61 protein-coding genes and 1 riboswitch (1 of these 62 only partly in view) are annotated in these 55,185 nt (G+C 51.3%); of the genes, 34 read left to right on the forward strand and 27 right to left on the reverse strand.

Annotation, left to right across the window (positions count from 1 at the left end):
• The first annotated feature begins 47 nt into the window (after window positions 1-47).
• Complete coding sequence (gene mutM / locus AEST_RS02505) at window positions 48-872, forward strand: bifunctional DNA-formamidopyrimidine glycosylase/DNA-(apurinic or apyrimidinic site) lyase (RefSeq protein ID WP_008606829.1); 825 nt, start codon at window positions 48-50, stop codon at window positions 870-872.
• 43 nt (window positions 873-915) lie between these two features.
• Here mutM and AEST_RS02510 read toward each other — a convergent pair whose 3' ends face one another.
• Genes AEST_RS02510 through AEST_RS02520 form a run of 3 tightly spaced genes read right to left on the reverse strand, consistent with a single transcriptional unit; the run spans window position 916 to window position 4,243 of the window.
• Window positions 916-2,553: a BamA/TamA family outer membrane protein gene (locus AEST_RS02510; RefSeq protein ID WP_008606830.1), complete on the reverse strand. Its 1,638-nt coding sequence runs from the start codon at window positions 2,551-2,553 to the stop codon at window positions 916-918.
• A 13-nt stretch (window positions 2,554-2,566) separates the two neighbouring features.
• Entirely contained in the window at window positions 2,567-3,427 is an 861-nt protein-coding gene (locus AEST_RS02515) for a mechanosensitive ion channel family protein (protein ID WP_008606832.1), read from the reverse strand.
• A gap of 9 nt (window positions 3,428-3,436) precedes the next feature.
• On the reverse strand, window positions 3,437-4,243 hold the full coding sequence (locus tag AEST_RS02520) for a DUF432 domain-containing protein (protein WP_008606833.1): 807 nt from the start codon (window positions 4,241-4,243) through the stop codon (window positions 3,437-3,439).
• 286 nt (window positions 4,244-4,529) lie between these two features.
• Between AEST_RS02520 and mgtE the strand changes: the two genes are divergently transcribed.
• The 8 genes from mgtE to AEST_RS02560 all read left to right on the forward strand — a co-directional run bounded on the left by mgtE (window position 4,530) and on the right by AEST_RS02560 (window position 14,032).
• A complete protein-coding gene (gene mgtE / locus AEST_RS02525) occupies window positions 4,530-5,873 on the forward strand; it encodes a magnesium transporter (protein WP_008606834.1) in 1,344 nt (447 codons plus the stop codon).
• Window positions 5,874-6,029: 156 nt separating this feature from the next.
• Window positions 6,030-6,446, forward strand: coding sequence for a type 2 periplasmic-binding domain-containing protein (locus AEST_RS02530; RefSeq protein ID WP_008606835.1), 417 nt, complete (start codon window positions 6,030-6,032; stop codon window positions 6,444-6,446).
• Entirely contained in the window at window positions 6,436-7,599 is a 1,164-nt protein-coding gene (locus AEST_RS02535; RefSeq protein ID WP_008606836.1) for a hypothetical protein, read from the forward strand. The genes AEST_RS02530 and AEST_RS02535 overlap by 11 nt, the downstream gene beginning before the upstream one ends.
• Entirely contained in the window at window positions 7,599-9,965 is a 2,367-nt protein-coding gene (locus AEST_RS02540) for a putative bifunctional diguanylate cyclase/phosphodiesterase (RefSeq protein ID WP_008606837.1), read from the forward strand. Before AEST_RS02535 ends, AEST_RS02540 begins: the two co-directional genes overlap by 1 nt.
• A 54-nt stretch (window positions 9,966-10,019) precedes the next feature.
• Window positions 10,020-10,136: riboswitch (TPP riboswitch) on the forward strand.
• 71 nt (window positions 10,137-10,207) lie between these two features.
• Window positions 10,208-12,286, forward strand: coding sequence for a TonB-dependent receptor (locus AEST_RS02545; RefSeq protein WP_008606838.1), 2,079 nt, complete (start codon window positions 10,208-10,210; stop codon window positions 12,284-12,286).
• A gap of 11 nt (window positions 12,287-12,297) precedes the next feature.
• A complete protein-coding gene (locus AEST_RS02550; protein ID WP_008606839.1) occupies window positions 12,298-12,546 on the forward strand; it encodes a hypothetical protein in 249 nt (82 codons plus the stop codon).
• Window positions 12,543-13,172: a nicotinamide riboside transporter PnuC gene (gene pnuC, locus AEST_RS02555; protein WP_008606840.1), complete on the forward strand. Its 630-nt coding sequence runs from the start codon at window positions 12,543-12,545 to the stop codon at window positions 13,170-13,172. The genes AEST_RS02550 and pnuC overlap by 4 nt, the downstream gene beginning before the upstream one ends.
• Window positions 13,121-14,032 carry a phosphotransferase gene (locus AEST_RS02560; protein ID WP_039924951.1) on the forward strand — a complete coding sequence of 304 codons (912 nt, stop codon included), beginning with the start codon at window positions 13,121-13,123 and terminating at the stop codon, window positions 14,030-14,032. The genes pnuC and AEST_RS02560 overlap by 52 nt, the downstream gene beginning before the upstream one ends.
• Here the strand turns inward: AEST_RS02560 and AEST_RS02565 are convergent.
• Window positions 14,006-14,188 carry a helix-turn-helix domain-containing protein gene (locus AEST_RS02565; RefSeq protein WP_008606842.1) on the reverse strand — a complete coding sequence of 61 codons (183 nt, stop codon included), beginning with the start codon at window positions 14,186-14,188 and terminating at the stop codon, window positions 14,006-14,008. The genes AEST_RS02560 and AEST_RS02565 overlap by 27 nt on opposite strands.
• A gap of 179 nt (window positions 14,189-14,367) precedes the next feature.
• Between AEST_RS02565 and AEST_RS02570 the strand changes: the two genes are divergently transcribed.
• The 7 genes from AEST_RS02570 to AEST_RS02600 all read left to right on the forward strand — a co-directional run bounded on the left by AEST_RS02570 (window position 14,368) and on the right by AEST_RS02600 (window position 22,611).
• The gene (locus AEST_RS02570; protein ID WP_008606843.1) at window positions 14,368-16,488 is read left to right on the forward strand and encodes a S9 family peptidase; all 2,121 of its coding nucleotides are present in this window, start codon (window positions 14,368-14,370) and stop codon (window positions 16,486-16,488) included.
• 269 nt (window positions 16,489-16,757) lie between these two features.
• Window positions 16,758-19,553: a monovalent cation/H+ antiporter subunit A gene (locus tag AEST_RS02575; protein WP_008606844.1), complete on the forward strand. Its 2,796-nt coding sequence runs from the start codon at window positions 16,758-16,760 to the stop codon at window positions 19,551-19,553.
• On the forward strand, window positions 19,553-19,909 hold the full coding sequence (locus AEST_RS02580; RefSeq protein ID WP_008606845.1) for a Na+/H+ antiporter subunit C: 357 nt from the start codon (window positions 19,553-19,555) through the stop codon (window positions 19,907-19,909). Before AEST_RS02575 ends, AEST_RS02580 begins: the two co-directional genes overlap by 1 nt.
• A complete protein-coding gene (locus tag AEST_RS02585; RefSeq protein WP_008606847.1) occupies window positions 19,906-21,420 on the forward strand; it encodes a monovalent cation/H+ antiporter subunit D in 1,515 nt (504 codons plus the stop codon). Before AEST_RS02580 ends, AEST_RS02585 begins: the two co-directional genes overlap by 4 nt.
• Window positions 21,417-21,953, forward strand: a complete 537-nt coding sequence (locus tag AEST_RS02590) for a Na+/H+ antiporter subunit E (protein WP_008606848.1) — start codon at window positions 21,417-21,419, stop codon at window positions 21,951-21,953. The genes AEST_RS02585 and AEST_RS02590 overlap by 4 nt, the downstream gene beginning before the upstream one ends.
• Window positions 21,947-22,216 carry a K+/H+ antiporter subunit F gene (locus AEST_RS02595; RefSeq protein WP_008606849.1) on the forward strand — a complete coding sequence of 90 codons (270 nt, stop codon included), beginning with the start codon at window positions 21,947-21,949 and terminating at the stop codon, window positions 22,214-22,216. Before AEST_RS02590 ends, AEST_RS02595 begins: the two co-directional genes overlap by 7 nt.
• 8 nt (window positions 22,217-22,224) lie before the next feature.
• Window positions 22,225-22,611, forward strand: a complete 387-nt coding sequence (locus tag AEST_RS02600) for a Na+/H+ antiporter subunit G (protein WP_008606850.1) — start codon at window positions 22,225-22,227, stop codon at window positions 22,609-22,611.
• Window positions 22,612-22,635: 24 nt separating this feature from the next.
• Here the strand turns inward: AEST_RS02600 and mnhG are convergent, their stop codons facing one another.
• The 18 genes from mnhG to AEST_RS02690 all read right to left on the reverse strand — a co-directional run bounded on the left by mnhG (window position 22,636) and on the right by AEST_RS02690 (window position 36,382).
• Complete coding sequence (mnhG, locus tag AEST_RS02605) at window positions 22,636-23,019, reverse strand: monovalent cation/H(+) antiporter subunit G (RefSeq protein WP_008606851.1); 384 nt, start codon at window positions 23,017-23,019, stop codon at window positions 22,636-22,638.
• Window positions 23,009-23,293, reverse strand: coding sequence for an MrpF/PhaF family protein (locus AEST_RS02610; protein WP_008606852.1), 285 nt, complete (start codon window positions 23,291-23,293; stop codon window positions 23,009-23,011). The genes mnhG and AEST_RS02610 overlap by 11 nt, the downstream gene beginning before the upstream one ends.
• Window positions 23,290-23,763, reverse strand: coding sequence for a Na+/H+ antiporter subunit E (locus AEST_RS02615; RefSeq protein ID WP_008606853.1), 474 nt, complete (start codon window positions 23,761-23,763; stop codon window positions 23,290-23,292). The genes AEST_RS02610 and AEST_RS02615 overlap by 4 nt, the downstream gene beginning before the upstream one ends.
• On the reverse strand, window positions 23,760-25,259 hold the full coding sequence (locus AEST_RS02620) for a Na+/H+ antiporter subunit D (protein WP_008606854.1): 1,500 nt from the start codon (window positions 25,257-25,259) through the stop codon (window positions 23,760-23,762). Before AEST_RS02620 ends, AEST_RS02615 begins: the two co-directional genes overlap by 4 nt.
• Window positions 25,259-25,603, reverse strand: coding sequence for a Na+/H+ antiporter subunit C (locus AEST_RS02625; RefSeq protein WP_008606855.1), 345 nt, complete (start codon window positions 25,601-25,603; stop codon window positions 25,259-25,261). The genes AEST_RS02620 and AEST_RS02625 overlap by 1 nt, the downstream gene beginning before the upstream one ends.
• Window positions 25,603-26,040, reverse strand: coding sequence for a Na+/H+ antiporter subunit B (locus AEST_RS02630; RefSeq protein WP_008606856.1), 438 nt, complete (start codon window positions 26,038-26,040; stop codon window positions 25,603-25,605). The genes AEST_RS02625 and AEST_RS02630 overlap by 1 nt, the downstream gene beginning before the upstream one ends.
• Window positions 26,040-28,397, reverse strand: coding sequence for a putative monovalent cation/H+ antiporter subunit A (locus AEST_RS02635; RefSeq protein WP_008606857.1), 2,358 nt, complete (start codon window positions 28,395-28,397; stop codon window positions 26,040-26,042). The genes AEST_RS02630 and AEST_RS02635 overlap by 1 nt, the downstream gene beginning before the upstream one ends.
• Before the next feature lie 175 nt (window positions 28,398-28,572).
• A complete protein-coding gene (locus tag AEST_RS02640) occupies window positions 28,573-28,851 on the reverse strand; it encodes an HPr family phosphocarrier protein (protein WP_008606858.1) in 279 nt (92 codons plus the stop codon).
• Window positions 28,841-29,698 (reverse strand): RNase adapter RapZ, encoded by an 858-nt coding sequence (rapZ, locus tag AEST_RS02645; RefSeq protein WP_008606859.1) that lies wholly within the window; start codon window positions 29,696-29,698, stop codon window positions 28,841-28,843. Before rapZ ends, AEST_RS02640 begins: the two co-directional genes overlap by 11 nt.
• Window positions 29,695-30,168: a PTS IIA-like nitrogen regulatory protein PtsN gene (ptsN, locus tag AEST_RS02650; RefSeq protein ID WP_008606860.1), complete on the reverse strand. Its 474-nt coding sequence runs from the start codon at window positions 30,166-30,168 to the stop codon at window positions 29,695-29,697. The genes rapZ and ptsN overlap by 4 nt, the downstream gene beginning before the upstream one ends.
• 2 nt (window positions 30,169-30,170) lie before the next feature.
• Entirely contained in the window at window positions 30,171-30,458 is a 288-nt protein-coding gene (gene hpf / locus AEST_RS02655; protein WP_008606862.1) for a ribosome hibernation promoting factor, read from the reverse strand.
• Between the two features lie 25 nt (window positions 30,459-30,483).
• Window positions 30,484-32,001: an RNA polymerase factor sigma-54 gene (locus AEST_RS02660; protein ID WP_039924953.1), complete on the reverse strand. Its 1,518-nt coding sequence runs from the start codon at window positions 31,999-32,001 to the stop codon at window positions 30,484-30,486.
• A gap of 115 nt (window positions 32,002-32,116) precedes the next feature.
• Window positions 32,117-32,839 carry an LPS export ABC transporter ATP-binding protein gene (gene lptB, locus AEST_RS02665; protein WP_008606865.1) on the reverse strand — a complete coding sequence of 241 codons (723 nt, stop codon included), beginning with the start codon at window positions 32,837-32,839 and terminating at the stop codon, window positions 32,117-32,119.
• Complete coding sequence (lptA, locus tag AEST_RS02670; RefSeq protein ID WP_008606866.1) at window positions 32,836-33,327, reverse strand: lipopolysaccharide transport periplasmic protein LptA; 492 nt, start codon at window positions 33,325-33,327, stop codon at window positions 32,836-32,838. The genes lptB and lptA overlap by 4 nt, the downstream gene beginning before the upstream one ends.
• A complete protein-coding gene (gene lptC, locus AEST_RS02675; protein ID WP_008606867.1) occupies window positions 33,317-33,871 on the reverse strand; it encodes an LPS export ABC transporter periplasmic protein LptC in 555 nt (184 codons plus the stop codon). The genes lptA and lptC overlap by 11 nt, the downstream gene beginning before the upstream one ends.
• Window positions 33,868-34,422, reverse strand: a complete 555-nt coding sequence (gene kdsC, locus AEST_RS02680; protein WP_008606868.1) for a 3-deoxy-manno-octulosonate-8-phosphatase KdsC — start codon at window positions 34,420-34,422, stop codon at window positions 33,868-33,870. Before kdsC ends, lptC begins: the two co-directional genes overlap by 4 nt.
• A complete protein-coding gene (locus AEST_RS02685; RefSeq protein ID WP_008606869.1) occupies window positions 34,423-35,394 on the reverse strand; it encodes a KpsF/GutQ family sugar-phosphate isomerase in 972 nt (323 codons plus the stop codon).
• A gap of 10 nt (window positions 35,395-35,404) precedes the next feature.
• Window positions 35,405-36,382 carry a calcium/sodium antiporter gene (locus tag AEST_RS02690; protein ID WP_008606870.1) on the reverse strand — a complete coding sequence of 326 codons (978 nt, stop codon included), beginning with the start codon at window positions 36,380-36,382 and terminating at the stop codon, window positions 35,405-35,407.
• Window positions 36,383-36,658: 276 nt separating this feature from the next.
• On the opposite strand from AEST_RS02690, the gene mlaF reads away from it, so the two are divergent.
• The 7 genes from mlaF to murA are packed head-to-tail and all read left to right on the forward strand — an operon-like array spanning window position 36,659 to window position 41,206.
• A complete protein-coding gene (gene mlaF, locus AEST_RS02695) occupies window positions 36,659-37,465 on the forward strand; it encodes a phospholipid ABC transporter ATP-binding protein MlaF (protein ID WP_008606871.1) in 807 nt (268 codons plus the stop codon).
• On the forward strand, window positions 37,462-38,244 hold the full coding sequence (mlaE, locus tag AEST_RS02700; protein WP_008606872.1) for a lipid asymmetry maintenance ABC transporter permease subunit MlaE: 783 nt from the start codon (window positions 37,462-37,464) through the stop codon (window positions 38,242-38,244). The genes mlaF and mlaE overlap by 4 nt, the downstream gene beginning before the upstream one ends.
• A 3-nt stretch (window positions 38,245-38,247) precedes the next feature.
• Window positions 38,248-38,712 carry an outer membrane lipid asymmetry maintenance protein MlaD gene (gene mlaD / locus AEST_RS02705; protein WP_008606873.1) on the forward strand — a complete coding sequence of 155 codons (465 nt, stop codon included), beginning with the start codon at window positions 38,248-38,250 and terminating at the stop codon, window positions 38,710-38,712.
• Window positions 38,712-39,377 carry an MlaC/ttg2D family ABC transporter substrate-binding protein gene (locus AEST_RS02710; protein WP_008606875.1) on the forward strand — a complete coding sequence of 222 codons (666 nt, stop codon included), beginning with the start codon at window positions 38,712-38,714 and terminating at the stop codon, window positions 39,375-39,377. The genes mlaD and AEST_RS02710 overlap by 1 nt, the downstream gene beginning before the upstream one ends.
• Window positions 39,378-39,380: 3 nt before the next feature.
• On the forward strand, window positions 39,381-39,674 hold the full coding sequence (locus tag AEST_RS02715) for an STAS domain-containing protein (protein ID WP_008606876.1): 294 nt from the start codon (window positions 39,381-39,383) through the stop codon (window positions 39,672-39,674).
• Between the two features lie 9 nt (window positions 39,675-39,683).
• Window positions 39,684-39,941: a BolA family protein gene (locus AEST_RS02720; RefSeq protein ID WP_008606877.1), complete on the forward strand. Its 258-nt coding sequence runs from the start codon at window positions 39,684-39,686 to the stop codon at window positions 39,939-39,941.
• A gap of 8 nt (window positions 39,942-39,949) precedes the next feature.
• A complete protein-coding gene (gene murA, locus AEST_RS02725) occupies window positions 39,950-41,206 on the forward strand; it encodes a UDP-N-acetylglucosamine 1-carboxyvinyltransferase (RefSeq protein ID WP_008606878.1) in 1,257 nt (418 codons plus the stop codon).
• A gap of 122 nt (window positions 41,207-41,328) precedes the next feature.
• On the opposite strand, the gene AEST_RS02730 is transcribed toward murA, so the two are convergent.
• From AEST_RS02730 to AEST_RS02740, 3 genes are all read right to left on the reverse strand, one after another.
• Window positions 41,329-42,414, reverse strand: a complete 1,086-nt coding sequence (locus tag AEST_RS02730; protein ID WP_008606879.1) for a trypsin-like peptidase domain-containing protein — start codon at window positions 42,412-42,414, stop codon at window positions 41,329-41,331.
• A 91-nt stretch (window positions 42,415-42,505) separates the two neighbouring features.
• Window positions 42,506-43,867, reverse strand: coding sequence for a DegQ family serine endoprotease (locus AEST_RS02735; protein WP_008606881.1), 1,362 nt, complete (start codon window positions 43,865-43,867; stop codon window positions 42,506-42,508).
• A 98-nt stretch (window positions 43,868-43,965) separates the two neighbouring features.
• Window positions 43,966-44,406, reverse strand: a complete 441-nt coding sequence (locus AEST_RS02740) for a Z-ring associated ZapG family protein (RefSeq protein ID WP_008606883.1) — start codon at window positions 44,404-44,406, stop codon at window positions 43,966-43,968.
• A 122-nt stretch (window positions 44,407-44,528) separates the two neighbouring features.
• Here AEST_RS02740 and zapE point away from each other — a divergent pair, with 122 nt between their 5' ends.
• The 8 genes from zapE (at window position 44,529) to AEST_RS02780 (ending at window position 50,630) form a co-directional block, all read left to right on the forward strand.
• The gene (gene zapE, locus AEST_RS02745; RefSeq protein WP_008606884.1) at window positions 44,529-45,620 is read left to right on the forward strand and encodes a cell division protein ZapE; all 1,092 of its coding nucleotides are present in this window, start codon (window positions 44,529-44,531) and stop codon (window positions 45,618-45,620) included.
• A 189-nt stretch (window positions 45,621-45,809) separates the two neighbouring features.
• The gene (gene rplM / locus AEST_RS02750; protein WP_008606885.1) at window positions 45,810-46,238 is read left to right on the forward strand and encodes a 50S ribosomal protein L13; all 429 of its coding nucleotides are present in this window, start codon (window positions 45,810-45,812) and stop codon (window positions 46,236-46,238) included.
• Between the two features lie 12 nt (window positions 46,239-46,250).
• Window positions 46,251-46,643 carry a 30S ribosomal protein S9 gene (gene rpsI / locus AEST_RS02755; protein WP_008606886.1) on the forward strand — a complete coding sequence of 131 codons (393 nt, stop codon included), beginning with the start codon at window positions 46,251-46,253 and terminating at the stop codon, window positions 46,641-46,643.
• Between the two features lie 251 nt (window positions 46,644-46,894).
• Window positions 46,895-47,485 (forward strand): ubiquinol-cytochrome c reductase iron-sulfur subunit, encoded by a 591-nt coding sequence (gene petA, locus AEST_RS02760; RefSeq protein ID WP_008606888.1) that lies wholly within the window; start codon window positions 46,895-46,897, stop codon window positions 47,483-47,485.
• Window positions 47,485-48,759 carry a cytochrome b gene (locus AEST_RS02765; protein ID WP_008606889.1) on the forward strand — a complete coding sequence of 425 codons (1,275 nt, stop codon included), beginning with the start codon at window positions 47,485-47,487 and terminating at the stop codon, window positions 48,757-48,759. The genes petA and AEST_RS02765 overlap by 1 nt, the downstream gene beginning before the upstream one ends.
• Before the next feature lie 2 nt (window positions 48,760-48,761).
• A complete protein-coding gene (locus AEST_RS02770; RefSeq protein ID WP_039924971.1) occupies window positions 48,762-49,496 on the forward strand; it encodes a cytochrome c1 in 735 nt (244 codons plus the stop codon).
• A 73-nt stretch (window positions 49,497-49,569) separates the two neighbouring features.
• Window positions 49,570-50,208 carry a stringent starvation protein SspA gene (sspA, locus tag AEST_RS02775; RefSeq protein WP_008606891.1) on the forward strand — a complete coding sequence of 213 codons (639 nt, stop codon included), beginning with the start codon at window positions 49,570-49,572 and terminating at the stop codon, window positions 50,206-50,208.
• A gap of 8 nt (window positions 50,209-50,216) precedes the next feature.
• Complete coding sequence (locus AEST_RS02780; RefSeq protein WP_039924974.1) at window positions 50,217-50,630, forward strand: ClpXP protease specificity-enhancing factor; 414 nt, start codon at window positions 50,217-50,219, stop codon at window positions 50,628-50,630.
• Between the two features lie 116 nt (window positions 50,631-50,746).
• Here the strand turns inward: AEST_RS02780 and ilvY are convergent, their stop codons facing one another.
• Window positions 50,747-51,628, reverse strand: a complete 882-nt coding sequence (ilvY, locus tag AEST_RS02785; RefSeq protein WP_008606893.1) for an HTH-type transcriptional activator IlvY — start codon at window positions 51,626-51,628, stop codon at window positions 50,747-50,749.
• A 154-nt stretch (window positions 51,629-51,782) separates the two neighbouring features.
• Here ilvY and ilvC point away from each other — a divergent pair, with 154 nt between their 5' ends.
• Window positions 51,783-53,264: a ketol-acid reductoisomerase gene (ilvC, locus tag AEST_RS02790; RefSeq protein ID WP_039924976.1), complete on the forward strand. Its 1,482-nt coding sequence runs from the start codon at window positions 51,783-51,785 to the stop codon at window positions 53,262-53,264.
• 174 nt (window positions 53,265-53,438) lie between these two features.
• On the forward strand, window positions 53,439-53,867 hold the full coding sequence (locus AEST_RS02795; protein WP_008606895.1) for a methylglyoxal synthase: 429 nt from the start codon (window positions 53,439-53,441) through the stop codon (window positions 53,865-53,867).
• A gap of 3 nt (window positions 53,868-53,870) precedes the next feature.
• On the opposite strand, the gene AEST_RS02800 is transcribed toward AEST_RS02795, so the two are convergent.
• On the reverse strand, window positions 53,871-54,059 hold the full coding sequence (locus tag AEST_RS02800) for a YgaP family membrane protein (RefSeq protein ID WP_008606896.1): 189 nt from the start codon (window positions 54,057-54,059) through the stop codon (window positions 53,871-53,873).
• Between the two features lie 163 nt (window positions 54,060-54,222).
• Here AEST_RS02800 and AEST_RS02805 point away from each other — a divergent pair, with 163 nt between their 5' ends.
• Window positions 54,223-55,185: the 5' portion of a Fe(3+) ABC transporter substrate-binding protein gene (locus AEST_RS02805; protein ID WP_008606898.1), read on the forward strand. Its footprint extends 60 nt past the window's final position; only the first 963 of its 1,023 coding nucleotides appear in the window; its start codon is at window positions 54,223-54,225; the stop codon falls past the right edge of the window.

Consider the following 55,185-nt stretch of genomic DNA (forward strand, 5'->3'; position numbering starts at 1 on the left):
AAAAACAAGCAGCAAACGTCAACACGCCCTTAATACCGGAGTATAAGATGCCAGAGTTACCTGAAGTTGAGGTCTCGCGTTTGGGGATCAGCCCGCATTTGCAAGGACAACAGCTAACCAAGGTTGTCGCCCGGCAGCGTCAGTTGCGTTGGTGGGTGCCGGATGAGGTGCTGCAGCAACAGCAGCAACCGATTTTAGCGGTAAGACGGCGCGCCAAGTATTTACTGCTCGATTTGCCCGGCGGCAGTATTATTCTGCATTTGGGGATGTCGGGGCATTTAAAGGTGGTACCGGCGGATCTGGCGCCGGGTAAACATGATCATCTGGATTTGCTATTTGCAAACGGTACTGCACTGCGCTTAAACGATACCCGGCGCTTTGGTGCCGTGCTGTGGCAGGCACAAGGCGAGCAACATCCGTTGCTGGCCCAGTTAGGGCCTGAGCCATTAACGGCCGACTTTACTGCGGAAACCCTGATCCAGGCTTGTCAGCGCCGCGGCAGCGCGATCAAACTGGTATTAATGGATAACCATGTGGTGGTGGGTGTTGGGAATATTTATGCCAATGAAGCCTTATTTAAAGCTGGTATTAATCCACAGCAACCGGCGCGCGACGTCAGTGCTGATAAGTTGGCATTGCTCTGTACCATCGTCAAAGAAACCCTGACGGCGGCAATAGTGCAGGGCGGCACCACGCTGCGTGATTTTAGTCAGGTAGACGGTAAGCCCGGCTATTTTAAACAGGAGTTATTGGTATACGGCCGTGGTGGCCAGCCGTGCGTTAACTGCGATACTGCGCTGTCAGAAGTGCGGTTGGGCCAGCGCAGTACGGTATTTTGCCCGCTCTGTCAGCCGTTGCTGCAAAAGAACTAGGGCGTGTTGACGTTTGCTGCTTAGATTTTAGTCTGGCGCAGTGTTAAAAACGGCGCTTGGCAGTCACACGCCACTGCCAGCTGCCGAGATCCGGGTTATCACTGATTGGCCGCGTCAGATCCAGATGAATCATGGTGCCGCGGCTGGAGTGGCTGGACAGCAAGCGAATGCCGACGCCCAGGCCAAACAGAATTTCATCATCGATACCGGCTTTACCGTTTAATGCGGCCAAATCCTCTGCGGAGCGGCCGCCCCAGCTGCGGCCGACATCACCAAAGGCGGCAAAGCCGACATCAAAAATCTGCCATAAATTCCAGTCGGTATAATGGCGATACTCTGCGGTGGCCACCATGCGGTTATCGCCACGCTGATAATACAGCGGGAAGGCGCGCAGGCCACTATCGCCGCCGAGATACAGCGCTTCGTCGGCAAACAAGTTGCGGCCGCGTTCGGCGGAGATACTGCCGACCAGACTATTGCGGGCGTTGAGCTGATGATTAAGCTGTAAACCCAGATGCCACAACTCTTGCTTGCGCTGCTGCCAGTCCAGCTGTTGATAGGCCAGATCTGAAAAGAGCCAGGTGCGGTCGTTCAGTTGCCAGGCTTTGCTTACCTCCGCTTCCAGCCTTAAACCATCTTCATCGGCGCCCAGCCAGGGTTGCATTAAGCCCAACCGCAGCCGCAGTTGCCAGCCGGCATTAATATCCTCTACCCGGTTAAACTGATTGATATTAAACAGCTTGTAGAAGTCGTCCTGCAGTAACTGGTATTCCAGATAAAGGTAAGACAGGTTGCGCTGTTCAGGCAAGCTTAAAACCGTACTGTCCAGTTCATTAAAATCAACATCCTCCAGTTGCATACCAATATTGAGCCGTTGGATGGTGTGACCGCGCAGTGCCAATTTAAAACCGGCAGAAGCATCAAACTGGTGCCGGGTGCGGTTATATTCGTTAACGGTTTCCGATAATAAGTAATCAGTGACCTGCTCTTTGTTTTTTACCAGGTCAGCATTAAAGGCCCAGTTCGAATCCAGCCGGTAGAACGGCCGCTGTACTGCGAAGCGATAATTTTCACCATCCGAGTTATCGGCATAGCTAAGCAGGGTGTTCCAGTGGCTACCAAAGATATTTGGGCTAGCGAAGCTAAGTAAGTAACCACTACGCTCACTGTCTTTGGCGTAATCAAGCTGGATCTGATTACCTGAACCCAGCAGGTTATCTTCGGCAACACCTAGCGAGTACTTGGTTTCACCCCCCTCGCTGGAAAAATCGATTTTTGGCAGGAGTGACCAGTTATCCCAGGTGGTGACGCGCACGGTCGCGGTATTCGCTCCAGGGCAATACTGTACAACCTCTACCCTGGCATCACGCAGATAACGGCGGCTACGTAATAGACGCTCGGTCTCGGCCAGCTCTGATAGGTTCAGCGGGGCATCCTGCAGAAACAGTAAGTCATCGCGGATGGTTTGTTCGGTGGTAATAATGTGGGTGTGGTTAGCAAAGCGATGTAGCCAGAATATACCAGGCTCATCAAGATCAAAGACGTTTTCTTGTTGAAATTGAATTGTAGCAATTATCGGTTGGCGTGTTTTTAGTTTTGTCGGATCGAAGTCAGACTGACAATCTGCCGCAAGGGGCAGACTGCACAGACCGATACCGAGCAGACCAAACTGACGCCACATTACACTTCTCCCTTTAACTGCGTCCGGATTTTGCCTCGCTACTGGCAGTGCCGCTTGTAAATTGCATTGGCGTCATGCCCTCGGCCGAAAGATATACCGTACGTTGTGGATAGGGTATTTCAATATTTTCTGCTTCAAAGGCGAGTTTGATCTCCTCTTGCAAACTATTACGCAAAGCCCGGAAATTTTCTGACGTACTCCACACTGAAAATTGCAGATTCAGTGCTGAATCGCCAAAGCCGGTGAATAAAAACGCTGGCGCCGGTTCATCCAGACATAACGGATTGTTCTCAGCAACGGAAAACAACACTTGTCGTACTTTGGAGATATTTTCTTTATAGGCGACGCCCAACAATATATCAAACCGCCGGATCGGGAACCGGGTCAGATTAGTCACTTCAGATTTAATCAGGCTTTCATTCGGCAGCCTTACAAAGAGATTATCAAAGGTACGCAGTTTTACAGAAAGTAAATCGATCGACAGCACCTCACCGGTAGTATTACCCACTTTAATCACATCACCGACCTGAAAAGGTTGCTCGCCAATTAAAAACAGGCCGCTAATCAGGTTTGAGGCAGATGTTTGTGAGGCAAAGCCAATAGCGACAGATAGTACCCCAGCGGCCCCGAGTAACACGCCCAGCGAAAAGCCCAACTGATGTAATGCCGATGCGCTGAATAATGCCAGGATGAGCCAGTAAATCAGACGTTTAAACAGTGCGGCATGATGGCGGGAAAAGTTTTTACTGATCAGTTTTTCGGCAGCCCGTGACACCTGGCGCGCCAACACAAAGCCAATGCTGACAAATAACAGTGCTTGCAAGCCATTTATCACAGTAGGTGAATTTAAAAATAGCCAGAGTTTGTCTAGCATAGCAACTCCTTAGTGCTGAAAAATGTCGGTGAACGCACGGACCAGGCCTCTGGAATCCGTTTTAAACTGCGCCGGTGCGAGTTGCTGTTGGCTGGTCAAACCTACTGGTAAGGTTTGACCCAGTTGAAAGTGGCTCAGGCTTTGCAGGTTTTCATGTCTTAATACTATCGGATCGGTCCATAAGCTGCCGTCCTGATGACCATACAGTGCCAGATAGGGTAAAGGAATACTTAGCTTATCCAAGGTTAATATGGCTGTGGAGCGGTTTTCAATGGTCACAGCAGTGATTGCCCGGTGCGGGCGTGGCGGAATTTCCTCTAAACAGTGTCTGGCCTGAGTTTTATCGGCGTAGCAAAGCTCCCCCTGATGCGTTGGTGGCCCAAACCAGGTATCAGATAAACGTTGCACAGGGAGCTGGAGCAAACTCAATGCAGGTTGTTGCACTGTGATATCGATCACCACCGGTGAGCTAATGTAAAACACACTGTTTTCTCCGGGGGGAATACTTACCCGCTGCCGGGTTTTAATTACCACGGACCGATCCAGTAGTTTGGGTTTAAGCTGAAAAGTAGTAGGGCTGTTGCGGAACATAAAGCGCTGTGTGGCGAGTAATTCAGGTAAACAGACCGCACCGTTGCTTTCTAATCTGCATTGCAGTTCTGATTCATTATCGCGCTCGAAGCTAAACAACCATTCCTGCAAATTACGCTTTAGGTATAAGGTAAGTGGACCTATAGCGACTTGCCAGCATTGCTCAAGCTCTAGTGCCTGAGGTAACCACCACTGTAAAGGTGAAGCGTGCTCAGATGTTGACATAATACACTCCTGTTGGTGACCCCTATGCTAGCAGAAAGTCGCAGTTGCACCAGAAAACTTTTTCCCGCTCAGGTTGAGTTAAGCTAAGTTAAACTATAAAATAACCAGCAATTTAGCCAGTCTTTACCTGGCAACTTAACCCTTACCCTTGTGGAGTTTGCATCCTTTATGGACTTACCCAGTAGCAGGCCTAGCCTGCATATTCCCAAGATTCGAATTAATCTGCGCTTAATAAGCTGACGCTATAATGTCTCTTATCAAGCGCCCGAGCTGATAAGAGGCCGTTATGGAATTACCCGTTCTTATCGAAACCTTAAGTGCCGCCCTTGAGCACGACACGGTACATTTGCTTCGTGACCAGCTGGAAGATGTGCATCCGGCTGACTATGCCGCCGCGTTAACTGAATTTCCACCACAAGATTTATGGACCTTGCTCACTGCTTTGCCGCGAGCTGAACAAGCGGAAGTCTTTGGTTATTTACCGGCAGAGCAGCAGGTTAAACTGGCGATTAGCGTCAGTCGTCGTAAACTCTCGCCGATTATCCGGCAAATGTCGTCTGATGAACGCGCCGATCTGTTTAACCGCTTAACTGATGAACAGCGTGATACCTTATTACCGGCACTGGCTCAGGCTGAACGTGAGGATCTGCTGCGTCTGACGTCTTACGAGGAGGGCACCGCCGGTGCTATTATGACGTCGGATTACGCAATCCTGCAGCCGGAGTTGACCGTGCGGGAGGCGATTGAAGTACTTCGCCGTGAAGCGCCGGATAAAGAAACTATCTATTCTGCCTATGTTGTAGATAAAGCGCGTAAGCTAATTGGTGTTGTCAGTTTACGTGACCTGATACTGGCACCGGTCAGTATGCGGGTTGATGATTTAATGAATCACGATCCGATCTGTGCCAGCGTTGAAATGCCGCAGGAAGAAGTGGCCGCCTTGATTGCCAAGTATGACTTACTGGCCCTGCCTATCGTGAATGAGCTGGAGCAGATGGTCGGTATTGTTACCTACGACGATGCAATGGATGTCGCAGAAGAAGAGGCCACTGAAGACTTCCACAAAACCGCCACTATCGGCAAGCTGGAAAGTAGCGTGAAAGAGGCGGGTATCGGCCTGCTGTACCGCAAGCGGGTATTCTGGTTGGTGGTGCTGGTGTTTGGCAATATTTTTTCCGGTGCCGGTATCGCCTTTTATGAAGAAACCATTTCCAGTTATCTGGCCTTATTATTCTTTTTGCCGTTACTGATTGCCAGTAGCGGTAACGCTGGCGCACAATCCGGCACCCTTATGGTTCGGGCGCTGGCCACCGGTGATATCAAGCTGCGCGACTGGGGCTATTTGTTGGGTAAAGAATGTTTAGTCGCAGGTTTGCTGGGTTTGACGATGTCTGCGGCTGTGGTTGGCCTGGGCTTCTGGCGCGGTGGTGCAGATATTGCTGTCGTTGTGGCCTCTACCATGATGTTGGTAGTGTTGGTGGGTAGTTTAATCGGCATGTCGCTGCCGTTTTTACTGAGCCGCTTTAATCTGGACCCGGCCACCGCCAGTGGCCCACTGATCACATCCATTGCGGATGTGGCTGGGGTAGTGTTGTATTTTTCAATTGCTACCTGGTATCTGGGGTTGTAAATTTTTTTATCGGTTGGTAACAACCCAAAGGTACTATTGCGCATGTATCGTGTATTCAATATCTTAAGCATATTAGGCGATTAAGTTGCAGAAAATGCCGGTCATTGACCGGCATTTTCGTGGCTGAGTAAAAATGCTTGTTTAAACGGATATGCGATGAGATTGTGGTTTGTGCTCTGTTGTTGTCTGCTGCTGACGCTGCCCTGCCGGGCGGTTGAGGTCGTAGTACATGCCGCGGTGACTGACACTCAGCTCAGCACCGCCCAGCTACGAGCAATCTTTACCATGCGGCAAACCCGCTGGTCTGATGGCCAGAGCATTCAGGTTCTGGTACTAGCCTCTGATCATGAGTTGCATCAGGCGTTTACCCGTAAATTTCTGAAGATGTTCCCTTATCAACTGGACGCAATCTGGCACCGACAACGCTATTCAGGTATCGGTGGTTCGCCACTACTGCTGGCGTCGGTAGATGAATTGCGTACCGCTCTTTCTCAAACTCCCGGCGCTATTGGCTATCTGCCCGCCGGTACCGGCACGGCTGAATTAAAAGTGGTGACACCGTATGAAAACTAATTGGTCAGCCGCGGCAATGCTGGCGTTATCCGCTCATACCACTGCCTCAGCCAGTGTAGAATGGCATGGCTTTATTGCACAGGGGCTGGCGCAGTCAGAAAATTCCAACGCGATTAACAACTCCGGTAAGGTGTCATCAGCGTTGAGTGAGCTTGGCTTAAACGCTAAGTGGCAGCTTTCAGATCGCTGGCGGCTTGCTGGTCAGGTTGTTTATCTGGATGGCGGTAATCGTTATCCGCAGGGCGCCCGACTGGATTATCTGTTTTTGGATTTTAGTCTGGTCGAGCGCTTTGACCATCAGATCAATCTCTATGTCGGCCGTTACAAAAACCAGCACTGGTTATTTTCCAGCACCCGTGATGTGCCCTTTACCCGCCCCAGCATCATCTTGCCGCAATCCGTTTATTACGATGCGTTTCGCGACATTGCCGTGGCCAGTGATGGTATTGGTTTAAAGGGATATTGGCAGCACCCGGCCGGAGAACTGGAATATAACTGGAGTTATGGTGCGACCAAAATCAGTCGCGATCAAAGTCGTATTTTACTAAGTCCGCAGATCCAGGGTAAGGCGGAGCAAAAGTATGTGCATCAGGCCAGTGTGTTTTGGCAGGGGACTGGCAGTCAGGCCAGTTATGGGTTGTCGTTACTGGATTCCGAATTCAGTTACAACCCGGGCAATCCTGATGTTTTTGTTGCCAGCGAGGTGATTTTACAGCGGGTGATGCTCAATTGGCGGTACCAGTTGGAAAACTGGGAGTTTGCTTCTGAGTTGATGCAAGAGCGGATGTCGGTAAATGGCTTTTATCTGCCGGTATTTACCGAAACGCTGCACGGTCTGGGCGGATATTTATCGGCCCGTTATCGTTTTAGCGGGGGCTTATCTGCACTGGCAACGGTCGATTATTTAACCCGTAACAAGCATGATAAACGCGGCAGTAGCCTGGAACAGCTCGGTGTGCCGGCTTATTTTGGCTATCAGCAAAGCCTGATGCTGGGGTTTAGTTACGATCTGGCGCCAAATCTACGCCTGCAGGCAGAGCAACACTGGGTCGATGGTACTGGCCGTTTGTCACCCAGTCTGGTGCCGGATCTGAGCAGAAATCAGCAGCGTTACTGGCAGTTGTGGGCATTACAACTGATGTATTGGTTCTGATGCGCTTTCTAAGCTTCCCGTCGAAGATCCTGGCACTGACGCTGGTATTGATGCTGGTGCTGCTGATCGTGATCACCTCTATCTCTGTACAGCGTCTCAATGATAGCTTTGCAACCCAGCAACAGTTAAAGCAGCAGGTTGAGCAGCATTTTAGCCAGTATCAACAACTATTGCATAGCCAGTTACAAGCCTGGTTTGATAGCTTTGCCGAACTAATGCAACTACCAACGCAACAAGGGTTTAGTCAGTTTACCGAGGCTCTGCAACAGCGTTATGACAGCTTTAGCCTATACCTGAATATTGAAGCGCTGTGGTTTTTTGCACCCGATCAAGCTGAGCCAGTATTCGCAACCGGTGCACTGCCGGCCGTGCTGGCAGAGATGGTAATCCAGACCAGGCAACAACAACGGCCTGTTACCCGCAGTTACTGTGTAGAGCACTGCAGTACTCTGGTCAGTCTGCCGTTATCAGATCGCGATGGCCAGGTCGGCGTATTAATTGCCAGTCAAACACTGGCTGATATTGTCGTCGCAATGGGGCAGGCATTACGTAGTGAAATCATGATCGTCGCGACTGATGGTCAGGACACCCGAATTTTGTCTGCCACTTCACGTGCTCCTGTTGCCGCCTTTTCAAAGCTGAACGGCACCATCGGACTGTTTAATACCGATCAAAGCCCGTTCTACATATACTCTTTACCTCTGACTGAACAGCAAGGGCAACAGTATGCCTTATTGTTGCTGGAAGATCTCAGTGCCTATCAGAGGGCTAACCAGCAATTTCGCTGGCAATTGATCGGTATGGCCTCACTGTGCTTTTTGCTGTTCGCCTGGTTAACCTACTGGTTAACCCGCCGCCTGACCGGTCGCTTATTAAAAGTATCCCGGGTGCTACCACTGTTGGCTGAACATCAGTTTAAGGCGTTTCGGGCCGCCTTACCGGTGAAAAGCCCGCTGCTGGTCGATGAGGTTGATCGCTTAAGTGAAGTCAGTCAGACCCTGAGCTTTCAGTTGGAGCAGCTGCAACATGACGTACTGACCCAAACCCGTGAGCTGGAAAATATGGCGATGTTTGACCTGCTAACCGGTCTGGCGAATCGCAATATGTTGCAGTTCCAGCTGAAAAAGCGGCTGGCCGCCTTAACACCGACCGGGCACTTTCTCGGACTGTTCTTTCTTGATCTGGACCAGTTTAAACGCGTAAACGATATTCGCGGCCATGAGCAGGGCGATCAATTGTTAATTGAAGCGGCACAGCGCTTACGGGCCGTGCTGCAAAAAACCGACTTAGCCTGTCGTTTTGGCGGTGACGAATTTGTGGTGGTCACCGAAGCGGCCGATCTGCAGCAACTGGAGCAGTTGGCGGCACGGTTGGTTGTGGTATTCCGGCAACCGATGCATTTACAGGGCGAGGAATATCAGTTGAATGTTAGTGTTGGTATCAGTAGCAGCCGGGATGCCAGCCTGAAACCGGATGATCTGGTGCGTCAGGCCGACCTTGCTATGTATCAGGCTAAGGCTCGCGGCGGCGGTTGCTGGCATTTCTATAGCCAACAGATGTTTGATGCGTTCCAGGATCGTTTGGCATTAGAGCAGGATTTGAAGCTGGCGCTGAGTTTGCAGCAGTTTGACTTACATTTGCAGCCGAAAATCCGTCTAGCCGACCGGAAATTGGTCGGGTTGGAAGCATTGTTACGTTGGCAAAGTCCAAGCCGGGGTCTGGTGCCGCCAGACGAATTTATCTCGGTGCTGGAATATGCGCAGTTAATGATCCCGGTTGGCTACTGGGTTATCGAACAGGGCTTTAGCCTGATGGCTGGCTTACGTCAGGCTGGGCTGGGCGACTTGCAGCTGGCCATTAATCTGTCGCCGGCACAATTAACTGATCCGGGCTTACCGGTGGTGCTGGAGCAGTTACTGCAGAAATATCAGCTGAACGCTGCGGATTTTGAGTTTGAACTTACTGAGAGTATGCTGGCGAAAAACCTGACCGAGACGATCAATAGTATGCAACGCCTGAAAGCCCAGGGCTTTGCCCTGGCGATTGATGACTTTGGTACTGGCTATTCTTCGCTCAGTTATTTACGGCAACTGCCGGTAGATACCATCAAAATTGATAAGAGCTTTGTATTTGGCATGCTGGATAATCAGGCCGACTACGACATCATTACCTCGACTATTGCCATGGTCCGCAAGCTGGGCTTACAGGTCGTGGCGGAAGGCGTGGAAACCCAGGCCCAGGCAAAAAGCTTACTGCAACACCAATGTGATCAGGGCCAGGGCTATTTATTTGCCAGACCAATCCCGGCGGCTAATTTGGTGCAAACTCTGACGGAAAATATTAATCAGCTACAACAGTGGCGCTAGGGCAGGCTTGCTCTTTTGCCGCTTGAATTTTGGTAATAAGTCCTCTAGACTGCCAGCGCAACCAAGGGGTGCCCTTCTGAAATATTCGGAGGTGTGCTGAGATGCCGTTTTGGTAAACCCTTAGAACCTGATCCGGATCATACCGGCGGAGGGATGGTGCTAACTCCCCAAAAAGCGTGCCTGTGACTTTCGTGTCCTGAGCCATGCTGTGTGATCCGCTACATCTATTCGGAGTTGATCACATGCTGTTTCGTATTTCTGCATTATCTCTGGCGTTAAGCGCTGCCATAGCGGTCAGCGCAACCGAAGCTGAACTTGAACATATCACGGTAAAAGGCGATTTCCGGCAACAGGATCTGCAACGTCTGGCGGGCAGTGTGGCGGTTTTATCCGAGCAGGATTTACAGCGCCAGTCGGTACAACACCTGGATGACGCACTGCGGCAATTCGCCAATGTCAACTTTGCTGCCGGGGCGTCCCGTGGCCGTTTTTTACAGGTGCGGGGTATTGGCGAGCGCAGCGAATTTATTGATGTGATTAACCCATCGGTGGGCATTCTGATTGATGGCATCGACTATGCCGGCTTGGGGATCAGCAGTCTGGCGCATCCGGAGCAACTGGAAATCTTCCGTGGCCCGGAAGCCACCCGTTTTGGTACCAATGCGCTGGCTGGCATGGTAAATCTGACCAGTAAGGCGCCTAGCGCCGTGGCGGAAGGGAAGGTCAGTGCCACTGTGGCTAACTACGATAGCTGGCAGTTAACCGGGGTCTATAGTGCGCCGATCAGTGAACAGCTGGCGTACAGCCTGACGCTGGATCAGAATAAATCAGCGGGTTTTATAAACAATGCCTATCTGAACCGCGATGACACCAATAATCTGGATGAATTTACTGCCCGGCTGCGCCTTGATTATCAGGCGTTAGCTGAGCTGAAACTCGGCTTTACCGCGCATTTGATTGATCAGCAAAATGGTTACGACGCCTTTTCACTGGATCGTAACCGCACCACCTTATCCGATGAGCCCGGGCAGGACAAATTACGTAGCAAAGCAGTAGCTGTGACAGCCGACTACCATGGGCTGGCGCTGGCGGATATGTTTACCCAGCTGAGCTATCTGAACGCGGATTCGGATTATGGCTTTGATGAAGACTGGAGTTATGTTGGTATCCATCCCTGGGGTTACTCCTATCAGGATCGTTACCTGCGCGGCCGTGAACAATGGACGCTGGATTACCGGCTAACCTCTAAAACCGACGGCCAGCTATGGGGGCAAACTGATTGGGTTGTTGGGCTTTATGCCAGTCAACGCGACCTGTCTCTGTCGCGATTACGCCGGGCCGAGAGTCGCTGGCGTTATTTTGATAGCAGCCTGGAGCGGCGTAATCTGGCGCTTTATGCTGAAACCCAAAGCCCACTGACCGACAAGCTGACGCTGGTGCTGGGTGGACGTGTCGAGCGCTACCGCGATGATTATCTGGACTCGGGTAATATTAGTTTACGCCCGAACGAAACCCTGTGGGGCGGTAAAATCAGCCTGAACTATCAGCTGAATCAGCAAGCGATGCTGTATGGCTTGTTATCACGCGGTTATAAGGTGGGCGGGATCAATGGTGAGGCTCTGGCGAGAGCCGGCGAAGATCGTTTTGCGCAACTGGCTGAAAAAGCCAGCTTTAAGTCAGAGAGCTTGCTCAATGCTGAGTTTGGCGTCAAGGGTAGTGCTGCCGATGGCAGTTTAACCACCCGGGTGGCTGCGTTTTATATGTGGCGGGATGATATGCAGGTTAAGGGTTGGTTAAATCCGGATCTGGGCCCGGAGTTTGCCGGTTTTATCGATAATGCTGCCAGTGGCCGTAACTATGGTCTGGAGGCCGAAACCCGACTGCTGTTGTCACCAAGTACACAACTTTTTGTCAATCTTGGCTATTTGCAAAGCAAATTGGGTCGTTACCAGACCGACAGTGGCCTGGATATGACCGGCCGCGATCAGGCGCATGCGCCACGTGTTAACTACAGTGTCGGTGCCGACTGGTATCTGACTGAACAGCTGACGCTGCAAGCGGGCGTGCAGGGCAACAGTGGTTTCTACTACTCAGATGGTCATAATGCTAAAGCCGGTAGCAGCCAACTGCTGAATCTGCAGCTTGGCTATCAGCTGGCACAGTGGGAGCTGGCAGTATGGCTGCGCAATGCGCTGGATAAAGATGTTGGGGTGCGGGGATTCTATTTTGGCAATGATCCCCGTGATGAATATGCGCCCCATGTTTATGAACAGTTTGCTGAACCGCGCCGCTTCGGTGCCACTATCAGCTATAGCTTCTAATGGAGGTTCGAATGCAACTCTCAGTTGAAATTAGTAAGTATCCGCTGGCCGAGGATTATAAAGGCCCTATTCTGGCCTTTCTTGGGCAGTTAGCGCAGGAGACGGAGATTGAAGTGCTGACCAATACCATGAGCACCCAGATCTTTGGTGAATACGACGCTGTGATGCAAGCCTTACAGCGTTGTATGCGCTGGTCGATGGAGCACTACGGTAAGCTGGTGTTTGTCTGTAAGTTTATTCCCGGTGATTTGCGGCCATGAATGAACTGCTGAGCAAGCTGATTGCCGACTGGCAACTGTTACACAGTATCGAGCTGGTGGCGACGGTACTGGCGATAGCCTATGTGTTACTGGCCCTGAAGCAGAGCATCTGGTGTTGGCCGGCGGCCTTGCTCAGCACCTTACTTTTTACTCATGTGATGTGGGATTCTGCGTTGTTATCCGATGCGCTGCTGCATCTGTATTATGCCGGTATGGCCTTGTATGGTTGGTGGCGCTGGCAGCAACTGAAGCAGCAACCCGGGCAGGCTCATACCGTGTTTGAATGGGCCTGGCAGCGTCATTTATTACTGATCAGCCTGACCGCCATGGGCGGTCTGGCATTAGGCTACCTGATGGCCAATTATACCCGGGCTGACTTTGCCTATCTGGATGCTCAAACCACAGCCTTTAGCCTGGTAGCCACCTGGCTGGTCGCGAAAAAGCTGTTATCAAACTGGCTATACTGGGTGGTGATTGATGCCGTGTCGATCTTTATCTATGCGCAAAAACATCTGTATTTTCTGACCGCGTTGTTTATGCTGTATACCATTATTGCCGTAGTGGGATATTTTGCATGGCGCAGCCATTATCAACTGCAGCTGACATTGCACAGCAAGACGCTGTAAGGCAGCTTTGCGAACAACTGGAGTTTTTTCAGCAGCACCCGCCGCTGGAGATCCGGCCCCTGGCTGCCGGCCAGAGTAATCTGAACTACTATCTGCGTACTGCGCGTGGCGAATATGTGCTGCGGCGCTATGCCCGCCAACTTGGTATATGCCGGCAGCAGGAGTTTCGTTGCCAACAGGCTGCTGCCGCTAAACAGATCGCTGCCACACCTTTGCTGCTGCATAACCATCAGCAACTGCTGATTTCGGAGTTTCTTCCCGGTGGCGAGCCGCTTACGCTTACCGACAGTCGTTTGAGCTTGCTGGCGGATACGTTGGCGATTTTGCATAACCTAAGGGTGCAAACGCCACTATTGCAGCCTGCCAGTTACCTGCGGCAACTACTGGCTCAGGGACAGCAGAGTACCCTGCAACCCGCTGCTGACCTTTTTGCAGCGTTACAACAATGTGCTGAGCAATTAGCGGGGATGGCAACGGATCTGGTGCTCTGTCATCTGGATCTGCACGCCGATAACCTGCTGTGGAATGGCAATAAAATCTGGTTACTGGATTTTGAGTATAGTCAGCTGTGCGACAACAGCTTTGATTTGGCGGCGATTATGCTGCATTTTGAGCTGACAACAGCGCAGCAGCAAAGATTGTTGAACCAATATAGCGCACAGCGGCGCTATCCGGACCGGCATACCGCAGAGCGTTTGGCAGCGACCTTGCCACAACGCCTGCGACTGGCAAAATGCCTGTATAGTGGCTTTTGCTGGCTTTGGTATCAGGCCACGCCTGCCCTGCACGAAAGGGCAAACAGTTGGCAGCAGAGATTACAGCAGTTACTGCAATCAGAGACCACCGAGCCGTTCCGCTAACACCTTGTAGCGTTTGACGTCTTCTTCGGCAAACATCGGTTTACCACTGGCATCTTTTTCCGCTGGCACCAATAGGTGTTCGCGGGTTAAGCGTTCGACCCGGATCACCGGAATACCCAATACCTCTGCCACTTGTTCAGTGGTTAATAAACCCATTTTGACTCTCCCGTTTTTCTTATTATTTGCGATCAGCAGCTACTTTGCATCAGTATAAGTCATGCTGCAAGGGCTGCCAGGTCGGATGTTACAGTGTTTTACATTTTTTTGCTGGTAGCGGGTTAAAAAAACGTGCTAAATGAAAATGTGTTTATTAACGAAAGCAAAGCGAGGTTAAAATGTTTCTGAAACAGCCGCTGCTGTGGTTTGTTGCCATCCTCAGCGTTCCGGTGATGGCCAGCTCAGCAGTATTAACGGAGGCGCCACGAGCCGCCAAAGTGGATTTTCAGGTGGTCTCACCCCATGGTACCCGTAACGACCCTTATTATTGGCTGCGTGATGATACGCGTTCTGAGCCAAAAGTCCTGGCGTATTTAGAGCAGGAAAATGCCTGGTACCGTCAATATAGTGCGGGCTACCAACAACTGACGACGCAACTGACCGAAGAAATTATTGGTCGGGTAAAGCAGGATGATAGCTCTGTCCCTTATCGCAAAGGCGATTACCTGTACTACAGCCGCTATGAAACCGGTAAAGAGTATCCGATCTACGCCCGTAAGGCGGCGAGCGGCGGCGCTGAACAAGTGTTGCTGGATGTGAATCAACTGGCCGAGGGCAAGGATTTCTATCAGGTCGCTAATCTGGCGATCAGCCCGGACCAACAGTTACTGGCCTATATGGAAGATCTGAATGGCCGGCGTCAGTATACGCTGCGGATACGGGACCTGCGTACCGGCCAGGAATTAACGGATTCCTTAAGCGGGCTCTCGGCAGCCATTGCCTGGTCGGCGGATAGTAAACAGCTGTTTGTGGTACAGAATGATCCGGTGACCTTGCTTAGTAACAAGGTGCTGCGGCATACCTTGGGTCAGGACCCGGCCAAAGCGGCGCTGGTTTATGAAGAGTCAGACAACAGTTTCTATATGTGGGTCAGCAATAGTCAGGATAACCGCTATGTAATGATTCAGCTTGGTAGTACCGTATCTGACGAGATCAGAGTATTGGATGCGGCTAAAACTGATGGTCAGTTTCAGGTGCTAGCGCCAAGACAGCGTGATTTTAAGTACGGCGCTGAGCATTTGAACGGCCGCTGGATTATCCGTACTGACTGGGAAGCGCCGAACTATCGGCTGATGACAGTAGCGGCTGATAAAATCGGTGATCGCACGCACTGGCAGCCACTGCTGGCGCATAGCGAGCAGATTTTTATCCAGAATTTTGAGCTGTTTAATGATTATCTGGCGATCAGTGAGCGCAGTGACGGTTTACAGCGGATCCGGGTGATGCCATGGCAGGATCCTAGCAAAGCCTATTATATCAGCTCTGATGAAGCGGCGTATGTAACCGGCTTTGACATGAATGCCGAGCAGAATACCACTCTGCTGCGTTATACCTATACCTCTTTGACCACGCCGCCCAGCGTCTATCAGCTGGATATGGCAAGCGGTGAGAAGACGCTGTTGAAACAACAGGAAGTGTTAGGTGGCTTCGATAAAGCCAACTATGTGACAGAGCGGGTATGGGCAACGGCGCAGGATGGTACCCGGATCCCGGTATCACTGCTGTATCGCAAAGGCTTTAAACGGGATGGCTCTGCCCCCCTGTATCAATATGCCTATGGCTCTTATGGCATGTCGATGGATCCCTGGTTCCGGGCCAGCGTATTATCGCTGGTGGACCGCGGCTTTGTTTATGCCATAGCCCATATCCGTGGCGGGCAGGAAATGGGCCGGCATTGGTATGAGCAGGGTAAACTGCTGAATAAAATCAATACCTTTACTGATTTTATTGCCGTTACCGACCATCTGGTAGCCGAAAAATATGCCGCCAAAGATAAGGTGATTGGTATGGGTGGCAGCGCCGGCGGTTTGCTAATGGGTGCAGTGGCGAATATGGCACCGCAGAAATACCGGGCGCTGGTCGCACATGTGCCGTTCGTCGATGTGGTGACTACCATGCTGGATGAAAGCATTCCACTGACCACCAACGAGTTTGATGAATGGGGTAACCCGAAACAGCAACCTTTTTACGATTATATGCTGTCGTACTCGCCCTATGATCAGGTTTCTGCTCAGGCCTATCCGGCTATGCTGGTGACCACAGGTTTACATGACTCCCAGGTGCAATATTTTGAGCCGGCAAAGTGGGTCGCCCGCCTGCGCGAGCTGAAAACCGACAACAACCCCTTGCTGTTCCGCACCAATATGGAAGCCGGACACGGTGGTAAGTCAGGGCGTTTTGCCCGTCTGGCGGAAACGGCTGAAGAATATGCCTTTATTCTGAATCTGCTGGCAAAATAACCGCTACGTTTTGGGCAACGGCTGCATTGCCGGTCGTTGCCCCTGCATTTCGCGCTCCCTGCCTCGCTTTAGCCTGCCAGCGATAGACTTTTTTCAGCGCTACAGGTATAACTATAAGCATAATAATAAATTATTTTACCTGTCATGTCGGAATTCCCAGACATCCTCTATGCTGAAGTCAAATCGGTACCAGCTGCTGTCGTAAGGGTGGCGGGGTGCTGCTGTTACTCAGGTCAGCCACTTAATCACTTACAGGAACTTACTGCGCTATGAATGTGTTATGGATTTTGCTGCTACCGATGCTGGGGACCCTGGTGCCGTTATTGCTGGCCAAACAATCCCGCAGCCGTAATGCCTGGGGTACCGCGGCGGCGCCAGCGCTGGCGCTGGCGATCTTATTAAGCACCACTCAAAGCGTGTTTTCCGGCGAGGTATTGTTGCAGCAATGGCAATGGATCCCGCTGCTGGGGCTGGATCTGACCATCCGGCTGGACGGCCTGGCGTACCTGTTTTCCTTACTGATCCTGGCCATTGGCCTGCTGATTATTCTGTATGCCCGTTATTATCTGTCTGAGCAGGACTCGATGCCGCGTTTCTACAGCTTTCTGATGCTGTTTATGACGGCGATGCTGGGGATAGTGCTGTCGGGTAATATTCTGCAAATCTGGTTGTTTTGGGAGCTCACCAGCATCAGTTCCTTTTTACTGATCAGCTTCTGGTGGCATAAGTCTGAAGCGCGCCGTGGCGCTCGCATGGCATTAACCATTACCGGTGGTGGCGGGCTTTGTTTGTTAGCGGCATTTTTACTGCTGGGCAATATTGCCGGCAGTTACCAACTGGCTGATATCTTAGAGCAGGGAGCCTTAATTCAGCAACACAGTCTGTATCCGCTGCTGCTGGTGCTGTTCTTACTGGGCTGTTTTACCAAGTCAGCACAGTTCCCGTTTCATTTCTGGTTACCCAATGCCATGGCGGCCCCGACGCCGGTCAGTGCCTATCTGCACTCTGCTACTATGGTTAAAGCCGGTATCTTTCTGCTGGCGCGCTTTTACCCAGCGTTGTCGGGCACTGAGCTCTGGTTCTTGCTGGTTAGCTTAACCGGCCTGACGACTTTGTTGGTTGGTGCTTATCTGGCGCTGTTTAAACATGATTTAAAGGGCCTGCTGGCCTATTCCACCATCAGCCATCTGGGGTTGATCACCTTATTGTTTGGTCTGAATGCGCCGCTGGCGGCGGTGGCCGGCGTTTTTCATATTATTAACCACGCGACCTTTAAAGCCTCACTCTTTATGGCCGCCGGTATTATTGACCATGAATCCGGTTCGCGCGATATGCGGCGCCTAAATGGTCTGTGGCAGTTTATGCCGATCACCGCAACCCTGATGATGGTGGCCGCTGCGGCCATGGCCGGGGTGCCGCTGCTGAATGGTTTCCTGTCAAAGGAAATGTTTTTCGCCGAAACATTGCAACAGCACCTGCTGGGCGCCTTATCCTGGATTATTCCGCTACTGGCAACGGTGGCGGCGGTTTTCTCGGTCGCGTATTCGTTACGCTTAATTCATGACGTGTTCTTTAATGGTCAGCCGAAAGGACTGACCAAGACGCCGCATGAGCCGCCGCGCTATATGCGCTTACCGGTTGAGGTGCTGGTAGTGCTCTGTATTCTGGTTGGGATAGCACCCGCGATGTTGGTTGGCGGTTTATTAAATAGCGCAGCCAGTGCGGTGCTCGCCGGTAATTTACCGGAGTACAGCCTGGCGATCTGGCATGGCTTTAATCTGCCGCTGCTGATGAGTGCCATCGCGCTGGCCGGTGGTGTGCTGATGTATGTAAAACGCAAGCAACTGTTTGATTTTCAGAGTGCGCTACCTGGTGTCGATACACTGAATATTTTTGAGCAGCTGATGAAACAGCTGACCCGCAGCGCCGAAAAACTGTATAACTGGATTGATAATGGTTCGCTGCAGCGTTATATGGCGCTGCTGTTAACCGCCTTTGTGATCCTGGCCGGCTTGCCGCTGATCCAGATGGATGCGCTGGGCGGCGGCCGGGCGGAAATTCCCATCGATGCGGTTAATGCGACCGGTGCCGCTATGCTGCTGATCAGTGCCTTTGCCACTGTGGTCTGGCATCGCAAACGGGTCGTGGCCTTACTGATGATTTCAGTGGTGGGCCTGATGGTGTCGATTGCCTTTACCCGCTTTTCGGCCCCCGATCTGGCACTGACACAATTAAGTGTGGAAGTGGTGACCATTATTCTGCTAATGCTGGCACTGTTCTTCCTGCCACATAAAACGCCGAAACAATCTGAGCCATCTAAGGTGGTACGGGATCTGGGGCTGGCCTCTCTGGTCGGTATTATTGTCGGTAGCCTAAGCTATGCCATTATGACGCGGCCCTTTACCACCATTTCTGATTTCTTTATTGCCAATGCCAAAACCGGCGGTGGCGGCACCAATGTGGTGAACGTGATCCTGGTCGATTTCCGCGGCTTTGATACGCTGGGTGAAATCGCGGTACTGGGGATTGCTGCGCTGGGGATCTTTAAATTACTAACCCGTATTCCGGTATTTAAACCCAGCAGCGACGGCGAAGGCCGGCCCTGGGCCCGAGAGCGGCACCCGTTACTCTTGGCCACCGTGGCCCAGAGTATCCTGCCGCTGGCGCTGATGGTGTCTATCTATATTTTCTTCCGTGGGCATAACCTGCCGGGTGGTGGCTTTATCGCCGGCTTGATTACTGCGGTGGCCATTATCCTGCTCTATATCTCGCAAGGGGTGGACTGGGTTAAAGCGCGGATGAATATCGAGTATCAGCGGGTGGTGGCAGTGGGTCTATTGATTGCCTTTATGACCGGGTTAGCAAGCTGGCTGTTTGGCCGCCCTTATCTGACGTCCTGGTTCGACTACTTCCAGTTACCGCTATTTGGAGAAATCGAACTGGCCAGTGCTATTGCTTTTGATTTGGGCGTCTATGTCACTGTTGTTGGCGCGACCCTGCTGATCCTGGCCAGCCTGGGTAAGATGACCACCTCGTACCGGCCAACTCATAAGGAGCAATTGTAATGGAAACCCTGTTTGCCTTATGTATCGGTTTTTTAACCGCCTGTGGCGTGTTTTTAATGCTGCGTGGCCGTACCTTCCCGGTCGTGGTAGGTTTGACCATGCTGTCTTATGCGGTCAATTTGTTTATCTTTGCCTCCGGCCGCTTAAATCTGAAAGGTGCAGTGGTACTGGGAACGTCCGACAATTACGCGGATCCTTTGCCACAGGCCTTGGTATTAACCGCGATAGTAATAGGTTTTGCGATGACAGCCTTTTTAGTGATCCTGGCGATCCGGGCCCGCGCCGATCTGGGGAATGACCACGTGGATGGCAGTATGCCGGCGCCGCGTCACGCCAAGCGGGAGCGCACCAAATGAATCATTTGATCCTGGTGCCGATATTACTGCCGTTTTTAACGGCGCTGCTGATTATGCTGCCGCCAATCCACTATTCACCACAGCGCCGGCGTTGGCTCAGTATGATCGCCACTGCATTGCTGCTGGTGGTATCCGTCGTCTTATTGCTCACTATTCAGCAGCAAGGGCTGACATTTTACGCCCTTGGGAATTGGCAACCGCCTTTTGGTATCATAATGGTGGCTGATCTGGTCAGCTGCATTATGCTGTGTCTAACTGCCTTTCTGGCTCTGGGCGCCATCAGCTATGGCAGTGCCGGTGAAGATGAAAAAGGCTCATTCTTCCACCCGCTGTTTCAGTTCCAACTAATGGGGATTAACGGCGCCTTCCTTACCGGCGACCTGTTTAACCTGTTCGTATTTTTTGAAGTCCTGCTGATTGCTTCCTATGCGTTGTTGATCCATGCCGGTGGCAAAAATAAAACCCGTGCGACTGTGCATTATGTGATACTAAACTTGACCGGCTCGGCAGTGTTCTTGCTGGCCCTGGCGATCCTGTACGGTACCCTGGGCACGCTGAATATTGCCGACATGGCACTGAAAGTCACCCAGTTGCCGGATGATAACCTGATGCTGGTTAAAGCCGGCGCCTTAATGCTGTTGATAGTCTTTGCGCTGAAGGCGGCTATTTTGCCGCTGCAGTTCTGGTTACCGGCTACCTATGCCTCCGCCTCGGCGCCTGTTGCCGCCCTGTTTGCGGTAATGACCAAGATTGGTGTTTATGCACTGCTGCGGGTGTTTACCACCATTTTTGGCGAGCAAGCTGGCCCACTACAAGGGTTAGCGAACAGTTGGTTGTGGCCCTTTGGCTTAGCGACGATGCTGCTTGGCGCCATTGGTGTGCTGGCCAGTCAGGATTTCCGTAAGCTGGTTGCCAATCTGGTGCTGGTTTCGGTTGGCAGTCTGGTGGTGCTGGTGGCAGTACAAAATACCGCTGCCCATGCTGCGGTACTGTATTACACCGTACACTCGACCTTGATCTGTGGCGCCTTATTCCTGCTGGCAGATTTGATTGCGACCCAGCGTGGCAAGGCACAGGATCGACTGGTCGCCGCGCGGCGGGTGAATCAACCGGTGTTGTTGGGCACGCTCTTTGTGCTGTGTGCTATTTCTGTCGCTGGCCTACCGCCGTTATCAGGCTTTATCGGCAAGGTGATGCTGCTGCAGGCGGCCTTTGGCGCCAATGGTCAATACTGGCTGTGGGCTATTCTGTTGTTATCCAGCCTATTAGTACTGATTGGTCTGTCACGTGCCGGTAGTACCCTGTTCTGGCGGGTAAGTGGTATGCAAAAAGCCGAAGAGCGGGTGCAACCTTTACAATTATTTGCCGTGTTATGGTTACTCAGTGCCAGCCTGCTGCTAATGGTATTCGCCGGCCCACTGACAGAACTTAGCTTTGCTGCCGCCCGCCAACTGGCAGATGTGCTGGGTACCATCCAAAGCATTCTTCCCGGCTCAGGAGTCTTACCATGAGAATGACACCCCGCTTTAGCTGGTTGCCGACGCCTTATCGTAGCCTGCTGTTATTTGTGATCTGGTTATTGCTGAACCAGAGTCTGGCGCTGCTGCATTTGTTTTTTGCAACAGTATTGGCGATTGGTATTCCCTGGATCTGTTACCGCTTCCGCGATCCGCAGCCATTAATTGAACGCCCGGGCCTGGCGCTGCGTTATATTCTGCGGGTGTTTGCCGACATTATTACCGCTAATGCACAGGTGGCGGTGTTGATCCTGGGACCTGTTAAGAAGCTGCGCCCTGCCTTTGTCCGGATCCCGCTGGATTTACAACATAATTTACCGCTGACCATTCTCGCAGCGTCAGTATCGATGACCCCGGGAACGGTAAGTGCCGATATTTACCCCAGCATCGAGCATCTGGCACCCGACGAACCGCTGCCACAGCGCTGGTTACTGATCCACGTCTTGGATATGGATAATGAAGCCGAGCTGATTGCCACCATCAAAAGCCGCTATGAAGCACCACTGAAGGAGATCTTCCAATGTTAGCGCAGGTGATTTTTTTAGTGTTCGGGATGATTAGCCTGGCATTGCTGCTTAATCTATGGCGGCTGATGCGTGGTCCCAGCCTGCCCGATCGGATCCTGGCGCTGGATACCATGTATATCAACAGTATCGCGCTGATTATCCTTTATGGCTTGCTGATGGGCTCGCCGCTGTATTTTGAAGCGGCGCTGCTGATTGCGATGATTGGTTTTGTGAGTACCGTCGCGGTATGTAAGTTCTTACTTCGTGGCGACATTATTGAATAGGAGGAAGCATGAACCATTGGCTTGAGTGGGCTGTTGCCTTCTTTTTATTACTCGGCGGCAGCTTTGTGTTGATTGGCTCTATTGGTCTGGTACGGATGCCGGATTTCTTTACCCGCTTGCACGGCCCAACTAAGGCCACGACCCTTGGCATGGGAGGGATCTTATTGGGCTCGATTTTCTATTTCAGTATGTCACCGGAAACGCTGAGCGTGCATGAAATGCTGATCACCATCTTTTTACTGATCACAGCGCCGGTCAGTGCTCATATGTTGATTAAAACGGCACTGCACCACCGTTTAAAAGCGGTGGAACATACCCAGGGCGAACAGGAATTAAAACGCGGCCAGGCGTTTGCCAGTAAAGAGGGCAATAGAAGTGAAACGCCGGATGATTAATGATTAATCCGGCGTTAGCCTAACTTAACTCTTCTGCTCGGTGTCCGACGCTTCCTGACTGCGAAGCGTATGGCTTTGCTCATCATAACAGCCTTGCAGCTCGTCTTTTAAGGTTTTCTCCCACAGTGGCACACCGATAAAGTAGCCGGCGCGGCCTATAGTATGGGCGGCAATCGGCGAGGTGAGGGTGGTAAAAGCCATCACCGCTAGCGCCTTTAAGGTGACACTGCTTTCACCGAAGAACAGCATCACGGCACACATAATTAAACCGGCACCCAAGACCCCGGATTTGGTGGTGGCGTGCATTCGGGTCAGCAGGTCTGGCATCCGGAACACGCCGAGTGCGGCTACCAGCATAAACAGGCAACCGGCCAATAAGAAAATGGCGGCAAGTAGTTCACTGATCATGGCGTTGACCTCCTCGTTCCAGATAACGGGCAAACCCAATGGCGGTTAAAAAGGCGGTAAGCGCCAGCACCATGGTGACATCAATATAGGCGTCTTTACCACTACGGATGGCATAAAGACCGATAACACCGACGGTGATAGAGGCGATCAGTTCCAGTGCCACGACCCGGTCCGGCAGGCTCGGGCCACGTAGCAGCCTTACCATGGCTAACAGTAAGGCTAACCCCAGAATGACAAAGCCGGCCAGCACGGCATAATCCAAAATGCTATTCATCGCATCACCCTTAAAATTTTTGCTTCCATCCGTTTTAGCTCAGACATCACCTGTTGCTCATCGTACAGGTACATTACATGCACATAGAGCACCTTGCGATCGGTTGACACGTCCAGACTCAGTGACCCTGGTGTTAACGTGATGGCATTGGCCACCATGGTAATTTCCATATCGGTTTCTGCCCGAAGCGGCATCGCGATAACGCCGGGTTTCATCAAATTGGTCGGTGTCAGCACGTCCCAGGCCACCTTCAGGTTGGCCATAATCAGTTCTTTGGTAAAGAACAGCATAAAATTCAGTAAACGTGGTACCTGTAACCTGTATTTACGCACCTCTGGCTGACCGCGAAAAACGAAGATCAACACCAGATAAGACACGATAAAGCCGACCAGCAAGCCGACACCACTCATGGTATCGGTCAGGGCGGCCCAGATCAGGGCCATTACCAGATTGGCTAATAATGGATTCATTTCGCGCCTCCCAACACAGCCTCAATATAGCGCTGCGGCTCCAGTAACTGCTGCGCGGCGGTTTCGGCCAGCACATAGATTGGCTGGGCAAAGATACCAATGGCCACTGTCATCGCCGCCAGCAGACCGGTGGTCCAGTACAGGGCAGTATTGCGGTACGGTGCCGGCACTTCAATTGCTGGCTCTGGCGCTTTCTTCCAGAACGCCTCATTCCAGATCTTGATCATTGAGAACAAGGTAAAGAGACCAACAAACAGCGCTATGGCCACCGCCCACCAGGCTTGTGCTTCGACACCGGCTTTAATCAGAATAAACTTGGCGAAAAAGCCGGAGAGCGGCGGCACCCCGGCCAGAGAAAACGCCGGGATCATAAAGAGTAGCGCCAGTCCAGGGTGTTTCTTATAAAGTCCACCCAGCTGCTTTAATTCAAAACTGCCACCCAGCCGGTACATCATACCGGCGACAAAGAACAGGTTCGCCTTCACGATAATATGGTGCATGATATAGAACACCCCGCCAATCAGTGCCAGCGGCGTAAAGAGCGCCAGGCCAAGCATCATATAACCAATCTGGCTGATAATATGGAAACTGAGGATGCGGCGCACTTCATACTGCGATGCTGCTCCCAGCACCCCGGTTAGCATGGTAAAGACCGCCATCCACAGCAGGATCTGATGCGTAAAGTCGACTTCGCCGGTAAACATCAGCGTAAATACCCGGTACAGCGCATAAACTCCGACCTTGGTGAGCAGGCCGGCAAACACCGCTGACACGGCAACCTGAGGCGTGTGATAAGAGGCCGGCAACCAGAAAAACAGCGGGAAGGCCGCCGCCTTGATCGAGAAAGCGATCAAAAACAGCATTGCCACCAGCGTTACCATTTTCGGATCTTCAACCTGCTGCAACCGTACTGCGATATCCGCCATATTCAGCGAGCCGACCAGACCATACAACAGGCCGATCGCGGTCAGGAACAGAGCAGAGGACAACAGGTTGAGCGTCACATATTTGATGGCGCCTTCCATTTGTGCCCGCTCGCCGCCCTGGATCAGCAGTGCAAAAGAGGCCACCAGCAAGACTTCAAACCAGACGTAGAGGTTGAAAATATCGCCGGTTAAAAAGGCACCGTTCACGCCGGCCAGCAGCAGGTGTAACAGCGGGTAGTAGCCAAAGCGCTCAAAGCGCTTACGCACCGTTTTCAGGCTGTAAACTGCGGTGGCGAAGCCGGTAATGGCGGCCAGCAACACCATAATGGCACCCAGTAAATCCGACACCAGCACTATGCCAAAGGGCGCTGGCCAGGAACCCACCTCCAGCACCTTAATGCCGTTAAGCCAGGTTTGCCAAATCAGTACTATCGCCGCGACCAGCACTGCAGCTGTGCCCAGTACGCCCAGAATACGCTGTACACCATGGTTATTAAGCGCCACCAACGACAGGGCGCCGATAATCAGCGGAATAATCACCGGTAACGCAATCAGAACTGACATATCCATTAGTCGGTCCCTTTCATTTCGTTCATATCGTCGGTACGGATCACCTCATAGGCACGGTGCAGCAATACCACGGCAAAAGCCAGTACACCGAAACCAATAACGATAGCGGTGAGAATTAACGCTTGTGCTAATGGGTCAGCCGAGCCACCGACCACTGTTTCTGCACCTTTAGCAATCAGTGGCGGCACGCCACGTTCCAGGCCAGCGACGGTGAAAATTAGCAAGTTTGCCGCGTTCGACAATAAGATCAGACCGATTAACAGCTTTACCATTGAGCGGCGCAGCATCATATAAATGGCGGCGGCATAGAGGCAGCCAATCAGAATAGCCATCAGGGTGGTCATTAGTGTTCAGCCTCCACCAGAGTAAAGATAACGGTAAGCACAGTACCAATCACGCCAAGAAAAACACCGATATCGAAGATCAGCGGCGTGCTGAGTTTTAAATCACCAAAAATTGGCAGTGGCAGTGTCCACCATTGAGCAGTAAAGAAGTTATCGCCTACCAACAACGAGGGCAGTGAAGATAAAGCTGCCAAAGCCAGGCCAATGCCAACCAGTTGCAGCGGATGCACCCTGAGCAGGGCTTTGGCAGAGGGGTAATCATCGGCAAATAATTTTAAGGCGATAGCTGCTGCGGCCACCAGACCACCAATAAAGCCACCGCCGGGTTCATTGTGACCGCGTAACAGCAAGAACAAAGAAAACAATAACAATAGCGGCAATATAATAGTGGTGCCGGTGCTCAGGATCAGTGAGCGCATATTAAACTGACGGCTCATTACAGCTCTCCTTTAACAGATTGTTGCCGCTTTTGCTCGGCGGTCAACCTTTTATCGGCATTAGTTACCGGCTTGGCGCCGGTTCGCAGGTGTACCATGGCATAGACCCCGATCGCCACCAGCGCTAATACGAAAATCTCGCCCAGCGTATCCAGGGCCCGGAAATCAACCAGGATCACGTTAACCACATTGCGGCCATAGCCTTCGGGGACGCTTTTCTCCAGAAAGTATCCGGCTATCCCTTCCATGGAGCGGGAGGCGGTAACCAGCAAAATCAACAGGGTAATAACGGTGCCACTGGCAATTGCGATCAGGGCGTCGCGGGCACGGTGGGCGGTGGAAGATAGGCGACGGAATTCGGGTAACCGGTACAGTACCAACACCAGCAGCAACACAGTGATGGTTTCGACCAACACCTGGGTAATACCGACATCGACCGCGCTAAAGAACACATAAATCAGCGCCACCGCAAAACCCAGAGCGCCAAGCAGCGCCACCACGCCAAGGAAAGAATTCAGTACCACAGCGCTGATAATGGTGGTTAGCAAGACCAGAAAAATCACGGCTTCCTGCACCCGGACATCGCTAAATTGCCAGTTTAGCTCAAAGTGCTCCAGCCTTAGCATCGCCCAGCCGACCAACAGTACCACTGTCGCCATCGTCGTCAGCAGATAATTGCGTAAATAACCGTTCTGTAGCACCCGGGTTTGCCAGGCGGCAAAGCTGACCAGCGCTGCCATCAGTTTGTTGTAGCCGGCTTCCGGCCCGGCTTTACTCAGCGTCTCCACCACGGCGGTAAGTTTGCGCCACGGCTGCCAGAAGCGGAATAGTAATAAACCCAACACCAGACTGCCAAGGCTAAGCATTAATGGCAGGTTAATGCCATGCCACAGTGCCAGATAACCGCTAATAGGTTGGCCATAGACCGCGGTTGCTGCCGCATTTAATAAATACTGGTCCGGCAGCATCGGTAACAGACCGAAAATTAAGCCAAGCGTAGCGAGTACGGCGGGCCCGGCTAACATTTGCCAGCCCGGATCATGCGCCGGCTTAGGTGTCGGTAACGCCTGACCAAACCAGGGTTTAATCGCCAACAGCGCAGCAACCAGCACCACAAAGATATTCGCCAGTACCGTAGCGGCGGTTAGTCCCAACTGCCACTGCGAGCCGCTTAACACTGCCTCCAGCAGCAGCTCTTTACCGACAAAACCAAATAGCGGGATCACTCCGGCCAGAGACAGAGCCGCCACTACCGCAACCAGGGTAGTGCGCGGCATCAGCTTACGTAAGCCGGATGCTTTCTCAAAGTCCTTAATGCCGGCTTCATGGTCGAGAATACCGGCAATCATAAACAGTGCCCCTTTATACAGCGCATGCGCCAATAAGAAGGTGACTGCGGCCAGCGCCGCCTTTTCGGTACCTAACCCCAGTAACATGGTGAGGGTACCCAGCGCCATCACAGTGGAATAGGCCAACACTTTTTTGATGCCGGTGGCGCGGCTGGCCAGGAAAATACCGGTCAGCATAGTGAGTGCTCCCACTGCACTTAAGGTCAGCAACCAGACTTCACTGCCTCCCAGGCTGGGTTGCAGGCGCGCCAGCAGATAAACCCCGGCCTTTACCATAGTTGCAGAGTGTAAGTAAGCACTTACCGGTGTCGGCGCTGCCATCGCATTCGGTAGCCAGAAATGAAAAGGTGTTTGCGCTGATTTGGTAAAGGCTCCCAGCAGGATCAGGATCAGCATCGGTAGATAGAGGCTGTGACCGGTCAAATCCTGTTGCAGCACATCACTCAGTTGATAGCTGCCCGCGGCCATACCCAGCATAATCAGCCCTGTCATCAGCGCCAAACCACCCAGCACTGTTACCATCAACCCCTGATGGGCTTTTTGGCGTGACTCGCTATCTTCGTGATTAAAGCCAATCAGCATAAAGGAGCTGACGGTGGTCAGTTCCCAGAACACAAATAAGGTGATCAGATTATCGGATAATACCAGGCCGAGCATGGCGCCCATAAAGCTGAGCAAGAATAAAAAAAAGCGCCCCAGTGCCGGATGCCCTTGCAGATATTGGCCGGCATAGCAGAGGATAAAGGTGCCGATACCGGTGATCAGTAAGGCAAAGAGTAACGACAAGCCATCCAGCATAAAGCTGAGCTGAATACCCAGCCCCGGAAACCATGGCCAGCTTTGCAGCAGCGGCTGCCCCTGGCTGACGGCACTGAGTTGGCTGGCGAAATAGATAAATAGCGTAGCGGGTAACAACGCTAGCACCAGACCAGTATGTTTACCGAGCAGTCGATACAGATGTGGCGCGATACAGGCGAGCAAAAAGATCGAGAGGACCACATTTAACATAAGCTACTCCTGTTTAGATAGCCTGAAATTGCGGTTGATACGCACCCCGGCGTGGCGCGGATTGCTGTTTAAGAGTAGTTCAAGCTACTAATTTTCAATTAAAAAAACTGAACAAGGCAGTAAAGGTAGCAGATTTAGAGGAGGGAATAAAGAAAAACCGGCCGAAATCGCCGGTTCAGAGCTCGTCAAAGCCGGCGTCTATTAACGCCACTATCGCCTCTAGCGCTGCTGCAGCATCAGGCCCTTCAGTGGTAACAGTCAGGGTTTTGCCCTTGCTACTGGCCAGCATCAGCAGTGCCAGCACACTACCGGCATCGGCGGTTTTACCGTCATCCTGCATCAGTTCAACCTTAGCCGAAAATTTCTGGCACAGTTGTACCAACTTAGTGGCAGCCCTGGCATGTAACCCCAGCTGATTGATGATGGTAACCTGTTGACTGAGTTTAGCGGCCATGATGACGTTTTAACTCCCGGTGCCGGATTTGCACATCATCACGTTGACTGCGATAGCTTTCCGCCAGACTTTCCGCGATATAAACCGAACGGTGTTGGCCACCGGTGCAACCGATAGCGATCGTCAGGTAGCTGCGGCTATTACGCTCCAGATGCGGCAACCAACTGCTGATAAAGCTGTTAATTTGCCAGATATATTTACCTACTATGGCTTCTGCCGCCAGATAGTCCTTTACTGGCTGATCCAGACCCGTCAGGGGCTTTAACTCTGGTTCCCAATGCGGATTGGGCAGAAAACGGGCATCAAACACAAAGTCGGCATCCTTGGGAATGCCATATTTAAAGCCAAAGGACTCAAACAGGATCACCAGGCGACCGGTTTTCTGGCCAAGGATCCGTTCACGCAATACTTCTGCCAGTTGGTGTACGTTAAGGTCAGTGGTATCAATATAGAGATCGGCGCGGCTGGCAATAGGATCTAACAGTTGCTGTTCGCGGGAGATCGCTTCATCCAGTGACATCGCCTGGTGAGATAGCGGATGTAAACGCCGGGTTTCGCTAAAGCGTTTAATCAGGGTAGTGTGGTCCGCATCCAGATACAGGATAGTCAGTTCCAGCTTACGCGGCAGGTAAGACAGGATCTCCGCCAGCTCTTCCGGTTCATTCGGCAGATTACGTACGTCAATACTGACGGCAACCCGCTCATACTGACCCATCACCGCATTAGCGAGAGTCGGTAATAAATTAACCGGAATATTGTCGACGCAGTAGTAGCCCAAATCTTCCATTACTCTCAGCGCCACCGATTTTCCTGAACCTGAGCGGCCACTGACTACCAGCAGTTTCATTTTTCACCCGTTTGTTGGCTATAGTCCATTAATAACTGATACAGCTCCTGATCAGAACTGGCATGTCGGATCTTTTTGGTCAGATCTTTTTGAGTCAGCAGTTTTGCAATACCAGAAAGTGTAGTTAAGTGAGCCTGACACTGATCTTTCGGGATCAGGATGGCACAAAAAATATCGACGCCCTGGTTATCGATAGCGTCAAAGGGGATCGGATCCTGGCTTACCACAAATATCAGGATCGGTGAGGTAACGCAGTCCAGCTTGCCATGGGGAATGGCAATACCACCACCAATACCGGTTGAACCCAACTTTTCCCGGGTCATCAGGGCTTCCAGAATGCTGTACTCAGACATCTCTGGCAGCTGTTGATGAGCCAGTTCGGCAATATATTCGAGGATCCGTTTTTTGCTGTTAAAAAGAACTGCACTCTTGGTGCAGTTCTTCTCCAGCATAGCGCTTAAATTTATCATGGTTAGTGTCGCGACAACTTTTCTTTGTGTTTAATGACTTGCCGGTCCAGTTTATCAATTAACTGGTCAATTGCAGCATACATATTTTCATCTTCTGACACCGCAAAGACTTCACCGCCATTTAAATGTACTTTGGCTTCAGCGATTTGCTTCAGTTTTTCCACGTTCAGAATAACATGCACGTTATTGATATTCTCGAAATGACGCTCCAGCTTGGAAAATTTACTGTCTACATATTCTCTCAGAGAGTCGGTAATTTCTACATGACGGCCAGTTAAGTTGATTTGCATAGACTCTTCCTTCTTGTTAAGACACTTACAGCAAGGTCTTTCGTTGATTAGATGGCGCAATAAACAGCGATTCACGGTACTTGGCGATGGTACGCCTTGCGACATTGATCCCCTGTTCGGATAAGATTTCTGCCATCTTACTGTCACTCAGTGGCTTAGCCGGGTTCTCTGCTGCCACCAATTTCTTAATAAAGGCACGGATGGCGGTAGATGAACATTCACCACCACTCTCTGTACTAACATGACTGGAGAAGAAGAATTTAAGTTCAAAAATTCCGCGCGGCGTATGCATATACTTTTGGGTAGTAACCCGGGAAATTGTTGACTCATGCATACTTACCATTTCTGCCACATCATTTAATACCATGGGTTTCATGGCCTCTTCGCCATGCTCAAAAAAGGCTTGTTGCTGTTGCACGATACAGTTGGCGACCTTTAGCAAGGTTTCGTTGCGGCTTTCCAGACTTTTCAAAAACCATTTCGCCTCCTGCAGATGTGAGCGGATAAACTGGCTGTCGGCACTGCTTCTGACCGTTCTGGACAGCGCAGCATACTGCTGGTTGATTTTCACTTTGGGCATGGCATCCGGATTCAGCTCCACCTGCCAACGACCTTTAACCTTGGTAACCACTACATCAGGAATCACATATTGCTGTTCCTGCCTGATCACATCGGCGCCGGGGCGCGGGTTCAGGCTGTGGATCAGGCGCATCACTTCTTTTAACTCATCTTCTTTGAGTTTAGTCACCCGCATCAAAGAACGAAAGTCCCGGTTAGCTAAAAAGTCGGTATATTCGCTGATTATTTGTTTTGCATCATTTAAATAGGGGGTGGCAGGATCAAACTGCCGTAGCTGGATCAGCAAGCACTCTTTCACTGAGCGGGCCGCCACACCGACAGGGTCAAACAATTGGATCCGTTTTAATACAGCCTCGACTTCATCGGCTTCGACATCCGGCAGCTGCAGTGAGGCTAAGATATCTTCCACATCTATGGTCAGTAAACCGGCTTCATCGACGGCTTCAATAATGACTTCGGCAATGGCGCGGTCTGTCTCAGAAAAAGGGGTAAGGTCCATTTGCCAACGCAAATAATCCTGCAAGGTTTCAGTGGTTTCGCCCTGATATACCAGATCCTCGTCTGGCAGAGCGCCATTGCTGACCGGGGCGGCACTGACTAAATCGTCCCAGTTATTGTCCAGTGGTAAGTCTTCCTGGATATTCTGCTCGGCCATTGCCTCGCTGGTATCGCGCTCACTAACGTCATTAAATTCCGGATAATCGTCATTACCAGCCTGGTAGTCTTCACTGTCAGACGTTGACCCGCTGCTTTCTTCACGGTTGATATTCGACAGGCTCAGGTCGGTCTCGGGCGTGCCCGGTTCGAAGTCGTCGTCGGGCTCAAGCAAGGGGTTGGCATCCAGCGCTTCCTGAATTTCCTGCTGCAGCTCAATGGTGGAAAGCTGCAATAAGCGGATCGCTTGCTGCAGCTGCGGCGTCATTGTTAGCTGTTGACCGAGGCGAAGTTGTAAAGACGGCTTCATGTAAGTCTGATTCTCTCCTGAGTATATCCCCTCCATCCTGGAAGTGGCTGCGGTCTGTGCCGCCTTATTGCGCCTTCCGTGTCAGCGGGTGGAGGACTTGACGCTGATTGCCCTACTATAGCCTGAATTGCTCACCCAGGTATACATCGCGGACCTGTTGATTCGCTAACACATCCTGCGGCGAGCCGGCGGCAATTAATTCACCATGACTGACAATATAGGCTATTTCGCAGACATCGAGGGTTTCCCGCACATTATGGTCAGTGATCAGTACCCCGATGCCGCGCTGGCATAGGTGCTGAATAATTTTTTTAATATCCAGCACCGAAATCGGGTCCACGCCGGCAAAGGGCTCATCCAGCAAAATAAAAGCCGGATCTGCGGCCAGGGCGCGTGCGATCTCTACCCGCCGCCGCTCACCACCAGACAGCGCCATGCCAAGACTATTCTTAATATGCCCGATATGAAATTCTTCCAGCAAGTCATCGGCGATTTCTTCCCGTTGCTGCCGGTTAAGTTCCTTTCGGGTTTCCAGAATTGCCAGCAAATTGTCGTATACCGTCAATTTGCGGAAAATCGAACTTTCCTGCGGTAAATAACCAATACCCGCCCTGGCCCGCTGATGAATAGGGGCGAAGGTGATATCTTGCTCGTTTAACGTGATCTGACCTTTATCGGATGGCACCAGACCAACAATCATATAAAAAGTGGTGGTTTTGCCGGCACCATTGGGTCCCAACAAGCCAACGATCTGACCTGCTTTGACTTCCAGACTGACATCTTTTACCACCTGCCGGCCTTTATAGCTTTTGGCCAGATGTGAAACCACTAACTTCATTGATTTTCCTTGGTTTCCGGCGTGAAAATGGTGGTTACCCGCCGGTTTTGTTCACTGCCGGCCGTTAACTGTTGTAACTCGATGTTATAACGAATCACATCACCACGCACCAGAGAACCGCTTTGGGTAAGCTCGGCATCCGCAGTCAGCGTCAGGGTCCGGCTGGCCAAATCGTAGCGGATCTCATTCGCCTGAGCCGTTACCGGCCGGTCGCCTTCCAGTAATTGGGAATAGGTAGCCGGACGACCGGTAAAAATAAACACCTCATTACCTTTACCGGCACTGGCATTGATCTCCAGCTTATCGGCTTTGATTAGCAAGGAGCCTTGGGTGACTTCGACATTGTTGACGTAAACCGCGATATTATCGCGAATGGACGCCTCAGTATTATCTGCGTTAATCGCAATCGGCAAAGTATGATCTGGCTTCGTCGCTGCCAGAGCTTGCGAACTAAAAAATACTGCAGCGATTAATAACTTAGTTTTCATTGGCGTATACCGTTTCCAGATGTTTTTGCAGCACTAAATGTTGTGCCGTGAGGTCGGCCTGCAGGCCGATGCCCAGAATATAAAAGCCTGGTCCGCTAAGCCGCACCCGCTCATGCGTTTGCAGCGTTTTTTCTGGCAACAGCATTTGTAATGAGGCTGTTTCAACCTGTTCAATAAACTCGCCAGGCAGCAAATTTCTGAGCAGGACTTGCTGTTCCAGAATAATTTTATCTTCCGGAAACCAAATACCTTGCTGACTGCTGATTTCCCAAGCGGCTTGATGTTCATCGTTAAACAGGGTGTAGCGCGGCAATTCAAACTGCGTAAAACCCAGTTGCTCGAAATGTTCCAGCCGTTTGGCTTGCAGATGATCCGCAATATAGCCCTGCTGGTCATAAACACGCAAGGTCAGGTTTTCCGCAATATAATCGGGCAGGAATTCGCGGTCGGCCTGACGATCGGTATCGCCGCCTTGCGGCGCAAACCATAAGTAGGCCGCAAGCAGTACCAGGGCAGTGACACTTAATACGAAAAACTTTCTCATGTGCTGCTACCATCAAATTGCAGAAAGCGCTGCTGTGCAATCAGTAACAAATCACACAGTTCCCGTACCGCGCCATAGCCACCGGGTAAACTGGTGCAAAGGTGCGCCTGTTGTTGCAGATAGGGATGGGCATCCCGCACAGCGACAGCCAGGCCACAGTGCTGCATTACCTGCCAGTCGGCCAGATCATCACCTATATAGGCAACCTGATCTGGCTGAAGTTGCAACAGTGCCAGAATTTCCGCAAAGGCGGCCATTTTATTTTCCTGGCCCTGATAGATGTACTGTACAGTCAGCGCCTTCATGCGCTGTTCTACAATAGCTGAACGCCGGCCGGTGATGACCGCCACCTCAATACCGGCCTGGCGCAATGCTTTGATGCCATAGCCATCGCGGGTGTGAAACGCTTTTAACTCTTCGCCGGCGTTGCCAAGATAGATCCTGCCATCCGAGAATACGCCATCCACATCACATATTAATAGGCGGATTTGACGGGCCAGGTTTGCTTGCTGGTCACTGAGTGGTTGATAAAGTTGCTGATACAGCTCCATTTATAGCACCCCGGCTTTTAATAAATCATGCATATTTAAGGCGCCCACCGGCTGGCGCTGCTCATCGACTACGATCAAGCCGTTAATCTTCTTTTGCTGCATAATGTTCAGTGCTTCTGCCGCTAACATATCGGCTTTGGCAGTAATGCAATTCGCCGTCATAACCTGTTCAATGGCTACGGTATGGATATCCAGGCGTTGGTCCAGAATACGTCGCAAATCACCATCCGTGAAAATACCGGCCAAACTGCCATCGGGATTGACGATAGTGGTCATCCCCAGGCCTTTCTTTGATATCTCCAGTAAGGCGTCTTTAATACTGGCTTGCCGGGCAACGATAGGGACCTGCTCGCCCTGATGCATAATATCTGACAGGCGCAGCAACAGCTTGCGGCCGAGACTTCCACCGGGGTGTGACAGCGCGAAATCATCAGCAGAAAAGCCTCTGGCATCCAGCACCGCGACGGCAATGGCATCACCCATAGCAAGGGTGGCGGTAGTACTGGCGGTTGGTGCTAAACCCAGTGGGCAGGCTTCCTGTGCTACAGCGACACAGATATGCACATCGGCAACTTGTGCCAGAGTAGAGTCAGGTTTACCGGTCATCGCAATCAGCGGAATACCCAGGCGTTTGATCACCGGTACTATGGTCAAGACTTCCGCTGTTTCGCCGGAGTTTGAAATGGCAATCATAATATCACCGGCTGAAAGCATGCCCAGATCGCCATGGCTGGCTTCTCCGGGATGGACAAAAAACGCCGGCGTACCGGTCGAAGCCAGAGTCGCTGCGATCTTATTGGCAATATGACCTGACTTACCAATACCACTGACAATGACCTTGCCGCTGGCGTCCAGAATCAGCTGGCAGGCACGTTCAAAGTGCTGATCAAGGTATTGTTCCAGTTGCTGCACCGCCTGAGCTTCTATTCGCAGTACTTGCAGTGCCTGATCACGAAAAGTCTGAGAGGCCATAGTTCCTGTCTTACGCAAGTTGAGTAAATAATAAATATTGATAACCGACAAAGCCGCTTAGCAATAGACCACCTTCCAGCCGGTTAATCCGTTGCTGACGCCCAAGTCGCAGTGACATCAGCAACATCAGCAGGGTAGCAGCAATCATCACATAGCTATCACGGGTACCTGCGTTAATATCCAGGCTGCCCGGGCCAATTACTGCGCCTAAGCCCAGCACCGCTAAAATATTAAAGATATTGGAGCCGATAATATTACCCAGCGCTAAATCATCTTCACCTTTTAAAATACCAATCACACTGGCTGCCAGTTCTGGCAGGCTGGTGCCGATGGCAATAATGGTTAAACCAATCACCAGATCGCTTAAGCCAGCATAGCGGGCAATAGTGACTGCACCATGAACCAGCAGTTGCGAACTGGCCAACAGCAATACTAAACCGGCGACGATCCAGAAAATGGCTTTAACGTTGGAGGTCGGTTCCGGCAATTCCGCTTCAATTTCGGCAATTAACGGATCGTCTGGCGTGGCATGTTTACCCCAATACACCAGTGTGGCGATAAAACCAACAAAGCACCCCAGTAATATCAAGCCTTCAGCCCGCGTTAAGTTATGGTCTGATATTAAGTAAAAGCCCAGAAAGGTAAACAGCAGCAACATTGGAAATTCGCGTTTCAGGGTAAGAGAGGCGACAGCAATAGGTTTAAGTAAGGCTGCGACGCCAATCACCAGCAGGATATTGGTGATGTTTGAACCCAGGGCGTTGCCGACCGAGGTATCTAACCGGCCCTGAGCGGCAGCAGTGGCGGAAACCAGCATTTCCGGGGCGGATGAACCCATGGCAACGATGGTTAAGCCGATAATCATTGGCGAGATACCGCTATTACGGGCAATTGAAGAAGCACCATAGACAAAACGGTCGGCGCTCCAAATCAACAAGACCAGGCCGACGATAACAAAGATGATGGCTAACGACAAAGGTGATATCATAGTGTCCGGTTTTAGGTGTAAACAACGAGCAGGTATTTTCCCGCTTCTTGTCAACAAATGCAAAAAAACCTCGGCTTTAGTGCAGTCAGGTACGGCTTTTCGAATTTGCGCATACTTTGTTACGAATTTTTGTAACCACTCCGCAGGTGATTCCGTTTACAATAATACAACCTTGACGTCTGGCAATGATTGCAAACATACAGTTATGTATGTAAACATGCCAGTCTGACACTTAAGTTAGCCGTAGCCGGTATCACGGTTAATTCATGGAGAACGATGTTGTCTGAGATATTAATAGATATTCAGGGGCTAAGCTTTTCGCGCGGTGATCGCCCGATCTACCGGGCCATGAATATGCAGGTGCAGCGCGGTAAGGTCACTGCCATTATGGGGCCAAGTGGCATTGGCAAAACCACACTGCTCAAGCTGATTGGCGGCCAGCTCAAACCTGACAGTGGGAAAATTCTGTTTGAAGGCCGGGATATTCCTCGCCTGTCACGCAGCGAGCTGTATCAGGCGCGCAAAAAAATGAGCATGCTGTTTCAAAGCGGTGCCTTGTTTACCGAAATGACCGTTTTTGACAACGTGGCCTTTCCGCTGCGCGAACATACCAAGCTACCGGAGTCGCTGATCCGCCGCATTGTGCTGATGAAGCTGGAAGCTGTTGGCTTACGGGGTGCCCGTGACTTGATGCCAGCTGAATTGTCCGGTGGTATGGCACGCCGTGCGGCGCTGGCCAGGGCCATAGCACTTGATCCTGAGCTGATTATGTACGATGAGCCCTTTGCCGGGCAGGATCCGATTTCGATGGGCGTGATTGTCCGTCTGATCCGTGAGCTGAATAATGCACTGGGTCTGACCTCAGTAGTGGTATCGCACGATGTGACTGAAGTGATGAGTATCGCTGATTATGTCTATGTGGTGGCGGATAAAACGGTGATTGGTGAGGGCACTCCGGAACAACTACGTAATGACCCTTCGCCGCTGGTGCAACAGTTCCTGCGCGGTGAAGCAGATGGTCCGGTACCTTTCCACTTTAAAGCCGCGGCCTATCAGGATGAATTAATGGAGCTGACAAGGTGATTGCTGACAGATTACAACGAATAGGTCATAGCACCATCAGCACAGTAGCCGGTTTTGGCCGCGCCGGCTTGATGTTGTTTGGTGCCTTACTGGGTAAGCCAGACTTCCGCAAGGGCTTTCCGCTACTGGTGAAACAGCTCTATGTGATAGGGGTTCTTTCACTGCTGATTATTCTGGTATCAGGCCTCTTTATCGGTATGGTACTGGCACTGCAGGGGTACAACGTACTGGTGAAGTTTGGCGCTGAGGGCATGCTTGGGCCTTTGGTTTCGCTCAGTTTACTGCGTGAACTCGGCCCGGTGGTGACAGCCTTGTTGTTTGCCGGTCGGGCGGGTAGTGCTTTAACGGCCGAGATCGGCCTGATGAAGGCGACGGAACAGCTGTCCAGTATGGAAATGATGGCTGTCGATCCTTTACGCCGTATTATCGCCCCAAGGTTCTGGGCCGGTGTGATCTGTATGCCATTGTTAGCATTAATTTTTAATGCTGTTGGTATCTTAGGTGGCCACCTGGTAGGTGTGGAATGGTTAGGTGTTGATGCCGGTAGCTACTGGTCAGCGATGCAGGCTAATGTCGATTTGTATCAGGATGTGATGAATGGTGTCATTAAAAGTCTGGTGTTTGCGCTGGTGGTGATCTGGATTGCTTTACACAAAGGCTATGATGCCGTGCCAACCTCTGAGGGGATCAGCCGGGCGACGACTGAGACGGTAGTGACGGCGTCGCTGGCTGTTTTGGGTTTTGATTTCATATTAACTGCAGTAATGTTTGGTGGATAAAAGATGACCACACGTAAAATGGAAATACTGGTAGGTGGCTTTATTGTGCTGGCGTTTGCCGCCTTTGTGATGTTGGCGTTACGGGTAGCGGATACCGGCTTTGGCGGTAATTCGCAAACCTATACCCTGTTCGCTAAATTCGACAACATAGGTGGTCTGAAAGTGCGGTCACCGGTCAAAGTCGGTGGCGTCATCGTAGGTCGTGTCAGCTCGATCGAGCTGGATCGGGTCACTTACACGCCGGTGGTTCGCCTGGCGATTAATACCGAATACAGCAACTTTCCGGAAACCAGCTCGGTTGCCATCCTGACTTCAGGTCTGTTAGGTGAGCAGTATATTGGCTTGATACCGGGCTTTGTCGACGATACGGTCGAGATGCTGGCAGATGGCGACATGATTGAAGACACCCGTTCTGCCATCGTGCTGGAAGAGTTAATTGGTCAGTTTTTATTTAACCGGGGGAACTAATGAACGCCTTACTGAAAAATCTTACAGCCCTGCTTGCGGTTACCACGCTCTGGTTAGCGCCGGCGCAGGCAACGGAAACCTTTAGCGATCCGAACAAACTGATTGAAGTGGTTGCCGATAAAACCTTTAGTCGGATCAAGGCTGATCAGCCACTGATCCAGCAGGATTTAGAGCATCTGCGCACTATCGTCATTGAAGAGCTGCTGCCCTATGTCGATAGCCGCTATGCCGCTGCCACTATTGTCGGCCGCAGCGTAGATATCCGTGCCAATCAAGAAGCCTTTAATGAGTTTGTCAGTGCTTTTGAGCAGTATATGATTGGCTCTTATGCTGGTGCTTTAACTTACTATAAAGAGCAGAAGGTGATGATTGAGCCATCACGCGCCATTGGCAATAACCTGATCACCACAGTACGTACCCGGGTCATTGATCCGGGCAAGCCGGATATTGTGATTGATTTTAAATTACGCCGGCCGCGTAATGCGGAAACCTGGCTGGTGATCGATATGATTGCCGAAGGTATCTCATTACTGGATAGCAAGCGTGCTGAGTTAAGTAATTTAATCCGCCAGCAAGGCTTGGAGCGGGTAACCGTGATGTTGCGCGAAAAAGCCAAAGATCCGGTGAAGATCCCGGAAGCTGAGCCAGCTGGTACGGCGGAGTAAATTGTGGCACTAACCATTACCCAGCAGGGGCAGGTTCTCGTTTTTCGCGGTGAGCTGGATCGGGAAACCCTGCTCGACTATTTGCCTTTTACGCTGTTAAAAAGCTTATCAGGGCAGGTTGTTTTTGATTTCTCCGCCCTAACCAATGTAGACTCAGCCGGGTTAGCCTGGCTGATCGAACAGCTGGCGCTGGCACAACAGCGGGATCTGCAGTTGCAGATCCGCCAGGCTCCGGCACAACTCCTGTCATTGGCACGAGTTAGCGCCGTTGCCGATCTATTGCCGATAGTCGATTAAGGTGCTCAGATGGAGTTACAACAGATTGAACAGCTGCTGCAAACCGAGCTGCAGCTGAGTGAAGTGTATGTCAAAGCAGAAGGTTCGCATTATGCAGTCACCGCCGTCGGCAGCTGTTTTGATGGGTTAAGTCGCGTTAAGCAACAGCAAATGGTCTACGCACCTTTGATGCAAGCCATTGCTGATGGCAGTATTCACGCGCTCAGTATTAAAGCCTTTACGCCAGAGCAATGGCGTAGAGAAAAGTTACTCAATCCTCCGTTCTGAGATTTTCTATGCAACAGTTTCTTGTTACCGCCAACGGCCCTCTGCAGGGAGAGGTCGTGATCTCCGGCGCTAAAAATGCCGCCCTGCCAATTTTATTCGCAAGTTTGTTGGCGGAGCAGCCAACGACTATCAGCAATGTACCACGCTTAAAAGATATCGAAACCACCCTGAAGCTGTTGCAACTTTTCGGTGCCAAGGTCTCACATCAAAACGACGTGGTTAGCGTTGACGCCAGTGCCATCAGCAATCAGTTTGCGCCTTACGAGCTGGTTAAAACCATGCGTGCCTCTATTCTGGCACTGGGCCCGTTACTGACGCGCTTTGGCCAGGCAGAAGTGTCCTTGCCTGGTGGCTGCGCTATCGGCGCCCGGCCGGTTAACCTGCATATCGATGGTCTGCGCAAGATGGGGGCAGAAATTACCGTTGAGAACGGCTATATCAAAGCCCGCGCCAGCCGTTTAAAGGCGGCACATATCGTAATGGATATGGTCAGCGTAACCGGTACTGAGAACCTGATGATGGCCGCCGTACTGGCAGATGGCAAAACCATTATTGAGAATGCAGCCCGCGAGCCGGAAGTGGTCGATTTGGCGGTCTATCTGAACAGTCATGGTGCGAAAATCAGTGGTGCCGGTACCGATACGCTGGTGATCGAAGGGGTGCCAGCATTGCATGGTGGTCAGCATAAGGTACTGCCGGATCGCATTGAAACCGGCACCTTCCTGGTTGCTGCTGCCGTCACCAAAGGCGATATTATTTGTCGCAATGCCGCGCCAGCCGATCTGGAAGTGGTATTGGAGAAATTGCGTGAAGCCGGCGCCGAGGTCACCACAGGTGAAGACTGGATCCGCCTGAATATGACGGGCCGCAAGCTGAATTCAGTTGATGTGAAAACGGTACCGCATCCTGGCTTTCCAACCGATATGCAGGCGCAATTTACTGTGCTAAACGTGGTTGCCGAAGGCGTGGGTATGGTCACGGAAACGATCTTTGAAAACCGCTTTATGCACGTACCTGAATTACAGCGCATGGGCGCCCGTATTCGTCTGGAGGGCAATACCGCTGTTTGTCAGCACAGCCCTTCGCTGACCGCGGCTCAGGTGATGGCAACCGATCTGCGTGCTTCGGCCAGTCTGGTCATTGCTGGTTTGGTGGCGCAGGGTACCACTGTTGTCGATCGGATCTATCATATTGATCGCGGCTACGAGCGCATCGAAGACAAGCTGCAGCGGCTGGGCGCGCATATCGAGCGGATTAACGCCTGATAGCGAGTTGTTTAGCCAACGAAAAATACCCGGTTTGAGCCGGGTATTTTTTTGGCGACGCTTTGTATGGCACTGATGTTTGCCGCTTAGCGGCAGCGCTATATCAGCGTGCGCAAAGTAGTTTAACGGCGGCGTTGTTCCCGCACTGTGGTCACGATAGTCAGGCGCTGACCGCCACGATCAATAGTGAAAGGTAGTTCAGTATCAGGCGCAGTTTCCGCGATAAAATTCATCGCCTGGCGCATATCAGCGAATTGTTGGCCAGCAATTTCCAGAATAATATCCCCGCTTTGTAAGCCTGCTACGGCAGCCGGGCCGCCTGCGGCGACTTCAGTTAGCATTAAACCGTACAGCGGTTGTCCGGTAGAAAACAGACGATCACCGGCAGAGTTCACCACTGCCTCGCCAGACACGCCAAGGTAGCTGCGGGTAACCCGGCCATATTTGATCAGTTTTTCCATAATATTGCGCGCCAACTGGTAAGGCACGGCAAAAAAGATGCCCTGAATGTCCTGATTTTGTACCTGAAAGGCTGCCGCATTAATGCCAACCAGCACACCATTACTGTTCACCAGGGCGCCCCCTGAGTTCCCTTTGTTGATGGCAGCGTCCATCCGCATAAAATCCGGATAACCGCGTGAGCTCAAACCAGTATTGCCATTAGCGCTGATAATGCCCTGAGTGATAGTCTGGCCTAAATTGAGCGGGTTGCCAATGGCCAGCACCAGATCGCCAACCTGGGGCTCAATCGCCGGATCTTGGGGGATCACCGGCAGATTATCTGCCTGCACGTACAGCACAGCTAAATCGGAGATTTCATCCTGACCAATTAACACGGCTTCCAGCCAGCGGCCATCCTGTAGCGCTACTTCAATATGGTCGGCGCCATAAACAACATGATAGTTGGTCAGAATATAGCCTTCAGCCGACATAATGACGCCTGAGCCCAGTTCTTGCCGCTCAATAGTGCGTGGACGCAGCGAACGGGGATCGACAATCCGGCTACGGGTGTAGACATTGACGACGGCCGGCGCCGCCCTTCTTACAGCACGACTATAGGATACCGGCGCAGTGCTTTGTTCTTCAGCCTGGGACTGGAAACTGGGCAAGCTGATACCGGCCAGGTTCGGGAAAAACCAAACCAGGATAAATGCCAGGGCCAAGCCATAGGCAATGCTTCGCAGGATAAACAGCAGGCTGGTGCGCACAGTTTCATTTCTGAACGAGAATTAATAGCGCTAGCATAGCATTAAAAGCGGGCAGACAGTAGCGCTAAGCGACTGTTGCCCGCCAAGATTTTTAGCGGATCAGGATATAGAGCAGGCTATCTCCGCGCTGGATATTCAGCGCCGCCACACCGCCGTCACGTTGTTCCAGTAAACGGCGTAGCTCATTCATATTGCTAACGCGTTGCCGGTTAACGCCAATAATCAGGTCGCCCTGGCGTAAACCCACCTGCGCAGCGGCTGAATTGGCCTCAATTGCGGTAATTTCAATGCCGCGCTCGGTATTACTGAGGGTGGCCCCTCTGAGCATTGGGTGCAGCTCAGTCGCTTCAACTGTGGTGCTGGCCGCCTCTTGCAAGGTAACTTTGATATTACGCTCACGGCCATCCCGCAGTACGCCAAGCGTCACTTCCCGACCGGCACCCAGGGTAGCAATTTTGGCGCGCAACTCATCAAAACTCTGAATGCGGTTGCTGTTAATGCTGACAATCACATCGCCGGATTGCAGCCCCGCCTTGGCGGCCGCACTGTCGGGCAAGACTTCACCGACAAAGGCGCCACGGTTGACGTTCAGATTTAACGCTTTAGTCAATTCAGCTGTGACATTGGAGCCACGCACACCAAGGCTGCCACGGCGCACTTCACCAAATTCCAGGATCTGATCAACCAGATTTTTCATCATATTGCTGGGAATGGCGAAACCAATACCAATATTGCCGCCGTTGGGGCCAAGGATAGCAGTATTAATACCGATCAGCTCACCACGCAGATTCACCAGAGCGCCGCCCGAGTTACCGCTGTTGATAGCGGCATCGGTCTGAATAAAGTCTTCAAAGGCATCACCGCGGTTCAGGCCACTGCGGCTAAGTGAACTGATGATACCGGAGGTTACGGTTTGCTCCAGTCCAAAGGGGTTACCAATGGCGATGGCAAAGTCACCAACCCGTAATTGATCAGAGTCAGCTAGGGGCAGTTGCACCAGATCTTTGGCTTCAATCTGTAACAGTGCGATATCGCTTTCCGGATCGGCACCGAGTTTTTTCGCGGTAAAGGTGCGGCCGTCTTTCAGCCGTACCTGAATTTCGCTGGCGTCCTGTACCACATGGTTATTGGTAACAATATAGCCTTTGGCGGCATCAATAATTACGCCGGAACCCAGGCCACGGAACGGCCGCTCTTCACGCAGTTCACCCGGACCGCGCGGCCCAAAGAAATGCCGGAATGCATCGGGTACCCGCTGCCGGACTTCGCGACTACCAGCCACTGAAATATAAACTACGGCTGGCGTTGCTTGTTCCAGCATCGGCGCCAGGGTCGGCATTTCCTGCTGATTGGCGCGGTTTAAAAAGGGTAGGGCGGCATTCGCCGGCGTTACCGCAGTGAGGGTGAATGCTGCAAAAACTGCAGCGCTAAGCAAAGACAGTTTTTTATTCATCGTCTGATAGACTCCTCAAGAAAAGGTGAGACTAAGAGGCGTTTTAGATAAAAAAGTTCTGAATTAATCGCCGAAATTTATTGCTGTAAAGGACGAACTTAGTCGTCCTTACGCGGTTTTTCCTTAATCAGCCCGCTGGCCTCACCGGAGTAGTCGCGTGGTTGCTGTTCCGTTACCGAGTGCTGACGGCGACGCTCATCCAGCTGATGTAACGACTGTTTGATCTGGCGGTGGGTGTCGGCCGAAAAGAAATTAATTTCATCCCGCGGATTAACCGGTTGCTCAACCAGTTGCATCTTGGATTGCTGCACATGACGGGCGATCTTGGCGTAGTTATCCTGCAGCTGACTCATTAACTGGTGCGTGGTGTCCAGATGTTCAGACACATCCTGGCGATATTGCGCCAACTGTTTCTTACTTTCATCCAGTTCCTGCTGTAACTTGCTTTGCCCGAATTGGCGGATACTGATTAAACGGGTGGTTACGCCACCGACGATGATGCCAACAACTAACCAGACCAGAGACGTCGTTAAGTCCATGCTAACTCCTTAATTACAAAAATATGGCGTAGTCTACCCTAACTTCTTATACAAGGTGGTAAGGCATGTTAAGATTATGAACCTTAATTAGAGGTTAACCAGCAGACTTTCAAGTAAAACTTATGACGCCACTGGAAAAATATCAGCAAGATCTGAAACGTGCTGATTTTCATTATGATGCTGCGCAGGAGTTTGCGGTTAAGCAACTGCAGCGCCTGTTTGAAGACTATATCAACCGCCCGCCCTATAAACCCAGTTTATGGCAGCGCTTGAGTGGTAAGGTGCAGCTACCGCAGCCATTGCTGGGTTTATATTTTTGGGGCGGTGTCGGGCGTGGTAAAACCTATCTGGTGGATACCTTCTACGAATGCCTGCCAGGCGAGCGCAAGCTACGCGTGCACTTCCACCGTTTTATGCACCGGGTGCATGAAGAATTAAAACAGCTGAAAGGCGTCAGTGATCCGCTGGAAAAAGTGGCCGATCGCTTTAAGGCGCAAACCGATATTATCTGTTTTGATGAGTTCTTTGTCTCTGATATTACCGATGCGATGATCCTGGGCACGTTAATGCAGGCACTGTTCGCCCGCGGTATCACGCTGGTGGCAACCTCAAATATTGAACCCGATGGCCTGTATCGCAATGGCCTGCAGCGGGCGCGCTTTTTGCCGGCAATTGAACTGATAAAACGCTTCACCAAGGTGGTTAATGTCGACAGCGGTATTGATTATCGGCTACGCACCCTGGAACAAGCCGAGATTTATCACTACCCACTTGACCCGCAAGCTGATACTAATCTGGAGCAGTACTTTCTGGCGCTGTCAGTTGAGCCGCGGCAAAGCGCGGTCAGTATCGAAGTGGCGAACCGTAAACTGCAAACCCGGGCCGAGGCCGATGGCATTGTCTGGTTTAGTTTTTATGAGCTGTGTGAAACCGCCCGTAGTCAGTATGACTATATGGAATTGAGCAAGTTATACCATACCGTGCTGTTATCCGGTGTGCAGCCCATGGGGCAGCATAATGACGATGTGGCGCGCCGCTTTATTGCGCTGGTAGACGAGTTTTATGAGCGGCACGTTAAGTTAATTATCTCGGCCGCGGTACCGCTGGAACAGCTATATCAGGGCGGTTTACTCAGTTTTGAATTTAAACGCTGTATCAGCCGGTTACAGGAAATGCAGTCGCATGATTATCTGGCCAGCGAACATTTACCCTAAGCTAAAAAATTTCGCGTCAGACTGCTGATCTTTATTGCTGTTTAATATATAATCCGCGCCCGGCCAACGTTACAGCCTTATACTGCCGTTAGCCCGGCAGTTTTTGCATTCGAAGGGGTGCGATAACGACACTGTGCATCAGCCCTGCACTTTGTCAGGTGTAACTTTAGTTATTTTGGAATGAGTTTAATGAAAACTTTTACTGCAAAACCAGAAAGCGTAACTCGCGACTGGTACGTTGTTGATGCAAACGGTAAGACATTAGGTCGTATCGCTACTGAGATCGCTGCGCGTCTGCGTGGTAAGCATAAGCCGGAATTCACGCCGCACGTTGACACTGGTGACTACATCATCGTGGTAAACGCTGACAAAGTGGTTGTTACCGGTAACAAAGCTCAGGCGAAAATGTATTACTCGCACACTGGTTTCCCAGGCGGTATCAAAGAAATCAACTTCGAGAAGTTGATTGCTAAGAAGCCGGAAATGGTTCTGGAATCAGCTATCAAAGGCATGTTGCCTAAAGGCCCACTGGGTCGCGCTATGTTCCGTAAGTTAAAAGTTTACGCCGGCGCAGAGCATCAGCACGCTGCTCAGCAACCGCAAGTTTTAGATATTTAATCGGAGCATAACATGGCACAGAATCAATACTACGGAACTGGTCGTCGTAAAAGCTCAACGGCGCGTGTTTTCTTAAAAGCTGGTTCAGGTAACATCGTTGTTAACCAACGTGGCCTGAAAGAGTACTTCGGCCGTGAAACTGCCTGCATGGTAGTAAAGCAGCCGTTAGAACTGGTTGATATGGTAGAAAAGTTTGACCTGTACATCACTGTTAAAGGCGGTGGTATTTCTGGTCAGGCCGGCGCTATCCGTCACGGTATCACCCGTGCACTGATGGAATTTGACGAGTCACTGCGTCCAGCCCTGCGTAAAGCTGGCTTCGTTACCCGTGACGCCCGTCAGGTTGAGCGTAAGAAAGTGGGTCTGCGTAAAGCACGTAAACGTCCACAGTACTCAAAGCGTTAATTTCGTTTTGTACAGAAAAACCCGGTATTACCGGGTTTTTTTTTGCCTGCCGGGGCAATTTGGTTAGCAACCGTGATGAGCTGGCACTGCGACTTTACAATCAGACTAAGATATTAGGTGTTCAGCGCGCCTTAATCCTTGTGCAACGCAAGGCTTTTCATTATGATCGGCAATATTTTGTAATTATAATAATGCTGAATTTCAGCCGCTTAATTTTTAATCGTTAAGCGTTTCAATGTGGAGATGAGTGGATGAGCAATGCGCCTGTAGATCATGGTCGCCGCCGCTTCCTGACCATTGCAACCTCTGTTGTGGGGGGCGTTGGTGCCATAGGAGCTGCTGTGCCCTTTATTGCGTCCTGGAATCCGAGTGAACGGGCTAAACAAGCCGGTGCGGCAGTTAGTGCTGACATCAGTAAACTCGAAGATGGGCAACTAATCCGCGTAGAGTGGCGTGGTCGCCCGGTGTGGATCGTAAAGCGTACCGAAGAAATGCTGGCCCAACTGGCCGATACCGAGAACCGCTTACGGGATCCAGGTTCCAAGGAGCCGCAACAGCCTGCTTACGCCCAAAACCGTCATCGTTCCATCAAGCCGGAAATTTTTATTGCCGTCGGGATCTGTACTCACCTGGGCTGTTCACCAACCTATCTGCCAAGTGACTTTGCGGCACAGGTTGAAGGCATCCGCTCTGGTTTCTTCTGTCCTTGCCACGGTTCCCGTTTTGACATGGCTGGCCGGGTGTTCCAGAACGTACCTGCCCCAACCAACCTGATGATTCCTCCGTATATGTTTATCGATGACAACACCGTGCTGATCGGTGAAGACGAGGGGGCTGCCTGATGTTTAAGAATATTATGAGCTGGATTGAGTACCGCTTACCCTTTATGGATAAGATGAACCTGCATGTGATGCAGTATCCGGCACCAAAAAACTTTAACTTCTGGTACTTTTTCGGCTCGCTGGCGATGTTAGTGCTGGTAAACCAGATCGTCACCGGTATCTGGCTGACCATGAACTATGAGCCATCAGCCGAAGGTGCTTTTGCCTCTATCGAATACATCATGCGTGATGTCGAGTACGGCTGGTTACTGCGTTATATGCATTCAACCGGTGCCTCTGCCTTCTTCGTCGTGGTCTACCTGCATATGCTGCGCGGTATGATGTACGGCTCTTACCAGAAGCCACGCGAACTGCTGTGGATCTTCGGTATGCTGATCTTCTTAGTTCTGATGGCAGAAGCTTTCATGGGTTATATGCTGCCATGGGGCCAGATGTCGTTCTGGGGTGCGCAGGTAATTATCTCGATCTTCGGTGTTATTCCGTTTATTGGCGATGATTTAACGCTGTGGATCCGCGGTGACTATGTTATCTCTGGTGCCACCTTAAACCGTTTCTTTGCGCTGCATGTTATTGCCTTACCACTGGTGTTGGTGATCCTGGTGTTCCTGCACATTATGGCCCTGCATGAAGTGGGTTCGAACAACCCGGACGGTATCGATATCAAACGCGATAACGATGGTTCTGTTGAACTGACTGAAGCCGACAAAAAGTTTACTTTCCACCAGTATTTCACCAAAGGTGGCAAGAAAGTGATTGTCGATGCGATTCCATTCCACCCGTACTACACGGTAAAAGACTTAGTGGGTGTTGCCGGCTTCCTGTTAGCCTTTGCTTTTGTGATCTTCTTTGTGCCTGAGGGCGGTGGTTTCTTCCTGGAACCGCCAAACTTTGAAGTGGCTAACCCAATGAAGACACCTGAGCATATCGCGCCGGTTTGGTACTTCACACCATTCTATGCCATCTTACGTGCTATTCCGGATCCGTTATTAGGCGCTATCGCGATGTTCCTGGCCATCCTGGCACTGGCATTACTGCCGTGGATTGACCGTGGCAAGGTACGCTCTGTGCGTTACCGTTGTGAACTGCACCGCTGGAATCTGGTGATGTTCTGCATCAGCTTTGTAGCGCTGGGTATTCTGGGTGTGCTACCTGCGACACCAACTTATACCGTGTTGTCACAGATCTTCTCATTTACCTATTTCGCGTTCTTCGGTTTGCTGTGGTTATACAGTAAAAATGAGAAAACCAAACCACTGCCAGTGAGGTTAACCTGATGATGAAAAAGTTACTTTCTGCTGTTGCGTTATTAGCCTCATCGCTGGCAATGGCGGCAGGCCCAACGATTCCGCTGGACAAGGCGCCAATCGATCTGCGGGATAAAGCATCATTACAAAATGGTGCCAAGTTATTCCAGAACTATTGCCTGGGTTGTCACCAGATGCAGTACCAACGCTATTCACGCACTTTCCGGGATCTGGGTATTCCGGAAGAGCTGGGCATGGAGCATCTGATGTTTACCGGTGAAAAAGTCGGTGATCATATTACTAATGCGATGCCTGCGGACTATGCTGAAAATTCCTTCGGCGTATTACCACCGGATCTGACTAACGTTGCCCGGGTGCGCGGTGCTGATTGGTTATATACTTATCTGCGTACCTTCTATGTTGATGACAGCCGTCCGTTTGGTGTTAACAACAAGGTATTCCCGTTGGTGGGTATGCCGCATGTGCTGCAAGAGTTGCAAGGCGTACCTTATCAGGCGTATGAAACCCGCTTGGTGGATGGTCAGCCGAAAGAAGTCTACGTTGGTATCCGTACTGACGGCAGCGGTGAGCTGAGTCCGGAAGAGTATGATCGCGCAGTGGCTGATCTGGTGAACTATATGGTTTACACCGGCGAGCCAACCAAACTGGAAGCCCGCTCTCTGGGGATCAAGGTGATGATCTTCTTATTGATCTTCTTCGTGCTGGCTTACCTGCTGAAGAAAGAATATTGGAAAGATGTTCACTAAGCATTTGTTTTTAAAATAGTTACTATCGGGGGCCTTGTGCCCCCTTGCCGTTTTAACTGTACCGGAGGAATAGATGGCGATCATTGCCAATAAACGCCCTGTGATGACATTATTTTCAGCTGTTGATGATATGTGTAGTCATCAGGTCCGCATAGTGCTAGCGGAAAAAGGCGTAACGGTTGATATTCTCCAGGTAACGCCGGACAACGTGCCGGAAGATCTTTACGAAGTTAACCCCTATGGCAGCCTGCCAACCTTACTGGATCGCGAACTGGCGCTGTATCAGGCAGATATCATTATGGAGTACCTGGACGAGCGCTTCCCGCATCCACCACTGATGCCGGTTTATCCGGTTGCCCGTGGCCAGGCACGTTTAATGATGTACCGTATCAAACATGACTGGTACAGCCTGGCAGAGAAAATTCTGCAGGGTGATGACGAAGCGGCTATTGCGCGTCAGGAGTTAAAAGAAGGACTGCTGTCGATTGCACCGCTGTTTAGTGAAGCGCCGTTTTTTATGAGTGAAGAGTTTGGCCTGGTTGACTGTTATATGGCTGTGTTGCTGTGGCGCTTACCTTTACTGGGTATTGAGTTAAACGGCAGCGGTAGCAAACAACTGAAAACCTATATGAACCGCATTTTTGAACGCGATGCGTTCCAGGCCTCGTTAACAGAAGCTGAGCGCGAAATTCGTAAGGGGATGCCGCTCTGATGCAAAAGATGACGGCCAACCGGCCCTATTTATTGCGCGCCTTTTACGACTGGATAGTCGATAACAAGTGCACGCCTTATCTGGTGGTCGATGCAACCTATCCGGCGGTCAAGGTGCCGCAGCAATTTGTGCAAAATGGTCAGATCGTGCTGAATATTCTGCCTTCTGCCATTGGTAATCTGCAGCTGGGCAATGAGTTAATCACCTTTAATGCCCGCTTTAGTGGTCAGCCTTTTGCGCTGTCGATTCCGGTAAAAGCCGTGCTGGCTATCTATGCCCGTGAAAACGGTGCCGGCACTGTCTTTACGCTTGAAGAAGACGAAGAGGATGATCAGGATTTTGTTTCTGATGCTACGCCGGATGACTTGCCGCCAGAGCCGCCGAAGCCGGGGCGCGGCAGCCACCTGAAAGTTGTGAAGTAATGTAAGTCAATAAAGCCGGGTTTCCCGGCTTTATGCATCTTATCCTGTTAGGTATTTCCAATCTTGTTTTAGCTGCTGCAAAGTTGGCGCGATGCCGGTGTGACCAACATTGGCTGTCAGTTTTTTTGCGCCAGCTGCCAAAAGCTTTTGATCAGCGGTTCCTGCTGCCGTTTTGCCAGCATACAGATCCCCAGGTCAAACGGCTGAAACGGATATTGATGTTCCAACACCCGTACCCGCTCTTTTACCGGGCTATGCTGCAACACCGGATCCGGCACTATGCTGACACCGCTGCCTAATGCCACCATCGACACCAGGGCTTCGTGGCCATCAACCTTGGCCACCACAGCCGGGTTAATATTGCAGTCTTTCAGCCAACGGTCAAAACGACTGCGCGCCGGACCATGCTCGGGCAGGATCAGCGGTATCTCATTCCAGTTTACCTCTGCACCGGCCAGTAAATCATTAACCCGGCACGGGATCACAGGTGCAATCAACCGCACCGGCAGGCTGGCAATGCTTTGAAAGTACATGGTAGTTGGCAGCTGCTCCGGGCGGGCGGCGATAGCAACATCGGCTTCATCCTGCTTAATGCGGTCAATAGCCTGCGCCGCATCACCGGTACTCAGCTGAATTTCTGCCTTTGGGCAGTGCAGGCGAAATTTATCCAGCAGCGCCGGCAGATGGCTATAGCTGGCGGTAACGGTACAGTAAATCCTTAAGGTACCGCTAAGCTCGCTGCTGGCTAGCTGTAAATCCAGTTGCAGCTGATGCCATTCATCCAGCCACAGCCTTACAAAGCGTTGAAAGCGGTTGCCGGCCGTGGTCAGTTTCACTGTTCTGTTATCGCGTTCAAATAAGCTGCTGCCAAGCTCTTCTTCCAGCCGTTGGATCACCCGGGTCAGGGTGGAGGGGCTAACAAACATTTGCTCGCTGGTGCGGGCATAATTCAGGCTGCTGGCCAGATGTAAAAACAGTTGTGCGCTACGGATATCCATCTTTATTGCAGAATATGAAATGCAGTATTGAAAATATATCACTTCACGCAATAAAAGTCGCGTTATAGACTAATTTCATCAAAGCAGCGCATCCCTGATGAAAACCCCGCTGCTCCTGTTGGCAACAGCCACAGCACGAATGTTGGAACTGACGATGAGCAATTACTTTAATACCTTAAATTTACGCCAGCAGTTACGCCAGTTAGGCCAGTGCCGTTTTATGGACAAAGCTGAGTTCGCTAACGGCTGCAGCTTTATCAAAGATTGGAATATTGTGATCGTCGGTTGTGGCGCGCAGGGCCTTAATCAGGGCTTGAATATGCGCGACTCGGGGTTAAACATCAGCTATGCGCTGCGTGACGAGGCCATCGCTGAAAAGCGGGCTTCTTACCAGAAAGCCAGTAGCAATGGTTTTACTGTCGGCACTTATCAGCAGTTAATTCCAGGTGCCGATCTGGTATTAAACCTGACCCCGGATAAGCAGCATAGCAGCGTAGTAGATGCCATTATGCCTCTGATGAAGCAGGGCGCGACCCTGGCTTACTCGCACGGCTTTAATATTGTCGAAGAGGGTAAGCAGATCCGGCCTGATATTACAGTGATTATGGTGGCACCTAAGTGTCCGGGCACCGAAGTGCGGGAAGAATATAAGCGCGGCTTCGGCGTGCCGACCTTAATAGCAGTGCATCCGGAGAACGATCCTAAAGGTCAGGGGCTGGAAATTGCCAAAGCCTATGCTGCCGCGACTGGCGGTGATCGGGCCGGGGTATTAGAGTCCTCCTTCGTTGCCGAAGTAAAATCCGATTTAATGGGCGAACAGACCATTCTGTGTGGCATGTTGCAAACCGGCGCGATTCTGGCCTTTGACAAGATGGTTGCCGATGGTATGGAAGCCGGTTATGCCGCCAAACTGATTCAGTATGGCTGGGAAACCGTAACCGAAGCGTTAAAGCACGGCGGCATCACCAATATGATGGACCGGCTGAGCAATCCGGCCAAGATCAAAGCTTATGATCTGGCAGAAGAGTTAAAAGGCACCTTACGTCCGCTGTTTGAGAAACATATGGACGACATTATCAGTGGCGAGTTCTCCCGCACTATGATGGCAGACTGGGCTAATGATGATAAAAACCTGCTGACCTGGCGTGAGCAAACCCGTGACTCGGGCTTTGAACAGGCGCCGGTATCCAGCGAGCAGATCAGCGAACAAGAATATTTTGACCGCGGCATCCTGTTAGTGGCGATGGTAAAAGCCGGCGTCGAGCTGGCCTTTGAAACCATGGTCGATGCCGGCATTATCGAAGAGTCGGCTTACTATGAGTCGCTGCATGAAACGCCATTAATTGCCAATACCATCGCCCGTAAGCGCTTATATGAAATGAACGTGGTGATTTCGGATACGGCTGAGTACGGTAACTACCTGTTTGCTCATGCTGCAGTACCTTTGCTGCGCGATAAGGTAAATAGTTTAAGTAGTGAATATATCGGCAAGGGCTTAAGCAGCAGTCAGAATGGTGTCGATAACCTGAAGCTGATTGCCGTCAATGAAGCTATCCGCCAGCATCCGGTGGAAGTGGTAGGTAAAAAATTACGCGGCTATATGACAGCAATGAAACGCATTGTCGAGGCGAATTAAGCCAGCGCGCAAAGAATGATGTGGTTACAGGTCGTCAGGCCAGACACAGTGTGCCGCCTGACACCTGACCAATAATGATGTTATACGTGGACCTTGGTTGTTTTGCCCCGCTTGTCGGGGCTTTTTTTTGGGTGTAAGGTCAAGCACAACAGGCAGCTAAAGGAAATTGTAGAGATGAAAACCATAGCGCTGGTCGCGCATGATGGCAAAAAAGCCGCTTTACTGGATTGGATCGACCGGCACCGGCAGTTTTTTGCCGATAAAAAACTGGTAGCAACCGGTACCACCGGCAAACTGATTAGTGAGCGCTTACAACAGCAGGTGCAGTGTCTGGCCAGTGGTCCGCTGGGCGGTGACCAGCAAATCGGCGCTTTAATTGCCGAACAGCAAATCGACTGGCTGATCTTTTTCTGGGATCCGCTGTCATCTCAGCCGCACGACCCGGATGTTAAGGCCTTGATCCGGCTGGCCGTGGTCTGGAATATTCCGGTGGCTTGTAATATCGCCACCGCAGACTTTATTATCCATTCCAGTTTGTACCAGCAGGACTACCAGCGTCAGATACCGGATTTTAAAGCCCATAACGACAGGTTTAGCGAGTAAGCACTATGACAGCTTACAGGTTTTAATACCCAGCAGAGTATAAGCCGGACAGAAATTAAATAATCCTGTAAGCAACGGGATCACGCCCAGCCAACCCCACCAGCCAATCATGCTGGTGGCGGCCGCTGCAATCAACACCACACCAACAATAATGCGTACTACCTTATCAATACCGCCAACATTTGCTTGCATTTTTGACTCCAGTTTAGCTTTACCTTATGTAAGATAGCGTTAATTCACCGCTCGGGCCAGGTAAATCAGCGGAAAAGTTGCGCCAGCGCATAGTTTATTATTGAGAATTGTTCTTGTTTATGTTTAGATGTGCGCAATCGTTATTACCTAGTGCGGAGCTGTGATGAAACTAAATAAAATGCTGTTATTGGTTGCCGCTAGCCTGGCATCCTGTGCCTTACACACCAGTGCTGCTTTTGCGGCTGAAGTGAATGTTTACTCCGCCCGACAGGAGGAGTTAATCAAGCCGTTACTGGACAAATTTACTGCTGAAACCGGGATCAAGGTCAACTTAATTACCGGCAATGCTGATGAACTGATCACCCGCATCAGCAGCGAGGGTCGCAATAGTCCGGCCGATGTGCTGTTAACCACCGATGTTGGCCGTTTAGCCCGCGCTAAGCAGCAGGGCGTATTGCAGGCCGTATCTTCTGACACCTTACAACAACAGATCCCGGCTAATCTGCGTGATCCGGCTGGGGTGTGGTATGGCCTGACCGTGCGCGCCCGGCCAATCATGTATGTCGAAGGTAAGGTTGATCCGAAGCAGTTATCAACCATGGCTGATCTGGCCGATCCGAAGTGGAAAGGCAAGATTTGCGTGCGTTCATCCAACAATGTCTATAACCAGTCGCATATTGCCGCCATTATTGCGCATGACGGCGTAGCAAAGGCCGAAGCCTGGGCGCGTGGTCTGGTGGCGAACTTTGCCCAGCCACCGCGTGGTGGCGACCGTGATCAAATTAAAGCGGCGGCAGCCGGAGTCTGTGATATTGCCTTAGCGAATACTTACTATCTGGCTGGAATGTTGGCTGATCCAGCCGAGCAGGCTGCGGCGTCTAAAGTCAAAGTGTTCTGGCCGGATCAGCAGGGTAATGGCGCTCATATCAATATTTCCGGTGCCGGTGTGGCGACTTTTTCACCAAATAAACAGAATGCGGTGAAATTGCTGGAGTATATGGTACAGCCGGCAGCACAACACTGGTATGCTGAAGCGAACCATGAATATCCAATTCGCGCTGATGTGAAAATCAGCACGCTTCTTGAAGGTTTTGGCACCTTTAAAGCAGACAATTTAGAGCTGGAG

Source organism: Alishewanella aestuarii B11 (assembly GCF_000280055.1).
In the GTDB taxonomy this organism is placed as follows: domain Bacteria; phylum Pseudomonadota; class Gammaproteobacteria; order Enterobacterales; family Alteromonadaceae; genus Alishewanella; species Alishewanella aestuarii.

Bases quoted from the DNA above. Each gene is read 5' to 3' on its own strand.
- mutM (WP_008606829.1), top strand. From the start codon at position 48: ATGCCAGAGTTACCTGAAGTTGAGGTCTCGCGTTTGGGGATCAGCCCG.
- AEST_RS02510 (WP_008606830.1), bottom strand. From the start codon at position 2,553: ATGTGGCGTCAGTTTGGTCTGCTCGGTATCGGTCTGTGCAGTCTGCCC.
- AEST_RS02515 (WP_008606832.1), bottom strand. From the start codon at position 3,427: ATGCTAGACAAACTCTGGCTATTTTTAAATTCACCTACTGTGATAAAT.
- AEST_RS02520 (WP_008606833.1), bottom strand. From the start codon at position 4,243: ATGTCAACATCTGAGCACGCTTCACCTTTACAGTGGTGGTTACCTCAG.
- mgtE (WP_008606834.1), top strand. From the start codon at position 4,530: ATGGAATTACCCGTTCTTATCGAAACCTTAAGTGCCGCCCTTGAGCAC.
- AEST_RS02530 (WP_008606835.1), top strand. From the start codon at position 6,030: ATGAGATTGTGGTTTGTGCTCTGTTGTTGTCTGCTGCTGACGCTGCCC.
- AEST_RS02535 (WP_008606836.1), top strand. From the start codon at position 6,436: ATGAAAACTAATTGGTCAGCCGCGGCAATGCTGGCGTTATCCGCTCAT.
- AEST_RS02540 (WP_008606837.1), top strand. From the start codon at position 7,599: ATGCGCTTTCTAAGCTTCCCGTCGAAGATCCTGGCACTGACGCTGGTA.
- AEST_RS02545 (WP_008606838.1), top strand. From the start codon at position 10,208: ATGCTGTTTCGTATTTCTGCATTATCTCTGGCGTTAAGCGCTGCCATA.
- AEST_RS02550 (WP_008606839.1), top strand. From the start codon at position 12,298: ATGCAACTCTCAGTTGAAATTAGTAAGTATCCGCTGGCCGAGGATTAT.
- pnuC (WP_008606840.1), top strand. From the start codon at position 12,543: ATGAATGAACTGCTGAGCAAGCTGATTGCCGACTGGCAACTGTTACAC.
- AEST_RS02560 (WP_039924951.1), top strand. From the start codon at position 13,121: ATGGCGCAGCCATTATCAACTGCAGCTGACATTGCACAGCAAGACGCT.
- AEST_RS02565 (WP_008606842.1), bottom strand. From the start codon at position 14,188: ATGGGTTTATTAACCACTGAACAAGTGGCAGAGGTATTGGGTATTCCG.
- AEST_RS02570 (WP_008606843.1), top strand. From the start codon at position 14,368: ATGTTTCTGAAACAGCCGCTGCTGTGGTTTGTTGCCATCCTCAGCGTT.
- AEST_RS02575 (WP_008606844.1), top strand. From the start codon at position 16,758: ATGAATGTGTTATGGATTTTGCTGCTACCGATGCTGGGGACCCTGGTG.
- AEST_RS02580 (WP_008606845.1), top strand. From the start codon at position 19,553: ATGGAAACCCTGTTTGCCTTATGTATCGGTTTTTTAACCGCCTGTGGC.
- AEST_RS02585 (WP_008606847.1), top strand. From the start codon at position 19,906: ATGAATCATTTGATCCTGGTGCCGATATTACTGCCGTTTTTAACGGCG.
- AEST_RS02590 (WP_008606848.1), top strand. From the start codon at position 21,417: ATGAGAATGACACCCCGCTTTAGCTGGTTGCCGACGCCTTATCGTAGC.
- AEST_RS02595 (WP_008606849.1), top strand. From the start codon at position 21,947: ATGTTAGCGCAGGTGATTTTTTTAGTGTTCGGGATGATTAGCCTGGCA.
- AEST_RS02600 (WP_008606850.1), top strand. From the start codon at position 22,225: ATGAACCATTGGCTTGAGTGGGCTGTTGCCTTCTTTTTATTACTCGGC.
- mnhG (WP_008606851.1), bottom strand. From the start codon at position 23,019: ATGATCAGTGAACTACTTGCCGCCATTTTCTTATTGGCCGGTTGCCTG.
- AEST_RS02610 (WP_008606852.1), bottom strand. From the start codon at position 23,293: ATGAATAGCATTTTGGATTATGCCGTGCTGGCCGGCTTTGTCATTCTG.
- AEST_RS02615 (WP_008606853.1), bottom strand. From the start codon at position 23,763: ATGAATCCATTATTAGCCAATCTGGTAATGGCCCTGATCTGGGCCGCC.
- AEST_RS02620 (WP_008606854.1), bottom strand. From the start codon at position 25,259: ATGGATATGTCAGTTCTGATTGCGTTACCGGTGATTATTCCGCTGATT.
- AEST_RS02625 (WP_008606855.1), bottom strand. From the start codon at position 25,603: ATGACCACCCTGATGGCTATTCTGATTGGCTGCCTCTATGCCGCCGCC.
- AEST_RS02630 (WP_008606856.1), bottom strand. From the start codon at position 26,040: ATGAGCCGTCAGTTTAATATGCGCTCACTGATCCTGAGCACCGGCACC.
- AEST_RS02635 (WP_008606857.1), bottom strand. From the start codon at position 28,397: ATGTTAAATGTGGTCCTCTCGATCTTTTTGCTCGCCTGTATCGCGCCA.
- AEST_RS02640 (WP_008606858.1), bottom strand. From the start codon at position 28,851: ATGGCCGCTAAACTCAGTCAACAGGTTACCATCATCAATCAGCTGGGG.
- rapZ (WP_008606859.1), bottom strand. From the start codon at position 29,698: ATGAAACTGCTGGTAGTCAGTGGCCGCTCAGGTTCAGGAAAATCGGTG.
- ptsN (WP_008606860.1), bottom strand. From the start codon at position 30,168: ATGATAAATTTAAGCGCTATGCTGGAGAAGAACTGCACCAAGAGTGCA.
- hpf (WP_008606862.1), bottom strand. From the start codon at position 30,458: ATGCAAATCAACTTAACTGGCCGTCATGTAGAAATTACCGACTCTCTG.
- AEST_RS02660 (WP_039924953.1), bottom strand. From the start codon at position 32,001: ATGAAGCCGTCTTTACAACTTCGCCTCGGTCAACAGCTAACAATGACG.
- lptB (WP_008606865.1), bottom strand. From the start codon at position 32,839: ATGAAGTTAGTGGTTTCACATCTGGCCAAAAGCTATAAAGGCCGGCAG.
- lptA (WP_008606866.1), bottom strand. From the start codon at position 33,327: ATGAAAACTAAGTTATTAATCGCTGCAGTATTTTTTAGTTCGCAAGCT.
- lptC (WP_008606867.1), bottom strand. From the start codon at position 33,871: ATGAGAAAGTTTTTCGTATTAAGTGTCACTGCCCTGGTACTGCTTGCG.
- kdsC (WP_008606868.1), bottom strand. From the start codon at position 34,422: ATGGAGCTGTATCAGCAACTTTATCAACCACTCAGTGACCAGCAAGCA.
- AEST_RS02685 (WP_008606869.1), bottom strand. From the start codon at position 35,394: ATGGCCTCTCAGACTTTTCGTGATCAGGCACTGCAAGTACTGCGAATA.
- AEST_RS02690 (WP_008606870.1), bottom strand. From the start codon at position 36,382: ATGATATCACCTTTGTCGTTAGCCATCATCTTTGTTATCGTCGGCCTG.
- mlaF (WP_008606871.1), top strand. From the start codon at position 36,659: ATGTTGTCTGAGATATTAATAGATATTCAGGGGCTAAGCTTTTCGCGC.
- mlaD (WP_008606873.1), top strand. From the start codon at position 38,248: ATGACCACACGTAAAATGGAAATACTGGTAGGTGGCTTTATTGTGCTG.
- AEST_RS02710 (WP_008606875.1), top strand. From the start codon at position 38,712: ATGAACGCCTTACTGAAAAATCTTACAGCCCTGCTTGCGGTTACCACG.
- AEST_RS02720 (WP_008606877.1), top strand. From the start codon at position 39,684: ATGGAGTTACAACAGATTGAACAGCTGCTGCAAACCGAGCTGCAGCTG.
- murA (WP_008606878.1), top strand. From the start codon at position 39,950: ATGCAACAGTTTCTTGTTACCGCCAACGGCCCTCTGCAGGGAGAGGTC.
- AEST_RS02735 (WP_008606881.1), bottom strand. From the start codon at position 43,867: ATGAATAAAAAACTGTCTTTGCTTAGCGCTGCAGTTTTTGCAGCATTC.
- AEST_RS02740 (WP_008606883.1), bottom strand. From the start codon at position 44,406: ATGGACTTAACGACGTCTCTGGTCTGGTTAGTTGTTGGCATCATCGTC.
- zapE (WP_008606884.1), top strand. From the start codon at position 44,529: ATGACGCCACTGGAAAAATATCAGCAAGATCTGAAACGTGCTGATTTT.
- rplM (WP_008606885.1), top strand. From the start codon at position 45,810: ATGAAAACTTTTACTGCAAAACCAGAAAGCGTAACTCGCGACTGGTAC.
- rpsI (WP_008606886.1), top strand. From the start codon at position 46,251: ATGGCACAGAATCAATACTACGGAACTGGTCGTCGTAAAAGCTCAACG.
- petA (WP_008606888.1), top strand. From the start codon at position 46,895: ATGAGCAATGCGCCTGTAGATCATGGTCGCCGCCGCTTCCTGACCATT.
- AEST_RS02765 (WP_008606889.1), top strand. From the start codon at position 47,485: ATGTTTAAGAATATTATGAGCTGGATTGAGTACCGCTTACCCTTTATG.
- AEST_RS02770 (WP_039924971.1), top strand. From the start codon at position 48,762: ATGAAAAAGTTACTTTCTGCTGTTGCGTTATTAGCCTCATCGCTGGCA.
- sspA (WP_008606891.1), top strand. From the start codon at position 49,570: ATGGCGATCATTGCCAATAAACGCCCTGTGATGACATTATTTTCAGCT.
- AEST_RS02780 (WP_039924974.1), top strand. From the start codon at position 50,217: ATGACGGCCAACCGGCCCTATTTATTGCGCGCCTTTTACGACTGGATA.
- ilvY (WP_008606893.1), bottom strand. From the start codon at position 51,628: ATGGATATCCGTAGCGCACAACTGTTTTTACATCTGGCCAGCAGCCTG.
- ilvC (WP_039924976.1), top strand. From the start codon at position 51,783: ATGAGCAATTACTTTAATACCTTAAATTTACGCCAGCAGTTACGCCAG.
- AEST_RS02795 (WP_008606895.1), top strand. From the start codon at position 53,439: ATGAAAACCATAGCGCTGGTCGCGCATGATGGCAAAAAAGCCGCTTTA.
- AEST_RS02800 (WP_008606896.1), bottom strand. From the start codon at position 54,059: ATGCAAGCAAATGTTGGCGGTATTGATAAGGTAGTACGCATTATTGTT.